Source organism: Streptomyces sp. NPDC091371, assembly GCF_040684275.1.
Classification (GTDB): domain Bacteria; phylum Actinomycetota; class Actinomycetes; order Streptomycetales; family Streptomycetaceae; genus Streptomyces.
In genome coordinates, this window is the sequence record NZ_JBFBFP010000056.1 from 1 (window position 1) to 45,712 (window position 45,712).

The 45,712-nt window shown below is 69.4% G+C and carries 38 protein-coding genes and 7 pseudogenes; 24 read left to right on the forward strand and 21 right to left on the reverse strand.

Annotated elements, in window-relative coordinates; translation table 11 throughout:
• From AB0O21_RS35665 to AB0O21_RS35685, 5 genes and pseudogenes are all read left to right on the forward strand, one after another.
• On the forward strand, window positions 1-758 hold a 758-nt coding region (locus tag AB0O21_RS35665; RefSeq protein ID WP_365178559.1), incomplete at its 5' end, for a transposase family protein.
• A 126-nt stretch (window positions 759-884) separates the two neighbouring features.
• Window positions 885-971 (forward strand): annotated as a pseudogene (locus AB0O21_RS35670) (hypothetical protein); the annotation flags it as partial.
• Between the two features lie 46 nt (window positions 972-1,017).
• Window positions 1,018-1,497, forward strand: coding sequence for a serine hydrolase domain-containing protein (locus tag AB0O21_RS35675; protein ID WP_365178562.1), 480 nt, complete (start codon window positions 1,018-1,020; stop codon window positions 1,495-1,497).
• Window positions 1,497-2,033 carry a hypothetical protein gene (locus AB0O21_RS35680; RefSeq protein WP_365178565.1) on the forward strand — a complete coding sequence of 179 codons (537 nt, stop codon included), beginning with the start codon at window positions 1,497-1,499 and terminating at the stop codon, window positions 2,031-2,033. The genes AB0O21_RS35675 and AB0O21_RS35680 overlap by 1 nt, the downstream gene beginning before the upstream one ends.
• Before the next feature lie 234 nt (window positions 2,034-2,267).
• On the forward strand, window positions 2,268-3,485 hold the full coding sequence (locus AB0O21_RS35685) for an FAD-dependent oxidoreductase (RefSeq protein ID WP_365178567.1): 1,218 nt from the start codon (window positions 2,268-2,270) through the stop codon (window positions 3,483-3,485).
• 121 nt (window positions 3,486-3,606) lie between these two features.
• Here AB0O21_RS35685 and AB0O21_RS35690 read toward each other — a convergent pair whose 3' ends face one another.
• On the reverse strand, window positions 3,607-3,807 hold the full coding sequence (locus AB0O21_RS35690; protein ID WP_365178570.1) for a hypothetical protein: 201 nt from the start codon (window positions 3,805-3,807) through the stop codon (window positions 3,607-3,609).
• A 69-nt stretch (window positions 3,808-3,876) separates the two neighbouring features.
• Here AB0O21_RS35690 and AB0O21_RS35695 point away from each other — a divergent pair, with 69 nt between their 5' ends.
• On the forward strand, window positions 3,877-5,316 hold the full coding sequence (locus tag AB0O21_RS35695; protein ID WP_365178573.1) for a hypothetical protein: 1,440 nt from the start codon (window positions 3,877-3,879) through the stop codon (window positions 5,314-5,316).
• Window positions 5,317-5,444: 128 nt separating this feature from the next.
• Window positions 5,445-5,651, forward strand: coding sequence for a hypothetical protein (locus tag AB0O21_RS35700; protein ID WP_365178576.1), 207 nt, complete (start codon window positions 5,445-5,447; stop codon window positions 5,649-5,651).
• Between the two features lie 263 nt (window positions 5,652-5,914).
• Here AB0O21_RS35700 and AB0O21_RS35705 read toward each other — a convergent pair whose 3' ends face one another.
• Entirely contained in the window at window positions 5,915-6,475 is a 561-nt protein-coding gene (locus AB0O21_RS35705) for a DUF4394 domain-containing protein (protein ID WP_365178579.1), read from the reverse strand.
• A 691-nt stretch (window positions 6,476-7,166) separates the two neighbouring features.
• On the opposite strand from AB0O21_RS35705, the gene AB0O21_RS35710 reads away from it, so the two are divergent.
• Window positions 7,167-8,111: a 5,10-methylenetetrahydrofolate reductase gene (locus AB0O21_RS35710; protein WP_365178582.1), complete on the forward strand. Its 945-nt coding sequence runs from the start codon at window positions 7,167-7,169 to the stop codon at window positions 8,109-8,111.
• A 48-nt stretch (window positions 8,112-8,159) separates the two neighbouring features.
• Here AB0O21_RS35710 and AB0O21_RS35715 read toward each other — a convergent pair.
• The 3 genes and pseudogenes from AB0O21_RS35715 to AB0O21_RS35725 form a co-directional block, all read right to left on the reverse strand.
• Window positions 8,160-9,417, reverse strand: a pseudogene (locus AB0O21_RS35715) (IS256 family transposase).
• 106 nt (window positions 9,418-9,523) lie between these two features.
• Complete coding sequence (locus AB0O21_RS35720) at window positions 9,524-10,030, reverse strand: N-acetyltransferase (RefSeq protein WP_365178585.1); 507 nt, start codon at window positions 10,028-10,030, stop codon at window positions 9,524-9,526.
• A 189-nt stretch (window positions 10,031-10,219) separates the two neighbouring features.
• A complete protein-coding gene (locus AB0O21_RS35725; protein WP_365178588.1) occupies window positions 10,220-10,498 on the reverse strand; it encodes a hypothetical protein in 279 nt (92 codons plus the stop codon).
• A 558-nt stretch (window positions 10,499-11,056) separates the two neighbouring features.
• Between AB0O21_RS35725 and AB0O21_RS35730 the strand changes: the two genes are divergently transcribed.
• Complete coding sequence (locus AB0O21_RS35730; protein WP_365178654.1) at window positions 11,057-13,489, forward strand: SpoIIE family protein phosphatase; 2,433 nt, start codon at window positions 11,057-11,059, stop codon at window positions 13,487-13,489.
• A 43-nt stretch (window positions 13,490-13,532) separates the two neighbouring features.
• Here the strand turns inward: AB0O21_RS35730 and AB0O21_RS35735 are convergent, their stop codons facing one another.
• Both AB0O21_RS35735 and AB0O21_RS35740 read right to left on the reverse strand, forming a co-directional pair.
• The gene (locus AB0O21_RS35735; protein WP_365178591.1) at window positions 13,533-14,576 is read right to left on the reverse strand and encodes a PP2C family protein-serine/threonine phosphatase; all 1,044 of its coding nucleotides are present in this window, start codon (window positions 14,574-14,576) and stop codon (window positions 13,533-13,535) included.
• Between the two features lie 338 nt (window positions 14,577-14,914).
• A complete protein-coding gene (locus AB0O21_RS35740) occupies window positions 14,915-16,189 on the reverse strand; it encodes a helix-turn-helix domain-containing protein (protein WP_365178594.1) in 1,275 nt (424 codons plus the stop codon).
• Between the two features lie 184 nt (window positions 16,190-16,373).
• Here AB0O21_RS35740 and AB0O21_RS35745 point away from each other — a divergent pair, with 184 nt between their 5' ends.
• Window positions 16,374-17,711: a lipase family protein gene (locus AB0O21_RS35745; RefSeq protein WP_365178597.1), complete on the forward strand. Its 1,338-nt coding sequence runs from the start codon at window positions 16,374-16,376 to the stop codon at window positions 17,709-17,711.
• Between the two features lie 212 nt (window positions 17,712-17,923).
• Here the strand turns inward: AB0O21_RS35745 and AB0O21_RS35750 are convergent, their stop codons facing one another.
• Window positions 17,924-18,448: a VOC family protein gene (locus AB0O21_RS35750; RefSeq protein ID WP_365178599.1), complete on the reverse strand. Its 525-nt coding sequence runs from the start codon at window positions 18,446-18,448 to the stop codon at window positions 17,924-17,926.
• Here AB0O21_RS35750 and AB0O21_RS35755 point away from each other — a divergent pair.
• From AB0O21_RS35755 to AB0O21_RS35765, 3 genes are all read left to right on the forward strand, one after another.
• Window positions 18,357-19,175 carry a sigma-70 family RNA polymerase sigma factor gene (locus tag AB0O21_RS35755; protein WP_365178657.1) on the forward strand — a complete coding sequence of 273 codons (819 nt, stop codon included), beginning with the start codon at window positions 18,357-18,359 and terminating at the stop codon, window positions 19,173-19,175. The genes AB0O21_RS35750 and AB0O21_RS35755 overlap by 92 nt on opposite strands.
• A gap of 481 nt (window positions 19,176-19,656) precedes the next feature.
• Complete coding sequence (locus AB0O21_RS35760; RefSeq protein ID WP_365178602.1) at window positions 19,657-19,824, forward strand: hypothetical protein; 168 nt, start codon at window positions 19,657-19,659, stop codon at window positions 19,822-19,824.
• Window positions 19,825-19,829: 5 nt separating this feature from the next.
• Window positions 19,830-19,991 carry an SsgA family sporulation/cell division regulator gene (locus AB0O21_RS35765; protein ID WP_365178605.1) on the forward strand — a complete coding sequence of 54 codons (162 nt, stop codon included), beginning with the start codon at window positions 19,830-19,832 and terminating at the stop codon, window positions 19,989-19,991.
• A gap of 127 nt (window positions 19,992-20,118) precedes the next feature.
• Here AB0O21_RS35765 and AB0O21_RS35770 read toward each other — a convergent pair whose 3' ends face one another.
• Complete coding sequence (locus AB0O21_RS35770) at window positions 20,119-20,340, reverse strand: DUF6296 family protein (protein ID WP_365178608.1); 222 nt, start codon at window positions 20,338-20,340, stop codon at window positions 20,119-20,121.
• A gap of 866 nt (window positions 20,341-21,206) precedes the next feature.
• Complete coding sequence (locus AB0O21_RS35775; RefSeq protein WP_365178660.1) at window positions 21,207-21,629, reverse strand: ATP-binding protein; 423 nt, start codon at window positions 21,627-21,629, stop codon at window positions 21,207-21,209.
• 18 nt (window positions 21,630-21,647) lie between these two features.
• Here AB0O21_RS35775 and AB0O21_RS35780 point away from each other — a divergent pair.
• Window positions 21,648-21,851: pseudogene (locus AB0O21_RS35780) on the forward strand (GNAT family N-acetyltransferase); the annotation flags it as partial.
• A gap of 98 nt (window positions 21,852-21,949) precedes the next feature.
• On the opposite strand, the pseudogene AB0O21_RS35785 reads toward AB0O21_RS35780, so the two are convergent.
• Window positions 21,950-22,090, reverse strand: a pseudogene (locus AB0O21_RS35785) (IS5/IS1182 family transposase); the annotation flags it as partial.
• 208 nt (window positions 22,091-22,298) lie between these two features.
• Here AB0O21_RS35785 and AB0O21_RS35790 point away from each other — a divergent pair.
• Window positions 22,299-24,596, forward strand: a complete 2,298-nt coding sequence (locus AB0O21_RS35790; RefSeq protein WP_365178611.1) for a macro domain-containing protein — start codon at window positions 22,299-22,301, stop codon at window positions 24,594-24,596.
• Between the two features lie 599 nt (window positions 24,597-25,195).
• On the opposite strand, the gene thpD is transcribed toward AB0O21_RS35790, so the two are convergent.
• From thpD to ectA, 4 genes are all read right to left on the reverse strand, one after another.
• The gene (thpD, locus tag AB0O21_RS35795) at window positions 25,196-26,098 is read right to left on the reverse strand and encodes an ectoine hydroxylase (RefSeq protein ID WP_365178613.1); all 903 of its coding nucleotides are present in this window, start codon (window positions 26,096-26,098) and stop codon (window positions 25,196-25,198) included.
• Window positions 26,099-26,136: 38 nt separating this feature from the next.
• Window positions 26,137-26,541: an ectoine synthase gene (locus AB0O21_RS35800; protein WP_365178615.1), complete on the reverse strand. Its 405-nt coding sequence runs from the start codon at window positions 26,539-26,541 to the stop codon at window positions 26,137-26,139.
• A gap of 35 nt (window positions 26,542-26,576) precedes the next feature.
• Window positions 26,577-27,845, reverse strand: coding sequence for a diaminobutyrate--2-oxoglutarate transaminase (ectB, locus tag AB0O21_RS35805; protein ID WP_365178618.1), 1,269 nt, complete (start codon window positions 27,843-27,845; stop codon window positions 26,577-26,579).
• Window positions 27,846-27,956: 111 nt separating this feature from the next.
• Window positions 27,957-28,526, reverse strand: coding sequence for a diaminobutyrate acetyltransferase (gene ectA / locus AB0O21_RS35810; protein WP_365178620.1), 570 nt, complete (start codon window positions 28,524-28,526; stop codon window positions 27,957-27,959).
• A 1,525-nt stretch (window positions 28,527-30,051) separates the two neighbouring features.
• On the opposite strand from ectA, the gene AB0O21_RS35815 reads away from it, so the two are divergent.
• The 4 genes and pseudogenes from AB0O21_RS35815 to AB0O21_RS35830 form a co-directional block, all read left to right on the forward strand.
• Window positions 30,052-30,177, forward strand: a complete 126-nt coding sequence (locus AB0O21_RS35815) for a hypothetical protein (RefSeq protein WP_365178623.1) — start codon at window positions 30,052-30,054, stop codon at window positions 30,175-30,177.
• A gap of 108 nt (window positions 30,178-30,285) precedes the next feature.
• A complete protein-coding gene (locus AB0O21_RS35820) occupies window positions 30,286-31,599 on the forward strand; it encodes an MFS transporter (protein WP_365178626.1) in 1,314 nt (437 codons plus the stop codon).
• Window positions 31,596-32,828 (forward strand): anhydro-N-acetylmuramic acid kinase, encoded by a 1,233-nt coding sequence (locus AB0O21_RS35825; protein WP_365178629.1) that lies wholly within the window; start codon window positions 31,596-31,598, stop codon window positions 32,826-32,828. Before AB0O21_RS35820 ends, AB0O21_RS35825 begins: the two co-directional genes overlap by 4 nt.
• A 670-nt stretch (window positions 32,829-33,498) precedes the next feature.
• Window positions 33,499-33,621 (forward strand): annotated as a pseudogene (locus tag AB0O21_RS35830) (IS5/IS1182 family transposase); the annotation flags it as partial.
• Window positions 33,622-33,767: 146 nt separating this feature from the next.
• On the opposite strand, the gene AB0O21_RS35835 reads toward AB0O21_RS35830, so the two are convergent.
• Entirely contained in the window at window positions 33,768-34,535 is a 768-nt protein-coding gene (locus tag AB0O21_RS35835) for a hypothetical protein (RefSeq protein WP_365178632.1), read from the reverse strand.
• Between the two features lie 112 nt (window positions 34,536-34,647).
• On the reverse strand, window positions 34,648-34,950 hold the full coding sequence (locus tag AB0O21_RS35840) for a hypothetical protein (protein ID WP_365178635.1): 303 nt from the start codon (window positions 34,948-34,950) through the stop codon (window positions 34,648-34,650).
• 462 nt (window positions 34,951-35,412) lie between these two features.
• Here AB0O21_RS35840 and AB0O21_RS35845 point away from each other — a divergent pair, with 462 nt between their 5' ends.
• Window positions 35,413-36,075, forward strand: coding sequence for a hypothetical protein (locus tag AB0O21_RS35845; RefSeq protein WP_365178638.1), 663 nt, complete (start codon window positions 35,413-35,415; stop codon window positions 36,073-36,075).
• 223 nt (window positions 36,076-36,298) lie between these two features.
• Here AB0O21_RS35845 and AB0O21_RS35850 read toward each other — a convergent pair whose 3' ends face one another.
• The gene (locus AB0O21_RS35850; RefSeq protein WP_365178640.1) at window positions 36,299-36,796 is read right to left on the reverse strand and encodes a hypothetical protein; all 498 of its coding nucleotides are present in this window, start codon (window positions 36,794-36,796) and stop codon (window positions 36,299-36,301) included.
• 712 nt (window positions 36,797-37,508) lie between these two features.
• Here AB0O21_RS35850 and AB0O21_RS35855 point away from each other — a divergent pair.
• Window positions 37,509-38,168 carry an ATP-binding protein gene (locus AB0O21_RS35855; protein WP_365178643.1) on the forward strand — a complete coding sequence of 220 codons (660 nt, stop codon included), beginning with the start codon at window positions 37,509-37,511 and terminating at the stop codon, window positions 38,166-38,168.
• A 19-nt stretch (window positions 38,169-38,187) separates the two neighbouring features.
• Here the strand turns inward: AB0O21_RS35855 and AB0O21_RS35860 are convergent, their stop codons facing one another.
• Together AB0O21_RS35860 and AB0O21_RS35865 are read right to left on the reverse strand one after the other, a co-directional pair.
• Window positions 38,188-38,532 (reverse strand): hypothetical protein, encoded by a 345-nt coding sequence (locus tag AB0O21_RS35860; RefSeq protein ID WP_365178645.1) that lies wholly within the window; start codon window positions 38,530-38,532, stop codon window positions 38,188-38,190.
• Between the two features lie 1,047 nt (window positions 38,533-39,579).
• Window positions 39,580-40,341: pseudogene (locus tag AB0O21_RS35865) on the reverse strand (collagenase); the annotation flags it as partial.
• Window positions 40,342-41,486: 1,145 nt separating this feature from the next.
• Here AB0O21_RS35865 and AB0O21_RS35870 point away from each other — a divergent pair.
• The 3 genes and pseudogenes from AB0O21_RS35870 to AB0O21_RS35880 all read left to right on the forward strand — a co-directional run.
• A pseudogene (locus AB0O21_RS35870) lies at window positions 41,487-41,804 on the forward strand (transposase); the annotation flags it as partial.
• Window positions 41,805-41,859: 55 nt separating this feature from the next.
• Window positions 41,860-42,729, forward strand: a complete 870-nt coding sequence (locus AB0O21_RS35875; RefSeq protein ID WP_365178647.1) for a virginiamycin B lyase — start codon at window positions 41,860-41,862, stop codon at window positions 42,727-42,729.
• A 201-nt stretch (window positions 42,730-42,930) separates the two neighbouring features.
• On the forward strand, window positions 42,931-43,155 hold the full coding sequence (locus tag AB0O21_RS35880) for a hypothetical protein (RefSeq protein ID WP_365178650.1): 225 nt from the start codon (window positions 42,931-42,933) through the stop codon (window positions 43,153-43,155).
• A gap of 1,279 nt (window positions 43,156-44,434) precedes the next feature.
• Here the strand turns inward: AB0O21_RS35880 and AB0O21_RS35885 are convergent.
• Window positions 44,435-45,046, reverse strand: a complete 612-nt coding sequence (locus tag AB0O21_RS35885) for a hypothetical protein (protein ID WP_365178652.1) — start codon at window positions 45,044-45,046, stop codon at window positions 44,435-44,437.
• Between the last annotated feature and the right edge of the window lie 666 nt (window positions 45,047-45,712).

A 45,712-nucleotide genomic window follows, 5' to 3' on the forward strand; every position in this document is an offset into this window, starting at 1 on the left:
GCGGGCCCAGCCACCAACTGGTCTTCACCGACCGGGTGATCGCGACGCTGGTCATCCTTCGCTTCCAGCTTCCGCACGCCGCTCTCGCCGTCTTCTACGGCGTGGACCGCTCCACCGTCACCCGGGCCGTCCACGAGATCCGCCCGCTGCTGGCGGCGCGTGGCTTCGCGGTCCCCGGCGAGGCGGGACTGCGGCTGCACACGCTGGCCGATGTCTTCGCTTACGCCGGTGCGAAGGGGGTGGAGCTGCGGCTGGACGGCACCGTGGTACGGGTGCGGCGTCCGAAGGCGGGCCGGCCCGGCCGGCGTGCGTTCGTGTCCGGCAAGATGCGGCAGAACACCAAGGAGGCCACCGTCGTCACCGACGGACAGGGCCGCACCCTGTGGACCGGCGCCATCCGGCCGGGCCGTATGCATGATCAGACGGCGGTCAAGACCGAGGGCATCGAGGCCCTCTTCGAGCAGTACCCGCAGGTCAAGGCCAAGGTGGATGCCGGATACCGGGGCCTGGCCAAACGGTTTCCCGACCAGGTCCAAGCGCCGCCGAAGAAGCCCGCCAAGGACGCGTCGGCCGAGGAGGTCACCGTGTGGGAGGAGGCCCGCAAGCAGCAGTCTTCGGAGCGGATCTGTGTCGAGCACGCTAACGCCGAGCACAAGCAGTGGCGGCCTCTCCAGCGATACCTCGGCCGCCGCGAGTACTACGACCAGACCCACCTGGCCATCGCCGGCCTCGTCTCCGACCGCGCCGCAGAACGGTAATCCCCCACCAGCCAACCCACCAGGCCAGCACGCCCCAACCTCAGTCGCGCACGACACCGTTACTGTGAGTCCAGCCAGGTCCGCGGGTTCGTAGCCGGTGTCTATCACGCCGGTGAGCAGGTGGTCGTGGCGCACGGCATCGCGAACACCGCCACGGGCGCGCCGATGATGGAGGACACCGGGTTCCTGTTCGGCTCGGTCACCAAGGTCCTGACGACCACGCTGGTGCTCCAGCAGGTCGAGCGCGGGGCCTTGGGCCTTGACGCCCCGGCGGTGCCGGTACCTGCCCGAGTTGGCCCTGGCCGCACCTGGCGCGGCGGACAAGATCCTGGTCCGGCACCTGGTCTCGCACACCAGCGGTATCGACGCGGACCTGTTCTTCCCCGAGGCCAAGGGCCGTGACGCCCTGAAGTCCTACGTCGAAGGGCTCGCGGGCAGCTGCGGCGTCCTGTTCGAGCCCGGCGAGCAGCTCAGCTACTCCAACGGCGGCATGATCGTGGCGGGCCGCCTGCTGGAGGTGGTGACCGGCCTGTCCTTCCCCGAGCTCCTGGGGCGCGAGGTCTACACACCGGTCGGCATGACGCACTCCAGCACCTCGGCCGAGGAAGCCATCCTGCGCAGCACCGCGGTCGGCCACTTCCCGGCCCCGGACGGCACGGCGGCCAGGCCCACCAGCATGTTCACGCTGCCCGAAACCTGGGGGCCGGCCGGCGGCACCCCGATCGGCACCGCCCGCTGATGCAGCAGGTGGCTTTCGACATGGGCACCCCGAACACTCCGCCGATCGACCTGGGCTGGGTGCGCTACCCGTTCGGCGACACCACCGTCCTGGCCATGTCGGGCGCCTCGCCGGGCGGAGTGTCCCTGCTGTGTGTGCTGCCCGAGTACGACCTGGTCTTCACCGGGTTCGGCAACAACCCGGCAGCGATCATGCTCCAGGACCAGATGCTGCAGTGGCTGCTCACCGAACACCTGGGCGTGAAGGTCCCCACGCTGGTCACCGAACCGGCCGACGGCGCCGCCATCGACCTCAACCCGTACGTGGGCACCTACCGCTCGAACCAGCTCCGCATCTTCACCCAGTTCGCCGGCGGAATGACCTCCGCCCCGCCGCAGCGCCTCGTGTCGATCCGGCCGGGCCTGTTCGCACCGGCGGGGTATCCGCTGGAGGCGTTCGACGGGTACCTGCGCCTGCTACTGGTCTCCTACCACGACATCCGTGACGGCCAGGCGCGCTTCCGTAACGGCGGCGCCCGGCTGACCCGCCGGGTCTGACCTGGCGCCAGGCGATATGTGAGAGCGGGGCTCAGGCCACTCGGCCGGGAGCCCCGCTCTTTGGCGTGAGCACAGAAGGAGCTGTCGGCTCCGTTGGCGCGTCGGCCCGGCCTGCCGCGTCACCCACAGAGCCTGCCGCATGACGCAGGTCACATCCAAGGCTGTCACGCCACCGCGCCCTCGCTTGTCCCGTGGTTGTCCCCGCAATCACGACGAACCAACGGAGCGCACAAGATGAACTCGAACCACCGCATCGTCGTCCTCGGCGCCGGCTACACGGGTATGTTCACCGCCATCCGGCTGGCCCACCGCACCCGCCGCACCGGGACCGAGATCACGCTGGTCAACCCGTCGAGCCGGTTCGTGGAGCGGCTGCGCATGCACCAGATCGCCGCCGGGCAGGAGCTGGCCGACCACCGGATCTCCGACCTGCTCGCCGGTACGGGCGTCACGTTCGTCCAGGGAACCGCCACCGCCATCGATCCCGAAGCCCGGCGCGCCACCATCGACGGCCACCTCTCCCTCCGGTACGACACTCTCGTTTACGCGCTGGGCAGCTGGACCGACGCCGGCAACGTCCCCGGCGCCGACGTCTACGCGTTCACTCTGAACAGCCCGGAGATCGCCGGCCGCTTCGCCGCGCGTGCCGCCGAGCTCGCGCGGTCCGGCGGTACCGTCACCGTCTGCGGCGGCGGCCTGACCGGCATCGAGGCGGCCACCGAGCTCGCGGAGGCCCATCCCGGCCTGAACGTGACCCTGATCAGCACGGAGGATCCCGGCGCGATGATGGGCGACAAGGCCCGCGCTTACCTGCGCCGCGCGCTGGACCGCCTCGGTATCACCGTGACGTCCGGCGTCCGTGTCGCCCGGGTGCTGGCCGATGCCGTCCAGTTGACCGACGGCCGCACGATCCGCTCCGACGCCTGCCTGTGGACCACCGGCGTCAAGGTGTCGCCGCTCGCCACCGACTCGAAGATCGCCACCGACGACCGCGGACTGATCCTGACCGACGCCACGCTGCGATCAGTGTCCCACCCGGACATCCACGCCGTCGGCGACGCCGCTTCCGTCCGCATGACCTGGGGACAGCTCCACGGCTCCTGCCAGAGCGGGCTGCCAACCGCCCAGTACACCGCCGACACCATCGCCAGGCTGGTACGCGGCAAGTCCGTCAAGCCGTTCCGCTTCGGCTATTTCCACCAACCGCTCAGCCTCGGCCGGCGCGACGCGGTCATCCAATTCACCAAGGCCGACTTCACCCCGGTCCGCTGGCACCTCACCGGTCGCGCCGCCGTGATGTACAAGGAGCTGGTCAGCGGCAGCCCGCTCATGACGTACCGCTACAGCAAGCACATGAACATGACCACGTTCGTCTCCAAGGGCGCCACCGCCTTCTGCCAGTCGGGTGCCGCCTCCTTGATCAGCCGGCCATGTAACTCGAGGGGCGACTGAGGATTCTTGGCCTGCCCGATCGGGAGGTCCTTGAGGGCCCTGGCGTAGTACTTGGGCGCATAAGGGCCAACACCGCCAACGGTCATGGAAGCGGGGACTGCGCCAAGGCCAGGCCCTCGCGTCAGGTTACGGAGGGTGGTTGCGGCGGCCCGCCGCCGTCGGCTCCGCCGCTGCCGCGCCAGGCAGAGTAGAGACCGGATACAGCCACGGCGATCGTCGCCAGCGACTCCGGTGTCACCCCGCGCAGCATGAGCACCGCTGCCGTGCCCAGCACAGCGAGAAAGACGACGAGGTCGTGGACCCGATTGGTGCGCTGCCTCATTGTGGTGTCCCCGTTCCTGGTTCGGGCGGCGTCCGTGCCGTTCTGAGGACAGACTGGCCTTGATACGGGGTGCTGCGGCAGGTGCAGCAGCGCTGCCGGGATACCGGCAACACGCAACGGCACGAAGGCGAGGCGCGGAACTTGGAGAGTGAACTGAAACCGGTTCATGACGGGTTGCCATCTGAGACAGCTGCCCTCGCGCAGGCGCTGCGTGACCTCTTCTCAGGCCTGGGCGTTTCGATCCGTCGGTACGCGGCCCGCCGGGCGTACGACTCCTCCACTGTCTCCCGCTACCTCAGCGGGCAGCGCCTACCGCGGTGGGAGTTCGTCCTCAACCTCCTCCACGATGTCGCCGAGTCGCGAGGGACCGCACCCACCAAGGAGACCATCGGCATGCTCCGCACGCTGCATACCGCGGCCTGGCAGACCGGCAACAGCCCAGTCCACAAGGTGGAGCTGCTGGAGCGGAAACTTGCCGCAGCCGACCGGGAAGCCCAGAGCGCGCTCTCCCGTGAACGCTGGCTGGAAGACACCCTCGAAGACCGCGAACACCGCATCAGGGACCTGGAGATGCGCTATCGAGAGCTTCAGGCCGGCACGGCTTCAACGGGTTCAGTCGATGGTGGTGCTGATGCCGATGGCGGGCCAAGGGACGAGCAGGCCTGGCTACGCGCAGAGATCCGCGACCTGAAGGAAGAGTTGGCCCGCGTACGGGCCCTGCACCGCGAAGCCGAGGAGCGCTGCGAACGGCTGGAGCGGGAGCTGGCCGAGGCCGAGAAGACCGCCACGCGCAACGGGGCACCTCTCCTGCCGGCGCCGCAGGAACAGATCGACGGCGGTCTCAGCCTCCAGAGCATGCCGGCCGGACGTGAATCGTCCCCAACCATTCAGTTCGGGCATGTCAACGGTGGCGTCACCGTGTTCACCGACAGCTGGCAGGTCGACGAGGAATTCGTCTCCTCCGTGAGCGTACGGATCCAGGACGCCGAAGGAGACATCGGTAACGGCCTGCTCTTCGACAGGGAAACGGTCATCGCCTTGGGCTCGACTAAAAATAGGCCCGAACTCTTCAGCCCCGCGGCGCCGGTGAAAGTCATCATTGGCGAGAAGTCAGTACAGGGCACGCTGGTCGAGAAGCACTCCACTGTTCCCAGCCCCGGCGGCTCCAGGACGCTCCGCCTGGTGGTTCTCCGCCTGAGCGAGCCGGTTCCCTTCCCCGATCGGCCGTGGAACTACGACTCGCGCGTCATGCCGGGCACACAACTGATGGCGAGCGCTCACGTACCGGAGTACGGAGCCTACTCCTGCGTTCTCGATGTCAAGGGCCGCTCGGGAGACTGGCTTCGGGTATCGGGTGAAGTAGCGCCAGGGCTGATAGGCGCGCCTGCCTTCTCCAGTTCGGGTTCACTGGTCGGCTTGGTCGCGCTCTACAGCACGAGCGAGAACGGCGGGCTGCTCCTACCCGTCCGGGCGCTGCGCGAGCTGACCACGCTCAAGCTGGACCTCTAGAGACGGATTTCGCACGTGTCTCGTTCGGTTGGAGCGGGGCCCGTGCGGTGCCGGATGGCTGGTCTGCTCGTTGATGTGATGTGTCGATGATTTCGCGTGCCGAGCGGCCGCGGGTGCTTCGTCGACGGATGAACGTGGAGATCGCGCCGGTGGTGGAGAGGTGTCTGGGCGCTCGGCCTGCCTCTGCCGAGTTTCTGCGCCGGCTGGGCGTGGCCGGGATTGTTGACGGGCTCTGCCCGGTGCGTGAGATCGCGCATTTCACCCATGGGCAGGTCATTGAGGTCCTGGTCGCCAACTGGCTGTCCGCGCCCGCCCCGCTGGTAAGGGTCGCCTGAGCGGTCTCGCTCAGGAACGCGGGACGACCATCACCGAGGAAGCAGGTCCAGCGCACCGGACAGTCGGCCTGGGAGCGCGTCCGCGGTGGCGGACACGTTCTCATTCCCGCGCTGTCAATCCTTTCCGCCGAGCGCCAGGTCCCTGGCGCCGGAGCCCACGCCCCGCGCCCGAAATGCCCTCGCGGAAAGCTGTCGGCCGTGGCACCCCGGAGTGCCATGGCCACCCGGAACGGCACCCGGCGGGTGTCGGGGCGGGGGCGAGGCTACTTCTGGTTCAGGGGCAGGGCGACGTCGAAGACCTGGTAGTCGGCGGGGAACGCGCCGGTTTCCCGGGCCGCGCCGGTGAGCGGGGTGTCGGCGAGGGTTGCGCCAGTGGGCACGTTGACGTTGTGGCGCAGGTTCTGCCCAATGTCGCTGATGATCCGCAGCCGATCGGCGGCCGGGTTGAAGTCGACGCCGAAAGCGGCGCCGTGGAGCGCGATGCTCAGCTGGGACACCTTCGTCGCTACGGCGTTGCCTGTGTCGAGGGTGTAGATGCCGCCGGCGTTGCCGACACCGTAGAGGAGGCCGTTCTGGAGGCGGTAGTCGATCCCGACCAACTGCGTGTCGCCTGCGAGACCAGTGACGGTCCCGGCCGAGGAGACCCAGTCGGGGTCGTCGGCCCGGAAGGACACCAGGCGCTGGTCGTCGGTCAGGCCGGTCACCTTCAAAGCGCCCCGGCCGTGTCCGTGCTGGTAGCTGTCCACCGCCACCGCCACCGCCACCGCCGGCACCGCCACGGAGCCGGTGGCGGCGAGCGCCATCACGAGGACTGTCCTACGCATGAGGATCTCCACTGAGTCGCCTGCCCGCACAACGAGGCGTCACGCCGAAGACGCAACCAGTCACCCGACCGGTCCGGCGCGTCGAGTGCGGCCAGTGTGGGAGGTGCGGGGTGATGCCGGTCAGCGCGCGACCGGGCAGCCGATGCGGATCCATGAGCCGGGCTGGCCGGTGTATTCGTAGACGCCGCTGTCGCCGGGGCTCACGGCGTGCAGCCGGTCAGCTGTGGCGGCGAACCTCGTGCCGCCGGTCTTGGCGGCCGGCGGCGGCACGGTGGCCTTGTCGCGCAGGGTGGGGCACAGTCGACCGGCTGGGTCGGGTGGGGCCTTTGGAGGTCTGCGGGGCCGGGGCGTGCGTTTCGGCCATTTCTGGCTGGATGGTCGCGTCTTGCTGATCAGCGGGAGCGCGCATGGATGTCACCCATAGAGTTTGGGTGACAAGGCTGTGTGAGCGCGCGGAAACCGCCGCAGTCACCCGATCGAGACTCCCGTTCGATCGACAGCCTTCGAGATCGGTACGGGTGACAACCACTTACGTGTCGGGATGGAGTTACTGTCAAATCCTGTGGATCTGATCGGCGCGGTCGTTCCACCGGAGCCGTGTCATGGTTCCCTCGGGCGAGAGTGGCCGAACCCGGTCTCACAGAGTGACATTCGCCTGCTGCCTGGTGAATGAGCTGGTAGCTTCCGCGACATGGTCGACCACAGAGACAGCACGGCTCTCCGGACGCTGGTGACCGACGCCGAGAGCGGCATCCTGCTGTTCGGCATCACACCGCCGCGTCTGAGCACCGCTCCCGAGCGGGTCCGGGAGATTACCGCGGCCACGTTGGCACGGTTGGGCTTCCTCGACGTGGACGGTTTGGCGCTCTACGACATCGACGACGAGAGCGACCGCAATCCTGCGGAGCGACCGTTTCCGTACCTGCCGACCATGGACCCCGCCGTCTACCACGCGGAATACCTCAGCGAGTGGAACCGCCCCGCGGTTATCTACCGGTGTGTCGGCAAGTACGCCGAGGCGGAGCTGCGGACCTGGCTGCAGATGGCCGACACGGACCGAGTGCTCGGCGTCTTCGTCGGTGCGGCCTCGAAAGATAAGACGGTGCGGACCCGACTGTCCGCGGCGCAGGTCCTACGCCGCGACGTCCGCCCGGACCTGCTGCTCGGTGGCGTCGCCATCACCGAGCGGCCCGACGAACATCTGCGTTTGCTCGCCAAGCAGGAGGCGGGATGCACGTATTTCATCTCGCAGGTCATCTACAACGCCGACGCAGTGAAGAGCATGGTCTCCGACTACTACTATGCCTGCCGCGAGCGGAGGCTCGCACCCAAGCCCGTCCTGTTCACGCTCTCGGTGTGCGGCTCGGTGAAGACGCTGACGTTCCTCAAATGGCTCGGGGTCGACGTCCCCCGCTGGATCACGAACTCACTGCTCCACGCCGACGACACCCTGGCCGAATCGTACGAGCACTGCTTGACCAACGCCCGGGACCTGATCGCCTTCTGCCGCAAGCTCGGCATGCCCTTCGGCTTCCTCGTGGAGAGCGTGTCGATCCGCAAAGCCGAGATCGAGGCCGCGGTCGCCCTCGCCGGCGAGTTGAGCGGACTGCTCGGACGCGGTCGACCCCCCGTATGAGGTCGACTATGAACGTGCAGTTGTCGATTCCTCTGATCATGACGTAGCTCAGGCTGCTGAGACTTCCTCGCGCTCGACGAGTACTCCCTTCTCGAAGCGGGCACCGGCGCGGACCAAGGCGACCAGGTGAGGCGCGTTGACCGCGCGCCAGCGAGCCTGGGCGGACTCGATGAGCTTGAACACCATGCCCAGGGCTGCGGCCCGGCTGCCTGCACCCTTGGTGACCTTGGTGCGCAACCTGACCGTGGCGAAGGTGGACTCGATGGGATTCGTGGTCCGCAAGTGAACCCAATGCTCTGCCGGGTAGTCGAAGAACGTCAGCAGCTCTTCCTCATCGTCGGTGATGCGCTTGGCGACTTTCGGGTATTTCGCAGCGTATTGTTTCTCGAATCCTCTGATGGCGGCCCTGGCCAGGTCCTTGTCCTCGGCGTTGTAGATGTCCTGCACGGCGCGCTTGGCCGCGGACTGCGCCGACTTCGGAAGCGCATCAAGAACGTTGGCCGTTTTGTGAACCCAACACCGCTGTTCCCGGGTCTCGGGGAATACCTCGCGCAGCCCGTTCCAGAACCCCAGCGCCCCGTCGCCGACGGCCAGGACCGGGGCCCGCATCCCGCGCCGGGCGCAATCGCGCAACAGCCCGGCCCAGGCCTCGCCGGACTCCCGGTAGCCGTCGGCGATGGCTATCAGCTCTTTGCGACCATCGGCACGGACACCCATCAGGACCAGCACCGCGGCCTTGGCCTCCTCCAGCCGGATCTTCAGATGCACGCCGTCGGCCCATACATAGACATAGTCCGAGCCGGACAGGTCACGCTTGCCGAACGCCTCGTGGTCGGCCTGCCACTGCACCGTCAGTCGGCTGATCGTCGCCGCCGACAGCCCGGCCGAGCTGCCCAGGAACTGCTCCAGCGCCGGCACGAAATCCCCGGTCGACAGCCCGTGCAGATACAGCAAGCGGCAACACCTCAGAGATCTTCGGAGACTTCCGGGCCCACGGTGGCAGGATCGCCGAGGAGAACCGCTTCCGCTCACCAGTGGCTACATCGACGCGCTTGTCGTTGACCCGTGGGGCCTTCACCTCGATCGACCCGGCGCTGGTCGTCACCTTCCTCGGCGCGTGGAAGCCGTTGCGCACCACCAGGCGCCGGCCGTCGGCGTCCCGTTCGCCGGCCAGCTCGGCCAGATATGCGCTGACCTCGGCCTCCAGGGCCGCAGCCAACATCCGCCGGGCACCCTCCCGCACGATGTCGTCCAACAGCGACACGTCGTTTCGCGTCGCACCGTCCCCAGCAACTACCGTCAGCACAGGGCGTGCCTTCCTGACCGACGCGCCAACGTCGGCCTATCTCGATGACCTATCGATCCATCAGGAAGGTACGCCCCCTTCCGTCAGGCCGATCCACAGGTATCGATCATTGCTCGTCGGGATGCTGCGGCAGGGCGAGCCAGTTAGACCAGGAGATCTCACGGCCGAGGAAGCGCGGCTGCTCGAACGGCCAGTCGGCGGCGATCCACTGCGGCACCAGCGCATCGAGGGCCTGCTCGACGTTGCTGCCCACCAGCTCGTCCACCACCCACCAGGAGATCTCGCCGTCCGCGCCGGCCCTCTCCGGCGGGTCGATGTAGACACAGCCGAGCAGAACTGTCTCCGCCGCGTCGAACAGCGCGTAGTTGAAGGACTGGTGCGCGGCGATCTCCTTCTCGTGCCGCAACAGGTCGGCCTGGTCGGCCTCGTAGGTCATGGTGTCCGCGGGCCAGCCCCAGGCCGGGCCGAAAATGGTCCACAGCCGCTCGCGCGAACCCATCACAGCCGGATAGTCGAGCGGGGTGTCCACCTCCCGGATCGGCCGCAGGTGATGACCACCGCCCGGCAGCGGTACCAGGACGGGGTGGACGAAGTCATCGGGAAGCCAGCTCATGGCGCCCGACCGTACCAGCGCGCGGCCGTCCGCTCCCCTGGATTTTCCCCGCATACCGCCAGGCTCTGCTCTCATGTCGGGCAAGGCCCGCGATCATCCGATCGATCGACACACTCCAGGATCGGTATGGCAACGGCTTCCAAGACCGACCGAGCCGTTGGGCAACATCCCGAGATGTCGAGATCTCGCTCATTGACTCTCGAAAGCCTCCTGGACCTGACGGTGGCCGACCGCGTCCCGCGACCAGATGCGCACACGACGACTCGGATTCTCGCGGTCCCAGCTTTCGCTGTCGAAGACCGCGACTGAGTCAGACAGCCGCCATCGCGAGCTTTCCCACGAGGCTTCCGGTATGTGGACGAGTCCGTCGAGAATCTCGGCGGCCGAGGCGGCGGAACCGCCGGCAGGCCAGGGCCGCCAGACGGAGACGGCGTCGGTGAGGGCATGGGACTCGATCAGGTGGGTCACCGAGGGGGCGACGGGGAGTAGGGACCGCTGCCGTTCCAGTCAGTGCCGACACTTCCATCTGTATGGATCAGGCCTCGGCACGGTTTCGACACGCGCTCTCCGAGCCATTCGAAGTACCAGCCGCCTCGCGCGGGATCCTGCCAGGCCCGTGTTCTCACGCCGAAGTGGTCGTAGTCCCCGCTGTAGGCCGTCTCGTATCGCTCCCCGTCCAGGGTCCAGCTGTGCCGGTCTGACCCGAGCCGGCCTGCGACGCACTCGTCCGCTCCAGGAATCGGACCGGGCGCCCAGAGGCGACGTCCGAGGAGATGAGGACGCTGCGTCGGCACCCTCAGCGGCATCTTCGAATCGATCGGGTGCACCGGCGAGGCCGTGACCGGCGCGCCCGCCGACCTCGACTGGGGCGTTGTGCGAGTCGCCCTGACCCATGGCGCTCCCGATTCCTTCGGAACGGCTGGGCGGCTACCTCGGTGGGCGCTCGACTCGCCCGAAGGGCCCCGGGCGGGACAGCATGGAGAGAAGCGGTCGGCAGTATGCCTTCGGGAGGAGGTGATACGGACAGTGACCAGACGTCGCTTTGCGTTTTGCGGGGCTGAGCTTGCCGCTGTCTATGTGGCCGCCGACCAGAACAGGGAACTCCACCTGGCCGAGCTGACCGGAAACCGAGGCGTCCTCTACGGGCTGCCCGCGATCCTCGCCGTGGCCGGCCACTCGCCGGCAGCTGACGCCTTTCGCTCCGGCCGCCCGTTGTGGCTGACTCCCAAGGAACTTGCCACATTCATCGAGGATGATCCCCACCACTTTCCCACCCGGATTCGGGACGGTGACCCCCACTCACCGGCCAGGATCTCGCTGGGCGCGCTGCCACTGGGGCACGGTGACCGGGAGCTCGGGTGCCTGATCGTCGCCGGCGACGTCGGGGACGGTTTCAGCGCCGACGACCGCAGCCTTCTGGAGCTCTACGCCGACCAGGTGGCTGCGGGACTCGAATCGGTCGCCGCTCGCTCGGCCGGACGCGAAGCCCCGCAGGCGCACCTGCGTCAGTCCCTGGTGCCTCACCAAGGCGGGGCGTTCATCCTGGAATTGAGAACCGGCCGCTTGGGGGCCCACGCGCATGTGCTGGAACTGCTCGGTCTGCCTCCTGAGCAGTTCGACGGGCAGGTGGAGACCCTGCTTGCCTGCGCCGTTCCCGACGACATGCCCGCGCTGATGGCGATCGTGGAGCCGGAACGGCTGGCCCCCGGCGGACAGCAGCTGGCATTCCGCGTCCGCCGCCCGAACGGCGAGCTGCGCTGGCTGGGGCTGCGTTGCCGTGTGGAGGTGGACTCCGGCGGCACACCGCGGCGCGTCCTGGGTGTGGTGGCCGATGCCACCTACTTGCGGCCCAGCGCCGACGAGGTCTCCCTCGTGCAGCGGCTGTCGGCCACGCTGGCGGGAGCAGTGACCGTCCGAGAGGTCAGCCGCCTGGTGCTGACCGCCCTGCGCGAGCCGCTCGGCGCCTCCCGGGTCGCGGTTGGCGAACTGGAGCCCGAGCGGCTCAGAGTCACCGCCCTGGAGCCTCCGGAGCCCGATGCCTGGCCCGAGGTCTGGCGCTCGGAATGGCGGTCCGAGTGGCCCGACGTGTCGCTCAGTGAGCTGCCCACCCTGCAGGGCGCGCTACGTGGGGGGCATATGAGTCTCTGGCCCCCGGGCGCGGCCATCGAGACGGGACTTCTGGGCATCGGGCCCGGTGGTCTGGCGGTGCTGCCGCTGCCCGCCGACGGCGGGACGGTCGGGGTGTGCCTGGTGGGGTGGGACGCGGATCACCGCTTCGGCCCCGAGGAGCGGTCGCTGCTGACCGTGACCGCCGGGCTGGCGGGGCAGGCTCTGGTGCGCGCCCACGCACTGGACGCGGGCCACGAACTCGCCACCATGCTCCAGCGCAGTCTGCTGCCCCGCAAGCTCCCGGAACTGCCGGGCGGGGTCGCTGTCGCCCGCTACCTGCCCGCGACGGCGGGACTCGAGGTTGGCGGCGACTGGTACGACGTCATTCCTCTCAGCGACGTTCATGTGGCGTTCGTCATCGGGGATGTCCAGGGGCACAGCGCGGGAGCCGCCACCATCATGGGCCAGATGCGTACGGCGGTCAGGGCCTACGCGGTGGAGGGCCACCCGCCCGATGTGGTGGTCGCGCGGGCCAACCGGCTGCTCGTCGGCATGGAGACGGATCTGTTCGCCACCTGCGGATACGTGGACCTCGACATGGAGGAGGGCATCGCCAGGGTCGTACGGGCCGGACATCTGCCGCCGATCCTTCGCCATCCCGACGGCGTCACCGAGGAGATGACGGTCGAGGGCGGGCCTCCACTGGGTGTGCTTGCCGATGCCGAATTCCCCATGACCGAGGTGGGGTTGCTCCCCGGAACCCTGCTCGTTCTGCTGACGGACGGCCTGGTCGAGTCCGCCGGGCTTCCCCTGGAGGAGGGCATGCAGCGGGTGCGCGATGTGCTCGCCGCGGCCGACCCGGTCGATGCCGGAGGAGTGGCCGACGAGCTGGTCGTCGCTGTGAGCCGTCGCGACGACGATGTGGCCTTGCTGTTGCTGCGCTACGACGGCACGGGGGACCGGCCGCTGCGGAGCCACTGGACGGTGTGGCGGCTGCCCAAGGCGGTCATGCACGCGCGTCGCTTCGCCGCGCGCACGCTGCGGTCCTGGGGAGTGGTGGAGGAACTCGACGAGGCACTGCTGGTGGTGTCCGAGCTGGTCACCAACGCCATCGTTCACACCCAGGGCGAGGTGGGGATGGACCTGACCCTGTCGACGGACCGGCTGCGGATCGCCGTGAACGATGCGTCGCCGCGCACCCCCGTCAAGCCGGTGTCGGTGGACTGGGAGTCGACGGGCGGTCGAGGGCTGCTCATCGTCGAGGCGACGACGGTGGCCTGGGGCTCGGTGCCGCTCAGCGGCGGCAAGCAGGTGTGGGCCGAGATCCCCCGGCGCCGCGCGAGCGACTGACGCAGAGGGTGGGGGCCCGCGCGCGATGGGCCGGCCTTCTTCTTCATGCGAGCCGGTCGATGAGGATCATCGCCACGTCGTCCGTCAAGCGGCCGTCGGTGTGTCGGATCAATGCCTTGTGCAGTTCCTCCAGGAACTCCTGTGGGGAGGTGCTGCCGGGTATCTGCTCCATGGTCTCGGGCAGAGGGAGGAAGTCGTTGTCACGGTTGCGGGCTTCGATCACGCCGTCGGTGTAGAGCAGCAGCCGGTCACCGGGCAGGAACGGGTAGTTGTCGGGCTTGGCAGGAGGGCCGGTGACGAGGTCTTCGAGACCGAGCGGCGGCTGTGGCGAGGCGGGCATCAGGGCCTGAACCCTGCCCTGGTGCAGCACCAGCGGAGGCGGATGGCCGCGATTGACCAGGCGCACCACCTGTTCATCCGATACCTGGGCGATGAGCGCGGTGGTGAATCCCTCCATGAGGACTTCGGGAAGTTCCGCCTGAGAGTAGGTACCCGGTACGGCGGACTCCCGCCGCAGAGCGGCCTCGCAATGGCTCATGACCTGCTGCAGCTGGTCCTCGTAGTGAACGGCCTCCCGGAACGCTCCCAGTGCCACCGCAACCGCGCGTATGGCGGACAGGCCCTTCCCCCGGACGTCCCCCACGATCAGGCGGACGCCATAGCGCGTCTGCACGGCCTCGTACAGATCGCCGCCCACCTGTGCCCCCGTCCCGGCCGCCAGGCACAAGCTGGCCGCCCGCAGAGGGCCCAGCTGCTTGGGGACCGGTCGCAGGACCACCTCCTGGGCCGCCACGGCGATCCGGCGAACCTGGTCGAGCTCGTTCTGCCTGCGCGTGCGCACTGCGTTACTCAGGATGACGCCGGCCACGGACACCACGATGATTCCCAGGAAGTTGCCGATGATCAGCTGCGTCTGTGTCCCCCATGACTGGTTATAGGTCGCGGAGGTCGCGTTCACACCCACGGCGAGGGCTGCCGCCGACAGCGTGCCCACCGGGCCCATCGTCAGCGCGGCCAGCGCCGGCGTCGTGGTGAGGACGGGACCGGTGACCAGAACGTGCGCGGGCGAGAGCTCGATGGCCAGCACGCCCAGCGCGATCGCGAAGGGCGCACACTGCGCCAGCCTGAACAGGACCTCGCCGTGACCGTCCGCTCTCGGTCGCGAGGATGCTCCCGGCCGGACAGGTGAGCGAGGAAGCGACCTCATGGGAACAGCCTGCCTCGCGGAAGCGGCTTCGGCCTCCCGGGAACCGGTGCCGGCGGCGCCCCTGCGCTGCTGCGCCCGCCGAGTCAGACCACCCTCTGAGCTCTGCCCGCCTGTACCGGGGCAGCCAGGAGAGGCCGCGATCCTTCAGGCCGCGTGACCTGTGAGGGAGGCCGAGCCGCTGACGGCCTCACCGGTCAGTGGGCCCCGTCCGCCTCCCGTCAGCTGGTGTCGGGCCTGTCCTGCCGTACTGATTCGTGGGCGGCCAGCGCGGCGTGCAGCGTCAGCAGGTCGGTGCCCCGGGCCGCGTCCAGGCCAGTGAGCTCCGCCGCCTTGCGCAGGCGGTAGTCGACCGTGTTGGGGTGGACCTGGAGCCGGGCGGCGGCCCGGCGCCGGTCCAGGCCGCAGGCGAGGAAGGCGCGCAGTGTGCCCAGCAGCTCCGTGCGCTCTGCCAGCGGCGCGAGCAGTGCGGCAAGTCGGTCCCTGGCCGGGCTCGGGCGGCTCAGCTGGTACTCCAGCAGCACGTCGTCGAGCAGGTAGAGGCCGGGCCTCCGGCCTGCGGCCTCGACGACCTTGCGTACCTCGCTGACCAGCAGGGCGGCGTCCGCGACACCGTGCGGAACGGCGGCGGCAGCCGCCACCAGCAGCTCGGCACCGCACATCAGGCTGAGCTGCTCGACGAGCCGGGTGAGCCGATCCCGGTCCGCAGCGGCGAAGTCGGCGGCCGGCGTCTCGTACGGGATCAGCACCAGCCCGCCGTCGCCGGACAGTACGGACAGGGCGACACCCGCTGACTGGCGCTGCAATTCGTTGCGCAGCCGCCGGAGTTTGCGGCGAGCGGCGACAGCGTGGTTCACGCCGGGCAGCAGCTCATCCGGGTGCGGCCCCATGGCGACGGCCAGGACGAGGTAGGAAGGGGGCAGCCGGATGCCGGCGCGGTCTGCCGCGGCCTGCGGGTTCCCGCCCTCCAGCAGCCGGGACAGCAGGGACTGCCGGGCGACCTGCTCATCGCCGAGGGCCGCTTGCCGCTCCTGCACGTACCCTGCCGCGACCGCGCAGCTCACCTGCCGGAGGTAGCCCAGCAGTCGCCGCTGGACCAGGAGCACGTCCGCCAGATCGCCCGGCTCGGCCGCCGCGAGGACCTGGGCCGTGCACTCCTCGGCCCCGACGTGGTAGGCGCCGACAACGGCCTCCAGCGGCACGCCCTCGTCAGCGCGCCGGGCCGATGACTCGCTGATCCTTGCCAGTTCGGCCTCGGCGGGCAGCTCACCGCTGCGCAGCACCTGGATGAAGGCCCGGATCCCGCGGTCCACCTCTTTCGTGATCTCGCCGCGGAGCTGTTCCGAGGGCAGTGCTCCGTAGGCGGGCAGCTGCTCGACGAGCCGGGCCGTCACCGCGGGCGCCAGCACCGGCGCGGCGGCCAGCAGCCGCTTGTCCACGGGGACTCCGCCGAACCGCGGCCCCGGGGTGTCCTCCGCGGGTTTGGACGCGGTCACAATCCACCTCACGAATCTCTGTTGTTCGCCCTGGAGACACGGCCCCGTACCGCCCCCATTCTGGTTTCCGGGACATTACCTACTAGTTGGTAACACGCCCGCCCGGTGGATCGCCATATGCGTTCGGACCCCGACCGCATCCTCCACCGGATCCCCACGCCCCCACCCGCACCGGAGGACCGCCGTGCCCGGAAACGCTGTTCGCCTGCTGGCCGCCGCCCTTGTCGCCACGCTCGCCGTGACCGCCGCTCCGGCGGCCTCGGCCGCCGAGGCCGCGCCGGCCGGTGTCACCGCGAGCGACTCCTTCTACACCTACGCCGGCAGCGAGCCCCTGGCCTCGTTCGCGCCGGGTACCGTGCTGAAGACGCGGACGCTGCAGTACCACCTCGTCGGCCTGCCCACGCCGGTCAAGGCGGTCCAGCTGCTCTACCGCACGACCGACGCCCAAGGCCGTCCGTCCGCCAACGTGACCACGGTGGTGCGCAGTCTGACGGGCGACAGCGGCAAGGCGGTGTCCTACCAGTCGTTCTACGATTCCCTCAACCCCGAGGACGGCCCGTCCCGGGCCATCGCCGGTGACCTCACCCTGGGCGGCGTCATCGCGAACGCCGAGGTGATCTTCCTGGTGCCGCTGCTGCTGCAGGGCTACAACGTCGTGATCCCGGACACCGAGGGGCAGACCGCGAACTTCGCGGCCGGCCCGGAGTACGGAACCAACACGCTGGACTCGATCCGCGCCGCGACCAGGTCCGCGGAGACCGGCATGAACGCCGACACCAGATTCGGCCTGATGGGGTACTCCGGCGGCGCCATCGCGACCAACTGGGCCGCAGCGCTGGCACCGTCCTACGCGCCCGAGGTCAACAGCAAGCTGGTGGGTTTTGCCGAGGGCGGTCTGCTCGTGGACCCGGCACACAACCTCAAGTACGTGGACGGCTCCCTCGTGTGGTCGGGCGTCATCCCCATGGCGGTCATCGGTGTCTCCCGCTCGTACGGCATCGACCTCAAGCCCTACCTCAACAGCTACGGCCTGGAGGTGTACAAGCAGCTGGAGGACGGGTCGATCGTCGACGCGCTCGGCCACTACCCCGGACTGACGTGGAAGAAGCTGGCGAAGCCGCAGTACGCCGACCCGAATTCGGTGCCCGCCTTCGTGGAGGCCGTGAACAGGATCAACCTCGGCTCGGCTCCCACCCCGTCCGTCCCGGGGTTCATCGCGCAGGGCAACGGGGGAGCCCTCGAAGGGACCTTCGGCAACCGGCCCGGCATCGGCACGGGCGACGGGGTGATGGTCGCCGGGGACGTGCGGGCACTCGCCCGGCAGTACTGCTCGACCGGCAACGGAGCCATCAGGTACCAGCAGTTCGACCTGCTGAGTCACGTCGGCGTGCCCGTCGTCTGGGCGCCCGCCGCAATGAGCTGGCTGAGCGACCGCTTCGAGGGCAGGAACGCCCCGTCCGACTGCGGCCGCATCCCCGCGGGCAATTCCCTGGCGCCGGAAAAGCCGGTCCCGGCGTCCTGACGCGTCACCCGTGCTGGGCCCCGCCGCCCTCGATTCCGCGGCGGAGCCCCGCCCGTTGGGGGTGGGCTGCGCCGGCATCACCACGGTGGCACCGGCTGCCATGCCTTCTTCGACGGCTGCTGCCAGATCTGAGACCGCCAGGATGGCACTCACCTGGGCGAGCCCGGCGTGGCCGGCGCCGGACGACGCCGGCCAACCCGGGCTCAGGACGGTCAGCCATCGCCACGGCTCTGCCAGGCTGCGCGCTGGCGCAGCGAGATCCGGTTGCCGTCGGGGTCCACGGCCTCGATGCGGACCCCGTACCCGTAGTCCTCCGGTTCGGGCTGGTCGAACGTCACACCGCGTTCACGGAGCACCTCGAAGTCTGCGCGCAGGTCGTCCGATTCGAGAAAGACCGGGCCGGGTGTGGTGCCGGGCTGAAGCTCGGCCGGCTGTCCAGCGGCCGTGGTGTGAGGCCAGAGGATGATTTCGAGCAGGCTGCCGGGGATGCCTATGGTGAGGAAACGTCCGTCAGGCCCCGGGTAGTCGACGCGCTTCTCCAGGCCGAGCTGGTCGGTGTAGAACCTCAGCGCGCGCTCCTGATCGGTGACATAGAAACGCCTGGGCCACCGGGTCCGGCAAGCGTTCGAAGCCCAGCGCGACCGGCTGCGTGCGGTCGCCCACCGCGTGCTCGGGTCGAACGCCGACGCCGAGGACGTGGTCCAGGAAGCCTGGCTGCGGCTCTCCCGCCAGGACACGACCGCCATCGAAAACCTCGCCGGCTGGCTCACCACCGTGGTCGGCCGGATCAGCTTCGACGTCCTCCGGTCGCGCCAGGCCCGCCCCGAGGCATCCCTGGACGACCGTCTGCCCGACCTCGTGGTGACGCTCGACGACGCTTCCGCCCCGGACGACGACGCGGTGCTCGCCGACTCGGTCGGACTCGCGCTCCTCGTCGTCCTTGAATCGCTCCGGCCCAGCGAGCGGCTGGCGTTCGTGCTGCACGACCTGTTCGCGGTGCCCTTCGACGAGATCGGCCGCATCCTCGGCAAGTCCACCGACGCCACCAAGATGCTCGCCAGCCGCGCCCGCAGAAAGGTCCGGGCAACCGAGCAGCCGGCCGGCGCACGCCGGGAGCAGCGCCACGTGGTCTCCGCCTTCCTGGCGGCCGCCCGCGGTGGAGACTTCGAGGGTCTGCTGCGCGTGCTCGACCCCGAGGTGCGGCTCACCGTCGACACCCCCGGCGGCGTGGTCGTCACCCTCGGCGCCACCAAGGTCGCCGCCGGCGCGCAGCTGGCCGCCGGCGCGGCCACCCAGGGCCGGGCAGTCCTCGTGGGCGGCCTTCCCGGAGTCATCTCCTGGCGAGAGGACGGGACCCCACTGTCCGTCCTCGCGTTCACCGTCACAGACGGCCGGATCACCGCCATCGGCGCCGTGGTCGACCCGGCCAAGCTCGCGCGGATGAACCTGCCGGACCCGGCGTGAGCAGCTGTGTCACGCTGCCCCCGTGCCGCTCGACCAGGCACCGCGTCCGGCTTCGCGCATGATCGGCCGGACAGCTCCTGGTTGCTGCCCAGCCCGGGCATCGGGTCCGTCCGCGGTATTGGTCCGCGCCTGCAGCAAGGAGCTGGCCGTCGGCGTCCTGCCCGGGTGAAGCGGTCCGGACAGCCGCCGTCGGGCTTCGAACCTGCCGATGTCGCCGGGATTTATCGGCGCCCTCCCTTTCCCGCCAACCTTGCTCGCCAGGTTGTGACGGTGCGTGTCGCGGTCGGAGAGGGCCGTTCGGGCCCTCCAGGAGGGATCGGGTGGTGCAACCGAGCCCACCGCGACTTGACGAGGACCAGTTTGGGATGGGCAGGAGTGAACAGACGGGAGCAAGGACGCCGGTGCTTCCCGGCGCCGCTCCGGGCAGAGGACCGCTCTCTGCCCGGCTTGCCGGTCCGCCCTCTCGCAGAAACGAGTCATCATGGCCTTCCCGACCTCCGTTGCCGAACACGACCTGACCCGGACGATCGAGATCCATCAACTGCGGACTCGGCTGCGGTTCCCTCTCTGGGCCACGTTCCGGTGGAGCCCCGACGCCCCCCTGGAAGTCGAGATCACCTTCCACCCGCCGGCGGCCGATCCGACGTGACCCGGGTGATCGGCCGAGACCTCCTCGCCCGGGGCGTCCGCAGCCTGACGGGAGGAGGGGACGTACGGATCCAGCCCACGGCGGGGCCCGGACGGGCGGGGCTGGTGCTGCTGCGGGTGGGGAGCAGGGCGCCCGCCCTCTTCACGCTGGACCGGGCCGAGCTGTAGGCCTGGCTGGAGGATCCGTGGGCGGTGGTTCCGGCCGGTACCGAGGCGGAGTGCCTGGACCGGGAGTTCTTCGACGGCCTCCTCGCAGACCGCTAGGCCGTCCGTGGGCGTGTTCAGGGTCCGGGCGTCAGGCGACGGCCCGGGCCCGCAGCACGCGGGCGGGCGCCTGGCCGCCCCCGGTCGCCAGTACGCGCACCTCGCCCTGGTTGCTGATCTCCGCCCGGACGATGCCGGTGGCGTCCTCGTAGACGGGGTGACCGCCGGGCCCCGCCGCGCTGGTGCGGGTCATGCGGACCACGTCCTCCCCGAGTCCGTCCGAGGCCGCGAAGACCACCTCGAAAGCGTCCACTGGGCCGGCATCCCCGTCCGGCGACCGGGGGCCTTCAGGTTCGTGCACACTGCCCATGGCTGACCCTCCTGCCGTGACGTGTCGTCTGTCGTTCGCATGGCGGTGGCTCTCCCCTTACCTGCCACGCTAAGCCCCGCCCGGCGGCTGCGCAGGCCACACCGCGACAGCACGGCGGGCAGCCAATGGAGAACGGTGTCGCCACGGCGCCCGAGCCGGGGAAGCGCGCGGCGCGGCCGGTCCGGCGTACCGTACGGCCCGGATTCCGGAGCGCGGCAACGGTGCGCGCATCCATGGGCTCCGCTGCGGCCGGAGGAGGACTCCGCGAACCTCGTCCGGCACTGCGCGCGGATCACCGCCGGAAGGGCCGGCTGAGCGGCTCGGCGTCGGCTGCGTGCCACGGCAGGTCGTGGGCATGCGCGGGGGAGAGGCTGCCGAAAGGACACCCATGTTCATCGCTGCGCTGCTCCTCCTACTCGCCTTCTTGTGCGCAGTCCTCGGCCTCGGCCGGTGGGAGGAGTTCATGCTCGGGCCCCGCTCGGACCCCTCCCTGTCGACACCCGGTCCCGCCCGGCCCCGGAAGGGGCCTCCGCGGCGGCGCGGCCGGGCCGTCACCGGGCACGTCGGCGGGCACGTCGGCGGGCACGTCGGCGGGCGGGTCCGCCACCGAGATGCCGCCCGTCCCGGTTTGGCAATGGCGGACCGGGCTCGATAGGGCCGTCTTCGGCACACGGGTGAGAGGGCCGAGGCTGTGTGCGAGGCGCGAGGACCTGCTGCACGTCCGCCCGACCTCGAGGGGCCGGCCAGAGGTGATCACCCTGGCAGGCCTCCAGACCTCCGTGCGTTGCGTTCGAGCCGGCGGACCCGGTTCAGCTGCTTCCGGCGCGTCGGGGCCGGCCCGTCCGCAGACGCTCGGCGTCGATCTCGGCCCACACCACTTTGCCGTGCTCGCGGGTCTCGGCGCCCCAGCTGTCGGCGAGCCGGCGCACTATCTGCAGGCCGCCGTGCCCGCCCGGGGTGCCCAGCTGCGACGCCGGCGGCAGCCGCGGCAGGTCGCCGCAGCCATCGTAGACCTCCACGCGCAACACGTCCCCAGCACGGAGCATGAACTCGTGGCAACCATCGGCGTGCAGGCGGGCATTGACGACGAGTTCGGACACGACCAGGAGTGCGTCCTCGGCAGTCTCGCGACCGTCCCACCCCCAGTCTTTCAGTGCCTCACGTGCGAACTCTCGGCACCGCGGGACCTGTCGGCGGGCGCCGCGCAGGGCGATCCGGCGGCGCGGGCAGATGGCCGGGCCCGCGGCCTCGGCACCGGCGTGCTACCCGAGCACCGTTGACACGGCCTCGGCCGATGGATGAAGGCCGAGTCGATCCGACACGCCCATGGGCGCTATCCAGACGTCGGCGGTCTCCTGACTGACACGGCCGACAGCAACACGCACATGAGACAGATCAACGACAGTCTCGTCTACACGCCCACGCACACGACACACCAGTACCAACTCGACCTTTGGCGTCGGACGGACGGGCCGGACCTGGACATCACATCGTCCGGCTCGTCCATGCAGGTCTGTCCCGGGCAGGGCAGAGTGCCCGCTGACCTGCTGTTTCACCCGGCGAGGGCGAGGTTGTGCATGGTGGCGACCGCCTGGACGGCGTGGTTGAGGCCGTAGCCCTTCTTGCGGCAGTCGCGAAGGAGCTTCCAGTTCTTCATCCGGGCGAAGGTGTGCTCGACGCGGGTACGGAGGCGATGGCCGACCCGACACCGGGTGACTGGTGCCGCAGGACAGCAGGATCCTCGGTGTCCGGGAGTCAGCGTGCGCTGGGCTCGCCGCAGGGAGGTCCGCGGGGGCCTGGAGTCATGACGGCAGGTCATCGTCCCCTTCTCGGAGCGGCGTTGTCAGTGGTGGCGGTTACGTTCGAGGTGTTGCAAGGGCCTTTCCCGACAGGAGTGGACGATGACCGAGAGCAGTGTTCAGCCTGCGCTCAAGGTGGTTCTGACCGACGTGAACGAGCGCGTGGTGGAGGCGTGGCGGGCGGCGTTCGCGGACACGCCCGGGATCGAGATCCGCAGGGGCTCGATCCTCGACGAAGACGTCGATGCCTGGGTCACCCCGACCAACTCCCAAGGCCGGATGGACGGCGGGGTCGACGCCGTCATCAAGCGGCATCTCGGATCCGGCATCCAGCTACGTGTGCGGCGGGCGATCCGCGATCGGTTCGCCGGACCCCTCCCCGTGGGCAGCGCGGTCTGCGTCCCTTCCGGGGCGGCTGTCCCCCGGTATGTGATATCGACGCCGACCATGGTGCAGTCCTCGCAGAACGTGAGTGCCACGCTGAACGTGGCGATGGCATGCGCCGCCGCGTTCCAGGCCGTCCACCGGCAGAACCGGAAGGCGCCGGGCAGCATCCGCTCCGTGGCGCTGGTCGGGATGGGTGCGCAGACGGGTCGCGTCCCTGCCAGGGTGTGCGCCAATTTGATGTGGACCGGCTACACGCTCTTCCACGACCACTGGTTCGAGGACGACGACGAGCTGCGCGCCACGATCATCACGCAGCTGGGCGGCATCGAGAGCGCCTCGGCCGAAGAGCGGATACGCATCGTGCCGCCGAAGGCCGTAGTGCCCGTGACCGACTCGGTGACCGGGCAGGCGCCGGCCCAGCCCGGAGCGGACGATCCCCTGGCTCTCACCGAACTCTTCGACGGCGGTGGTGAGCCCTGGCTTCCTCTCCTGAAGCCGGTCATCGAGGGGCTGCCGGACGCGGCCCGGTTCATCGGGAAGGGCCGCAGCCCCGAGGTCGTCCCGGTCCGTGAGCTGACGTTTCAAGCTCTCAAGCCCAACCCGCCGCACAAGTGGAAGGTGGTCGCCTTCGGCCAGAACCCGTACCCGCGGCCGGAGAGCGCGACCGGCATAGCCATGTTCGACAACACCTTCAGCGACTGGAAGGACAGCCAGTTCGGCAGGGTCGTTAGTATTCGCTGCATCATCAAGGCGGCGGCGATGTGGAAGTACGGCATCGCCAAGAAGACGCCCGTCGGCGACGTTCGCGCGCTGTTGAAGGAGCGGGACACCGTCCAGCCGCCGGAGTGGTTCCAGGCGATGCTCACGCAAGGCGTGCTGTTGCTGAACGCCTCGCTCACCGCGAGCGGCGACGGAGCGATGGGTACCGATCAGCACACGGCGTTCTGGCGGCCCGTCGCCGAACGGATCGTAGAGGAGATCCTCAAGGCCAAGCAGGAAGCCGACGAGGAGGACCGCGGAGTCGTGTTCGCCTGGTGGGGTGCGCACGCCCGCAACCTGAAGAGGGTCGTCCTGCGCCTCCAGGAGAAGTACCCGGACGTCGAGGTCCGGCACATCGACCACGCGAACCCGGCGGCGCAGGGCGACCTCTTCTGCGAGGGCGACCACTTCGCCATGGTGAACGAGGCACTCACCTCGCTGGGTGCCGACGGCATCGACTGGCTGCCGAGCAAGGGGTGGAACGAGGAGGCGGCCGGTGCCGGGGGTACGGACGGGGGTGCCGTCGCGGCGCGCATGGGCGCCTTCATCGAGTCGACGATGAACCTGCACCAGCTCTATCTGGAGCGGCTCACCAGCGTCAAGGACGAGGGCCTGGTCCTCCCCGCGATCACCGGCGTGTTCGACACCCCGCTGATGGACTTCCAGGACGCCGTCGCACCGGTCGCCGAGACGCTGTCCGGCATCGCCGGACACATCGGGCGGTCGCGCGACTTCGGCAAGCTGCGGGCGGACGAGATGTCCGGGAGCCTGTCCGCCGATGCGATCGCTGCTCTCTACCTCTACACCTGCGAGTCCGCCTTCTACCGGGAGATCAACGCCGTCCTACGCTCCCCGGACCGGACCAGGGTCACGCCCTACCTGCCCTACCTGCGCCTGCTGTTCTCGGCGGTCTCGGGACTGCCCGCCCACAAGCAGCCGCTGTGGCGCGGTGTCTCGCTGGACCTGCGGGCGCAGTATCCGGTGGGTCGCACGGTCACCTGGTGGGGCGTCTCCTCGTGCACCTCCGAGCTGAAGGTGGCCAGGTCCTTCCTGGGCAGCCGCGGCAAGCGGACGCTCTTCGAGGTGACGCCCACCCGTGCGGTCGGGATCAGGCGCTTCTCCGCCTTCACGGGGGAGGAGGAGTACATCCTCACACCGGGCACGCAGCTCAAGGTCACGGACGTGAAGAGTGAGCGCGGCGGACTGTGCACAGTCAGGCTGACCGAAGTTGACGGCGCTCCAGTGGTGTCCTGAAGCGCCGTGCGGGGCGGTGCCGGCTCGCTGCCATCCGGCAGGGTGCCGGGTGACCGTGCCCGACTGCTCAGTCTGTCGGCCCGGGCTCCGCCGGACGCGGGGCAGTTGTGTACGCCGCAGCTGGTGGGGTCAGCTCCCGGATGCTGGCTGCGCTCGCCGACGCAGACGCCTTGAGGGTGTGCGCTGCGCACCTCTCCTCGGTAGGAGGCCTCGATTCAGGCGCCGCCGACAGGGCCCGAGCTCGAAGGTGGACGGACGAGGTGAGGGACCTCCGTCCCGGGCGCGTCCGCTTCCTCGGAGCGGGCTCGCAGCGGTTCACCGCCGACCTGTCCAGTGGCGGGCCGGTGTCTTGCCGGCCCTGCACCGCGTGCCGGCCGGCCCGCTCCTGACGGAGCCCCACGTGCGTCCCGGGCTCCTGGCAGCCGCCTGCCGGCACCGGGCGGGCGCCCCATGAACGCCCGGGCACGGAGGCGAGCAACTCCGTACCCGGGCATGCAGTTGCCGACCGGCACAACCGAGAAGAAGGCAAAGAGCACCCGGTAGGGTGCGTTCGCCCGCCGGGCAGGTGCCCGGGCGGTGGCCCGGGCCGGCCGGTCACGTCAGCGCAGGGGTGTGAAGTCCTGCGATGCGATGTATCCGGGACGGCGCACGGGGGCGGCGAAGGGCTTCGCCGGGCGGTTCTCGACGCTGTTGAAGACGATGAACACGTTGCTGCGCGGGTACGGCGTGATGTTGTCACCCGAGCCGTGCATCGCGTTGGAGTCGAACCAGGTGGCCGAGCCCGCCTTGCCGGTGAAGAGCTTGATGCCGCAGGCCGAGGCGAACTTGGTCAAAGCTTCGTCCGACGGGGTGCCGGCATCCTGCATCTGGAGGGACTTCTTGTAGTTGTCCTTCGGTGTCGCACCGGCACAGCCCAGGAAGGTCCGGTGGGAGCCCGGCATGATCATCAGGCCGCCGTTGGTGGCGTAGTTCGGCGTCAGGGCGATGGACACCGACACGGTGCGCATGTGCGGCAGGCCGTCTTCCGCGTGCCAGGTCTCGAAGTCGGAGTGCCAGTAGAAGCCGCTGGCACCGAATCCGGGCTTGACGTTGATCCGGGACTGGTGCACGTATACCTCGGAGCCCAGAATCTGTCGTGCGCAGCCTACGAGGCGCGGATCTGCGGCGAGGGCCGCGAACACCTCGCTGATCCGGTGGACCTCGAAGACGGAGCGTACTTCCCGGGACTTCGGCTCCACGATGGACCGCTCGTCCGCCAGCGTCGAAGGGTCACGGAGGAGCCGGTCCATCTCGCCCCGATAGACGTCCACCTCGTCGGGCGTGATGAGTTCGTCGACGGACAGGAAGCCGTCGCGCTCGTAACTCTCCAGCTCGCGGGCCCACATCGGGCCGGGTGTGCCGGGCTCGGACCAGACGACGGGGTCCGCGCGGCCGGTGAGCACCTCCTTGGGGCCGCGGGTCGGATACAGGTCGTTCACAGTGCGGGTGGATGCGTGGGTCATGGCGGTGCCTGCCTCTCCTCTCTGTGCGTGTGCGTACGTCAGCTGTGGTCGGGTTCGGTGAGCAGCGGGTACACGCCGTTCTCGTCGTGGTCCTCCCGGCCGGTCACGGGCGGGTTGAAGACGCACAGGCAGCGGAAGTCCTGCTTCACGCGCAGCGTGTGCCGCTCATGGCCGTCGAGGAGGTACATGGTTCCCGGCGTGATCGTGTAGGTCCGGCCGGTTTCCTCGTCGGTGAGCTGGGCCTCCCCTTCCGTGCAGACCACAGCCTCCACGTGGTTCGCGTACCACATGGACGTCTCGGTGCCGGCGTACAGGACGGTCTCGTGCAGGGAGAAGCCGACCCGTTCCTTGGCCAGGACGATGCGCTTGCTCTCCCAGGTGCCGGATGCCGCCCTGACATGGCGGTCGGTTCCCTCGATGTCCCGGAACGATCGGACGATCATGGTGGTGCCCTTCGTGGTGTCTGGCGGTGTGCTGTTCAGGCGGCTTCGCGGACGGAGCGGGCGAGGATGTCGAGGCCCTCGTCGAGTTCGTCGGTGGTGACGGTGAGCGGGGGGAGCAGCTTCACGACCTCGCCCTCGGGGCCGGAGGTCTCGACGAGCAGCCCGTGTTCGAAGGCCCTGCGGCACACCTCCGCGGCTCGCTCCTTGTGGGTGAACTCGATGCCCCAGACCAGTCCGCGGCCCCGATGCGTCGCGCCCAGCCCGGCGTGTTCGGCACACAGCTCGCGCAGCACGCTCTCGACGCGCCGGCCCAGGATGAGGGTGCGCTCGCGCAGGATGCCGTCGCTCCAGTACGTCTCCAGGGCCGCGGTCGCGGTGACGAAGGCCGGGTTGTTGCCGCGGAAGGTGCCGTTGTGCTCGCCCGGCTCCCACAGGTCCAGTTCGGGCTTGAACAGGCACAGGGACATGGGCAGGCCGTAGCCGCTGATGGACTTGGACAGGGTGACGATGTCTGGCGTGATGCCGGCTTCCTCGAAGGAGAAGAACTCGCCGGTCCGGCCGCAGCCCATCTGGATGTCGTCGACGATCAGCAGCATGTCGCGGCGCCGACACAGGTCCGCGAGGGAGCGGAGCCATTCCGCCCGGGCCACGTTGATCCCGCCCTCGCCCTGGATCGTCTCGACGATGACCGCCGCCGGATGGTTGAGGCCGGAGCCCTGGTCCTCCAGCAGGCGCTCGAACCAGAGGAAGTCGGGGGTCCTGCCGCCGAGGTAGTTGTCGAAGGGCATCGGGGTGCCGTGGACCAGGGGGATACCGGCGCCGGCACGTTTGAAGGCGTTGCCCGTGACGGCGAGCGAGCCGAGGGACATGCCGTGGAAGGCGTTGGTGAAGGACACGACCGCCTCGCGGCCCTTGGCTTTGCGCGCGAGCTTCAGCGCTGCTTCGACGGCGTTGGTCCCGGTCGGCCCAGGGAACATCACTTTGTAGGGCAGGGCGCGGGGTTCGAGGACGCGGGACCGGAAGGTCTCCAGGAAGGCCCTCTTGGCGGTCGTCGACATGTCGAGCGCGTGCGTGATGCCGTCGCGCTCCAGGTAGTTGAGGAGGGCCCGCTTGAGGACGGGGTTGTTGTGGCCGTAGTTCAAGGACCCGGCGCCCGCGAAGAAGTCCAGGTAGCCGCGGCCGTGTTCGTCGTACAGCCGGCTTCCCGTGGCGCGCTCGAAGACGACGGGCCAGGCCCGGCAGTAGCTGCGGACCTCGGACTCCACGGTCTCGAAGACGGACGGGACCGGCTCGGTCATGGTCAAGGCAATTCTCCAGTGGGCGTGGGTGTGTGCGGTCTCGGGTGTACGGGGTGGTGGCCCGGACGGCCGCCGGCACGGCTCGCGCACGGCGGGAGCGCCGGACCGGGACCGGGGTCAGAAGTGGAGCGGCTCGATGCGGTGCAGGACCTCGGGGGCGTGCCCCGCGTCCGGGAAGTCCTCGGAGGCGAACAGCACTTCGCGCGTGACGGTGGCGCCGTGCCGTGCGGCGTACGAGGCGAACAACCGCTCCGACGCGTGGTTTCCGGGCGAGATGGTGGTCTCGAGGGACCTCAGCCCGTGTTCCGCCGCCACACGGGTGGAGAGCCCGTCGAGCAGGGCCCCGGCGATTCCCTGGCCGCGGACGGATTCGTCGACGGCGATCTGCCAGACGAGCAGGGTTCCGGGGCTCTTGGGCCGCATGTATCCGCTGACGAACCCGACGGCCCGCCCGGACGCGTCGCGGGCCACGGCGGACGTGCCGGCGAAGTCACGGCACCAGAGGAGGTAGCTGTAGGACGAGTTGAGGTCCAGAGTCCTGGAGTCGCGTGCCAGGCGCCACAGCAGAGGGCCGTCATCCGGGCGGGGGCGGTCGATGCGTGTGGCTGTGGTGGCTGTGGTGGCTTTGGTGGTCGTGGTGGTCGGGAGGGTCTTCCTGTATCGGGCCAGGTCTGCATGAGCAGTCATGCGGGCCGAAGTTACCCAGGGCGGGAGCAAAATGCATGGCCCCAAGGGGTTACGGAGCTTGGGTTATGTGTGATATATGCAGCCCCCTTGCTGAAGGTGGTGAGGAGTCAAAGATGGGCCCGGATTTCTGTGAAAAATGAGGACATTTTCCCCACATCCTCGGCTTCGTAACGAACAGATAACGCCTTTTGCTCTGTCTCATTTCTGCCACTTGAATGTGATGTCTTCCTCCGCCGGTCGAGGTTTCGTTCACAGCGGTGCGGTTATAGCGGCAGGGACCCCGCCCCCCGTGCAGACGAGCTCCGGCAGCCCACCGTGTGCACCGAACGGTGCAGCCGACTCCGACGACGACACCGTCCGGTGTACGCCGGATGTCGGCATCGGGACGACGCGGCCACCCCCGCCCCTCCGTAGGTTCTGGACCACCAGGACGACACAGAGGAGGACGGCACGGCAGCGACGAACACGGCTCCGGCAGCCGGAGTACAGGCTCCGCTCACCTTGATCGGCATCGGGGCCCTGACGATGAGTGCGATAGAGGTGCTCAACCCGGAGTATCACCTGGTGAGCGAGACCCTCAGCCGGTATGTACATGGCACGGCCGGCCGGCTGCTCCCGGCGGCATTGCCGACCGTCGCCGCCGCCTCTGCCGGCCTCGCGGTACGGCTGGGTACCGGGACCCGGCGGGCGCGTCGTGCCGCGCTCGCCGTGTGGACAGTCGGCACCCTCGCCGCGGCCCTCATTCCGCTGGGGCGTGACCACACGCGCAGACCAGGGGCGCCGGCCAGCTGCACGCCGTACGCCTGGACGCAGTGCACCGAGACAGGAACACGGCGGCGAAGACGGCAGCGGCAACCACGAGCGCCGGTGCGAGAGCGAGCCTGGCTTCCGGGCGGCGCAGAGCGGGCGGGCGTGCGACACGCTGCCCTCGTCTCGGAAAGCTGGGACCTGCTGGTTTGCCATCCCTTGTACTCGCCTGGGCGGCGGATGGCGGCCGACACGGCCGTAGCGACCTCGACTCCCCAATGGAGCGTCCGAAGCACGCCGCGGCGTGTGAGGCTCCAATCCCGACGAACGCCATCCGTCCCCGCCAGGCATCAGGGTGGGCCCGTGGGGAACCTGGACCCGAAGGCACGTCCTTCCGGCACCTGCGCGAGCCGTTCCATCAGCCCTGGCAAGGTGACAGCCCGAGCCCCCACGCACCGAGAAAGGAGGGCGGGTCGTCAAGGCATGAGGATCAGCGTTCAGCCTGGGAGAAACGGACTCATGCACTCCTACGCCTGGCCGGGTTCGGGCCGGCGGTCGCCACGGCAGCCGTGCCGGCCACAGGCCTGGCGGCCAACGCACAGGCTGCCACGGGAACGCTCCGGTACTTCGACACCCGCGGTCAGGCGATAGCGTCAATCCGCCGGACGACGTCCGCGTCGGAGGTGGTCCCCAGTCGGTCTGGTTCATCGGCTGGGTCGGCGGCGGCAAGAGCCTCCCTTCAAAGAGCGCCGCGCGTTCGAGGGCGGTGAGGATGGAGGTGGCTGAGCTGGACATGGTCACCTTCAACCAGCCATCGCAGTCGGCGGGCAGAGCCGAATCGACGGTGCCGGGCACGGCGGTCGCGCCCGGCGCGAGCACGACCGGGGTGCGGCCGATCCGCTGAAATCCGTCAGCTGCGCGCATCGCCAGGAGTCCGCCCGGGCAGCCAGCCACTGTGGCCCGTCCCGCTTCCCGCCCCAAGAGCCGGCCCGCGGTGCCCGCTGCGGCCTCTGTGTCCGTCCGTCCGCCTTCCGTCCGGCACGCCCTCCTCGCCGGGTCCATCGGCAACTTCGTGGAGTGGTACGAGTTCGGCGTCTACGGCTCCTTCGCCACCGTCCTCGCCGCCCGCTTCTTCACCCCGGATGGCGGCGACCGGGGCCAGGCGCTCATCGCGACCTACGCCGCCTTCGCCATCGCCTTCTTCTTCCGTCCCCTGGGCGCCCTGATCTTCGGCCGGCTCGCGGACCGGGCAGGCCGCCGCCTGGCGCTCGTCCTCGCCATCTGCCTGATGACGGGTGCGACCGCCCTGATCGGGGTGTTGCCCGCGTACTCCGCCGCAGGCGCCCTCGCACCATGGCTGCTCACGCTGCTGCGCTGCCTCCAAGGCCTGTCAGCCGGAGGCGAGTTCGGCGGCGCCGTGAGCCTGCTGACCGAGACCGCACCGGCCGGCCGGCGCGGCCGCCACGGCGCGTGGCAGTCGTTCACGGTCGCCCTCGGGCTCCTGGCGGGCGCGGGCCTCGCCGCCGCACTGGCGACCCTGCTCTCCGAGAGCGCCCTGTACGCGTGGGGCTGGCGGATTCCCTTCCTGCTGGCCCTGCCTCTGGGCGCCGTGGCCCTGTGGCTCCGTCTGCGCCTACCGGAAACCGCCCCACCGCCACGCCCGCCCGCGCCCGAACCCGGCGAACCCCGGGGGAGACCAGAGCGCCCCGCCCCAGCGGACGGCCCGGCTGTGGCGGAGATCCTGGGTACCGTCGTGCTCGGGGTCGGGCGGATCATGGGATGGTCCGCGGCCGGGTACACCTTCCTCGTCGTCCTGCCCTCCTACCTCCAGGCCACCCTCGGCACGACGTTCCGGCAGGCGCTGGCCGCCACCTTCGTCGCCAACCTCGGATTCGCCGCCGCGATCCTCCCCGCCGGCGCGCTCAGCGACCGGGTGGGCCGGCGGGCCGTCATGCTCGCCGGCAGCAGCCTCGTCGCCCTGACCGCCGTACCGCTCCTGCACCTGCTGCGCGCCCCCGGCACCTCCGTCGAGGCGAAAGCGGTACTGCTGGCGGCAGCCGGCGCGATGATCGGACTGCTGGCCGGGCCCGGCCCCGCCCTGCTCGCGGAGATGTTCCCGACCCGTGTGCGCAGCACCGGACTCGGCCTGGCCTACGCACTGTCCAACGCCGTCTTCTCCGGCTGCGCGGGCCTGATCGTCACCGCGCTCGTACGGCACACCGGCAACCCGGACGTCCCGGCGCTCTACGCGGCAGGCGCCTGCGCACTGGCCGTACCCGCCCTGCTCACCCTGCGCCCCGACGACCACCTGAGGCCCCTGAGATGACCCAGCACTCCGCACGGCCCACACCCCAGGCGACGCAGACCACCGTCATCGGCCTGATGTCCGGCACCTCCTGTGACGCCGTCGACGCCGCGGCCGCCCGCATCACGCGCGACGGCACCGCACTGCGCCTGACCCCGCTCGGCATGGTCAGCGAACCGTACGACGACGAGCTGCGCCACGCGCTTGCGGCGGCGCTCCCGCCCGGCCGCACCACCCTCGCCGACGTGTGCCGCCTCGACACCCGCATCGGGCAGGCCTTCGCCCGACTCGCCGTCCGGGCCTATCACGAGCTCTGCGCGGGGCGCGCCGAACTCGTCGCCTCCCACGGCCAGACCGTCTTCCACTGGGCCGACGCCGGCCGCGTGCACGGCACTCTGCAACTCGGGGAACCCGCGTGGATCGCGGAGGCGACCGGACTCCCCGTCGTCTCCGGCTTCCGGACCCGGGACGTCGCCGCCGGCGGGCAGGGCGCGCCCCTCGTCGGCCTGATCGACCGCATGCTGCTGCACGGACACCCGGGCGTCCCGGCCGCGCTGAACGTCGGAGGCATCGCCAACGCCACCGTCCTCACCCCCGACGGCACCCCGGCCGCCTTCGACTCCGGGCCCGGCAACGCCCTTCTCGACGCTGCCGCCCGCCACCTCACCGCCGGGCGGCTCGACCACGACACCGACGGCCGCCTGGCGGCCCGCGGCACCGTCCACCGGCCGCTGCTCGACCGGCTGCTCGCCGAGCCGTACTACGTGCTCCCCGCGCCCAAGACCACTGGCCGGGAGCTGTTCCACTCCGGCTATCTGAGGACGGCCCTGGACGCGGTCGGCCCGCTCCCCGCCCCCGACGTGCTCGCCACGCTCACCCGGCTCACCGCCCGTACGATCGCCGACGCGCTGCGCCCGTTCGGCGTCACGGAGGTACTGGCGTCCGGGGGCGGCACCCGCAACCCCGCCCTGATGACCGCACTCCGGCAGGAACTCGGCGCCTCGGTGCGGCTGCGCACCTCGGACGCGCTCGGCCTGCCCAGCGCCGCCAAGGAGGCGTACGCCTTCGCGGTACTCGGCTACCTCACCCTGCACGGCCTGCCGGGCACCCTGCCGCAATGCACGGGCGCGGCGGGCCCACGGGTCCTCGGCAGCATCACCCCGGGCCGTACCCCCCTCCGCCTGCCCGCCCCGTCGGCGCTGGCACCCCGCACCCTCACGGTCGACCCGCCGCCGGCCACTTCGCGTTGACGTCGGCCGCCTGGGCGCCCGGGCCGTGACCAGCAGGCCGACGACCAGGGCCGCCGGCAGCAGGGCGCCGGCCGCCCACCAGAGGGTGTCGGTGCAGCCGTGCATCAGCTCCTCGGAGTGGTAGTCCTCGGACGCTTTGAGCTGCTTGTTTCCTCGGTGGGAGGGCTGTTCGCCGCGGCTCGAGGACCGGAACCGCGGGTTGCCGGGGGAGGCCTGCGTCCGCGGCAAGGTGGTCGGCGGTCGGGAAGGTGCTGCTTTCGCCGGCCTCGATCAGGATGCGGGCTCCGGTCCTGGCGCCGACTGGCCGCGCGCAGTGAGTCGGTGGCGAGCTCGGCCAGTCGGTCGATCGGGGCTGACCGCCGCGGCAGCGGTCTGCGACAGTGGAAGTACGGCCCGTGAGCGTGCCCGGTCTCGCCATGGGCGACGAGACCCTACGCCGTAGAGGGTCTCGAATTTCCTGTTCGGAATCTTACGGCTGGGGCCGGATGGAAGTCGGGTCCGACGTCGCGCTCAGATGCGAAGGTCGCGTCTGTGCCCCGTGCGCGTTGGAACAATGACGCCTCGAAGGCCAAGCGGCCGCGCCGGGAACAGCCGGTCCGGCCGGCTGATTGCATCGACCGAGGGGCCGGCGCCGTACGGGACTGCGATGCCGCAAGGTCAGGTACACGATCCCGAACGGTCCGACCAGATCACCAACCGGGTCCGGCGAGGCGACCGCGGAGGCCGCCCGCCGGCGTTCGACCGCGAGGTCTACAAGCGCCGCAACGTCACGGAACGGTGCGCATCACTCCTGATGTGGGCGTGACGCTTCGATTCCAACCCCTAGCCGAATCCGTGCGGCCGATCGATGGCTGTCCGAGGCGGGAAGCGGGCGACGCCGAGGTGGTCCGAAACCGGTCCGGCGCAGCCGGTGCACCGTCAGGGCGTCGTCCTCGTCAGTCACTCCGCGCCGTCGGCCGCCGTACGGCCGCGTACGTCCACGCCGAGCGCGGCCAGTCGGCCGACGATGTGCGCGCCGAGCGCCTCCCGGCAAATTTTCAGGTACCGCAGTTCGGTTCTGGCCTGTTCGGCCACGTCCTCGGGAAGCGGGAGCCCGGCCTCGACGCACTGCGTCAAGGCGTGCGTCGCCGAGGACAGGGCGTGTCCGAGGCTGGTCGCGTCGATCCCGTGGCCGTTCGCTTCCAGCGCGCGCAGCATCGAGCCGTTCCGCATCAGCGTCCGGACGGCCCCGGCGTGCGCGAACCACAGGCCGTCGTGGAGCGCGTCGTCGAAGGCCTCGTTGACGGCGGCCCTGGCGGCGTGCCACGACTCGGAGAAGGCCACGGGGTCGACCGGCCGGCCGGCTTTCAGCTCGAAGTGGGTGTCGAGGAGGAGCAGGTGCCATGCGCGGGTGGTCGAACGCATCCGGTTCAGCCGTTCCGTCGTGGTCGTCTGACGGGTGCGGAGCTCTGCGGCACGCTCCCGCTCCTCGGTCGCCTGCCGGTCCAGTTCGGCCACCCGCAATTCGAACTGTCGCTGACGTTCGATGAGTTCATCTTCTCGGCGCTGCTGTACCCGCTCCCGCTCCTCCTGCCGCAGCAGCGCTTCGCGCCGCTCCGCGGCCTGCCGTCGGTGCAGCAGGAGCGGCCCGAGCACCGCGCCCCCCGCCCCGAAAACGGCCCCACCTACTGCCCCGATCAGCGCGTATATCGCTGCTGTGTCCGCCATGCCGCACATTCTGCCCGGTGAGGTCGAGGCGCCCACGACGAGGCATCATGAACTACGCCTGTGGCAAAAGCAGTTGCTGCGGCCTCGGGAGTCTTTGAGGTCCGGGCTCGCCTCATGAGGCGAGTTCTGTTTTCAGATCTTCGGCCTCTGCGCTGTTGCCAGTACCGGCCATGACCGACAGCGGGGGCGTCCAGGCGAGCGCGCAGGGACAGGCGAGATCAGTGCCGCCACCGGGGGGGAACAGAGCCAGGGTGAGCGCGGGAGCGGGCCCGACGGTGTGCCAGATCGCGAAGGAGGCGACAGGGATGGCGATGACGGCGGGGACGAAGCAGGCGGAGACTGCATCGGCCAGCCGCTGGATCGGGGTCTTTGACGCCTGTGCCTGCTGCACCAGGCGGATGATCTGGGCCGGCATCGTGTCGGTCCGGACCTTGCTCGCCCGTACCGGAGCGATCTGGTCGTGTTGACGGTGGCGCCGATGACCGTGTCTCTTCCCGCTTGGTGACCGGCATCGGCTCGTCGACCGCCGACGCCCCGGACAGCACCGAGGACAGGGAGGTCCGCCGGGCGAACCGGCTGCGCCGGGCACCGGCGCCGGCGAGCCACCCGACGGCGAACGTCCCGCGGCGCGGATCAGGACGAGGACGTACAGGGCTCCCGCCGTGAGCGCGATCTGATCCACGAGGCCTCGTCTCGACCTCCGGGCCGGAACCCGCGGCTGCCCGCCCGGGTCGCCACGCCAGGCAAGGCCCGGCTTAATCAAACGTACATACAGCAGATATGGGGCATGGGTAAGGCGGCGGTGACGCCAGGGGATGCGCCATCTCCATGTCGGGACAACGAGGACCCGGGTCAACGTCGACAAGAGCGGTGCCCGATGCTGGCAGGAACGATTCAGGCAAGCGTCTTCGAGGGGATGACCGACATGACCGACTACCTGCAGGCTGTCTGCACCATGCTCGGCCAAGCGGAGAACCGTTACGGCGATCCTGCTGCCTGGCTTCGCCTGGAGCGGGAGATCGGCAGAGGACTTCCCGCCGATTACAAGGCGATCGTCGATGCGTACGCACCTGTCCAACTCAACGGGCACCTCTTCCTTTCGTCCCACCCCGCCTGTGCGTGGCGGAACCTGGGCGAACAGATCCGGTCGGACGCGAAGGGCTGGGACGAGTGGCGGGAGTGGGAGTCCGAAGACCTGGAACCCGACGCTGATCCCCGTGTGATCTGCAACCGGCCGCAGATCACCTTCGGTTCTGCCGACGGCCTCATCCCCCTCGCCGACACGGACCAGGGAGCCGCCATCTTCGCGGCCTCAGAGGTCCATGGGTACCCCGATGGAATCGTGGTCCAGGGTGCGGAGGGTGACTGGGCCGGCCACCCCATGAGCTTCGCCGAGTGGCTGTACCGCTACCTGACCGGCGAAGAGATGGCCGGCTGGGGCAGCGCCGTCCTCCACACCGGTCCCACCCGCCTGGAATACCTCCCCACGGGACCTGGTGAACGGACCCGTGAGGTGCACGGCCCAGAACGCGACGTGTGAGATCCGCACCGAACAAGACGCAGGTGCGCCCCTGAGAGGGCGCCGCCCTTGGCCCGTCCAGCCAAGGGCGGGCGCGTGCAACGGCCCGAGGCGTTCACCGGGAAGCGCGCCGTGAGTGAGGAGCTGATGCGGACTGTTCGGCCCTGACGACCGAGTAATTGTCACGAGTTGTGGACGATGAGAGTCGTTGAGGCGGCGGGGCAGTGGACGGGGGCGTGTTCGGTCAGTCGGAAATCTCGAGATGCAGGATGGTGGCCCAGTCGCTGGTGACCAGCAGCAAGTCGCGCCACCATATGTAGCGCGTCGGGCCGTAGACGTCGGCGCAAGCTCGGACGGGCCCCAGATGTGCTTCGATGAGGTCGGCGACGCCATCGGCGAGTTCGCCTGCCTGCCGGATCTCAACCGGCGTGCGCAGGTTGGCGTCTGGCCACTTCTTGGCGGGCTGCATGTACCCGTCGGTCACCTCTCGGCGGAGGACGTCCCGCCAGGCGTGCGGTGACTCGAACGGGTGGACCTCCGTTCCTATCTGGTGTCCACTGGCCCCCGCGTCGTACACGGCTTGAGCGAGACCCTTCATCCAGTCATGACCGGGTGACGTCCCAGCCACTGGGACTACATGGAGCAGCTCTATGTACGACACATGGTTGCAGTCGTCGAGCAGCTCCTCGAGCGGTTCAGCTGCGGCTTCCACCGCGTCGGGAGCGTCGAGTGGGTTCGGCATGGGGGCGTCTGGGTCCTCTGTGCGTCTGCGGTTCGGCCTCAGTGTGTCAGCTGAGCACGTTCATGCTGCGAGGTTTATGGGGCACACCTTCCCGACCCGCGCTGCAACGCGGGCCTACTCGGTTCCCAAGAACGGATCATTACGCCGGGCATCAGCCCGGGACGGGGCCCGGATGAGCCAGGCGACAGCAAGGCGCCTACCTGCCCTTCTCACCCCCCTTCCGGGCGTTCGGCATCCGCGAGGAGGCGTACGGCCGACCCGGCGGCAGGTTCCGGGCCCGGGGGTACATCACGCAGGGAGTCACGCCCGAGGACGCGACGGGCGTCGAGGCCTACGTGCTGAGCACCACGGTCATCGAGACGGGCGGCACCGGATACCTCTCCGTGGCGCCCAGCCCCTACCCACCGCCGACGGAAGGCGGGAGCGCCGCGCCCCATCGGGCCGCGCCCCGGCTCCTCCAACGTCAACTGGACATCCGGCGCGACCGTCCCGAACCAGGTGCAGGCGAGCGACGGCGACCACGGCGTCATCGCCTTCTGGAACCAGGGCCATGAGGACGCCGACCCGGTGCTCGGCGTCTTCGGCGTCCACCAGTCCAAGTGATCCCCAGGGGCGGCGCGCACCGCCGGGCCGCCCCCGGGTCCCGGGTCGTCACGACGTTCAGCCAGGGGAGTGACCTCAAGGCCGTGGTCACCAGGGGGATACTTGTCCGATGGACGTACAGAGGGCTTCCTGGGTTAACACGACGCATGATTGGTCCGGCTCTGTTGATGCGGATCATCTGGCGCATATCCGGCAGAGTCCCGAGGAGTTCGCTCCGGATGGACCGTGGCACCTCGTCCTTGAGGTTCTCGCCTACGCCGTCGACGAAGCGTCAAGCACGGGCGGGGGACGCTGCGTCGTCGTTCTCCATCCCGACGGCTCCGTGTCCGTCCGGGATGACGGACGGGGCACTGACACCCGCGTGGACGAGCACGGCCGGAGCGTGAAGAAGCCGGTCATGGCTACGAAGGATCTCCGGTTCTTTGATTTCCCGCAGGCCGAGGTGCTGCCTGACGGCCATCCTCGGCGCGGCATGTCCGTGGTTGCGGCGCTCAGTGAGTGGCTCGCCCATACCAACCGCCGCCTCGAAGGGGCCTGGACTCAGCGTTACGAACACGGCGTACCCGTCACCGATCTCGAGCGCGTTGAGGTCGACGGCACGACCGGGACGCTGGTCCATTTCAGGCCGGACACGTCGTTGGGTCCGGTGACCCTGCCGGCGGTCGGCGACCTTTCGAGCCTGACGACGGCCTGGCCACATCTCGAAATTCAGGTCGATGACCGGCGCCTCAACGAGGTCGTGCCACAGTCGGGCACGCCGTCGCCCTGACCGCAGCCCCGTTGTGCGATCAGTCCAGGAGTGTCCGCACCTGGTGGTGACCGGCTTCACCGCGGGACCAGACACGGGCCAGGCGGCGCGGGTGCTCGCGATCCCAGGTGTCGTAGCCCATGACGGCAACGGTGTCTGACAGCCGCCACCGCGAGGAACCCCATGAGGCTTCGGGCACTTCCACCAGGCCGTCGAGGAGCGCGATGGCCGAGGCGGTAAAACTACCCGCGGGCCATGGCTTCCACGTCGCGACGGCGTCGGTGAGGGCATGTGATTCGATCAAGTGCGGGAGGGACGGGGCGGTGCGGAGGTAGGGGCTGCTGCCGTCGACGTCTGTGCCCACACTGCCGTCGGTGTGGATCAAGTCCCGGCACGGTTTTGACACACGTTCGCCGGTCCATTCGAAGTACCAGCCCCCTCTACGATGCTGATCCGCAGGGGGCTGGGCTGGCTCGAAAGCTCCGGCTCTCGACGAAGGCGCCCGGCGGTCGTGACCACGGCGGCAACGTGGACGTCCTTGTGCGTGTCGACACCCAGCACGATGTCGGGGCTGCCTTGGTCCCGCGGGGTGGGCTGGGTCATCCTGGTCACGGTCACATGTCTCCTGCAGCCATGGGAAGCGGGGCGGCCATCGCTGGATCAGTCGGGGCGGTCAGGACTGTGACGGTGCCTCGCGCGAAGGCCCCTATCGGGACACGCCCGCCGTCCAGCGGCAGCGAGTTCCGCCCCAGACAGTGGCCGACAGATCAAACGCAAGGCATCAGGGGCAGTCGTAACGCGGGTCAGGCCACCACCCGGAGTGGCACCCAAACATCCTCACAGTCGTAGCGGGTGGCCACCGCGCGGGCCGGCAGTAACGAGCAAGGACAGCGGTGGCAGCGTCCGTCAGCGCTCAGATGGATCTTGCTCGTGAAGCTGCCCCGCGAACGGCCCAGGCCCTCACCTCCCGGACCACCTCCGCCAGCCGGTCTGCCACAGCCCTGCAACGCCCGGGCTGGACCTGCCACGGGGTGCTGCGCCCGGGACTGGGCCCGGTCGAGGTACTCGCGCTTCACGTGGCCGACCCCGGCTTCCAGCGGCCCTGTTGCGTCGGGTCACCGTCCGCATTCGCGATCTGCTGGGCGCCCCCGCGGCGCGGGCCGTGCGAGGTGATCAGGTGCCAGGCGGGGCAGGCTGGCCAGATAGGCGCGGTGGCGGACGCAGTCGTTGAGGGTGTCGCCGGTGACGTGGTCGCCGCGCGCGCGGCGACCACGGCCGGTTCTGGAGCCTGCCCTTCGAGTTGCTGTATTGGCTCACGCATGGTGACGAGATCCCGTCCGATCGAAAGATCGAACGGGGCCTTCGTCGTTTCAGGGGTTGTGATGCTTGTTCGGGGGAGTCCGGCCGTAAGGGGCGTGCGTACGGGTCAGGCGCCCGCTGCCACGGCTGTCAGCCAGGCGTTCCAGTCGCTCTCATAGTCCAGCGAGGTGAGGAAGGAACGGGCGGCGGTCCAGTCTCCTGTGCGGTAGTAGCCGAGGACGGTGCTGACGTCGGCCGGGTGCTTCTCGACCATGTAGCGGGCGGCAAGGTAGCCCCAGTTGTAGGTGCGGCTGACGTCGCTGTTGGCGTAGGTGGTGTCGAACAGCGTCCGCAGGGAGTACGTGTGCTTGCCGGCCTCGGCGAGCGCGCTGGCGTAGGTGACGCCGCGGTAGGAGTAGGAGATGTACTCCGCGATGCCCTCGCCCCACCACACGGTGGGGGTGGTCTGGCTGGCGTTGAAGTCGCCGTGCAGGTTGAAGCGGCCGTCGAGGTAGTGGGTGTACTCGTGGTTGAGGTTCCAGATCTGCCAGCCGGGGCTCACATCGGTGCGCTCGTAGCATATGAACCGCGCCTGGTTGCCAGTCTTGGAGGGGTCTCCCTCCAGGTACATGCCGCCGTTGTTGGTGTCGATGCCGTAGATCTTCCTCGCGTAGGCCTTGTAGTCGGCGCTGGAGTTGAAGACGTCGACCTCCAGGGTTGTGTTGTAGTCGTTCGCGACCGGCCCGGAGTCATTGACCACGCCGTGGAAGTAGGCGTCCTGGTTGGCCAGGCTCGTGCACGTCGCCGTCAGCTGGGCAGCGGTCATCTCCTGGGCGCGGATCCGCAGCGTGGGGCTGCAGTTGTGGACGATCGGCAGGATGCGCGACTCCAGTCTGCCGAAGGTGGTCCCGGTCTCGCCGGGAGCGCCATTGGCATTGCCGTGGGCCGGGCGCTGGCCAGGGTCAGCGAAGACGTGGTCCGGCTTCGGATCGCCCTGAGAGGTCTGGGAGGCCTGGGCGGGGGAGGCTGCGATGGCGGCTATGAGCAGGGTGGTGGCGAGGGCCATGGCGCGCAAAGTTCACTCCTGGGGATGGGAGTTGAGGTCCCGTCGGCGACGGGCTGCGCTGTAAAATGGCACATGTCATATTGCTTTTCAATGATTTTGACAGGAGCGCATCAACACCCAGTGCGGTGCCAGGATCTGGTCCGAGATGCTCATGGGCCCCGCACGTCTCGGCGGAAGCCGCCCGCACCACGTTTGCACCCGCGATCCTCCACTGGCACAGGTGCCTTTGCGGGTCAGCAGCACATGCGGACCGGGACGGACGTGCCGCCTTCTCTGCCGCCGGTGGGAGTGGACATCCCTTGCCGCATGTACGCCGCCAACGTGCTGCTCGAGTTGGACCCTGTGGGAGCCCTCTCGCTCGGCTTCGAGGGGCGGCATCAGCCTCATTGTGCGGACGGGCAGCCAGGACGAAATGGTCATGGAGGTTTACGGGTTCAGATCGGAGGCGGACGCGCGCCCGTCCACCCCGACAGCGGTACCACCGTTGTTCTTGCGATGCCGGACGCGACGTCGACTCCGCTCAGCGTCCTGACGTCAGCCGGGGTGCTGTTCGTCGGGCTGTCTCTCGCTGTGTCGTCCATCGACAAGGCCACGGGCGTTGAGACCGTCCTTGGGTCCACGACCCGGCGAAGTACGCCACGCTGACGTCGGCGGACGCGAGCGGCAACCAGGCGCCGGTCAAGGCGTTCCCTCCGGTCAACCAGCCATGTGTGCTGCTGGAGCCGGTCACGCTGTACGCGGCCGGTGGTCGCTGCCCCGGGTTCGGAAGTCATCGGCACGCTGCAGCATTCAACGCGATCGTCAACCAGTCGGCGTAACGGTCGGCCCGGAGACGGCACGGTGAACGTCGCGCGGCAGACGAGTCCGTTGTGCGCCACCAGCAGCTCACGCCACGTCTACCTGGGCTGCTGGTGATCTGAGCGCGGGTTGATCGGCCCGCTCCTGCCCGAGTCCTTCAAGGGGGAGGAGGGGGGCGGAAGCGGTCGGACGACCGGAAGGTGCTCGACGGGGAACGTGTGGAGTTCCGCACCGGTACGGCCTGGTGGGGTGTGCCTGAGCGGTACGGACCATGGACCATCCTGCACATCCGATTCCGCCGGCGGGCCAAGGGCGGCACGTCCGAGCGGGCGCTTCGAGCTGCGCGGGCCGAGGCGGGGTGGCCTTCTGACGTGCCGGATGTGCCTGACGTGCCTGGTGCGCCGCCGGGGGATTTTCGTATCCCCGGCCGACTACGGCAGTCGGCTGGTCTACGGCCGACCCGGTGGCGCGGGCCGGGCGGGTCCCGACCCTGAGCTGATAAGCCATCACCTGTCGCCTTCCCGCCGCTCACCGTAAAGGGGCTGGTCCATGCCGGGCACGCCTACGATCCGACGACGGCTCAACCGCCTGTTCACCGTCTCCCTGGGAGCGCTGCTCGCGGTCGTGATGCAGGCCGCTCTCACCCGGGCCGACGTGGGGGATGTGACGGAGTACCCGATCACGACCCCTGACAGCTTCCCCGCCGGGATCACGGCGGGACCGGACCGGGCGCTGTGGTTCACCGAGTCCAATGCCGGCAAGGTCGGGCGCATCACGACCGGCGGCGCCATGACCGAGTTCGCCCTACCCACCGAGTCGAGCTTCCCCTTCGACATCACGCAGGGCCCCGACCGTGCCCTGTGGTTCACCGAGGGCGCTGCCGACAAGATCGGGCGGATCACGACCGAGGGCGCGGTCACGGAGTTCCCCCTGCCCGTTGCGGGCAGCTTTCCCACGGGCATCACACTCGGTGCCGACCGCGCCCTGTGGTTCACGGAGAACGGTACGAACAAGATCGGGCGGATCACCCGGTCGGGCACCATCACGATCTTCCCCCGGCCGAACCCGGGCGGAGGTGCCGACGGCATGACCCGCGGGCCCGACGGGAACATGTGGTACGCCGACCAGCTCGGCCACGTCGGGCGGATCACCCCGACGGGGGAGATCACCGAGTTCCCGGTGCCGGGCGGTGCGGACAAGGTGCCCTTCAACATGGCGACCGGGCCTGACCGGAACCTCTGGTTCACCGAACTCATCGGCAACGCCATCGGCCGTGTGGAAGCCCTCCCGGGCCGAGGGGTCGGCCCGGACGCCGCTGCTCCGCAGCCCTCCCCGAAGGGTCCGCGCCCCGAGCGCCCCCGCCGCTTGCTGCCCTGCAGCACAGGGACACCCCTGGGGACGGCCTCGTTCTGCCGCTGACGACACATCCCGGCCCGGCCCCCAGAACGGTGGCCTCAACTGGTCTTGGTGGCGGGGCGTCGGGGTCGTGATACGCCGCCGGTCGACTGCGCGATCGCGGGGTTGTCGACGTCGTCTTCCAGGACCTTCGCCCCGGAGGCCGTGCAGGTCAGGGTGGGAGGGCTATAGGTGCTCCGGCCGAGCAAGCGTCTTGGGGCGGATGTGTTCATCCACGTCTGCGCCGCGTTCGGCAGCGACGCACGCACGGAACGCGTACTCGCCCGGCTGCTCGACGGCGGCGCGGCATGGATGAGCGGCTCCATTGGGCACGGCCGCTGCGCCATGGGCGTCCCGGTCAGCAACTGGTCAACGACCAACGAGTCCGAAGCGAGGCCGGCGAGTCAGGCGGCGATGCCGCCGCAACTCCCGGGCGAGGTTGCGCCGTAGACAAGAAATGCTCGCCCCCTCCTGGGAGGGGGCGAGCATTGACTCACGACGTCAGGTTAAGCAACTCCGCCAGTCTTCGTTCGGCAGAAGGAATCCACGTTATCCTTCCTCAAGCAGACAGTGAGCGTTACGCGCTGCCCTTCCGGAATGTCAATGGATCCCGAATTGCAAGTGCCGGAGCCTCCATTAGCGACGACCGTCTTCCAGAGCGGACCATCCCAACGGCGCAGATAAGCCACTGCCGCGTACCCATCTACCTGCGCATCGCAGACCTGGGTCAGATCGCCATTGGCTAAGAATGAGCCCACACCACCCGGAGCCCAATCTGTGGTGTATACCTCAGTTATATTCGTCCCTGCCCACGCGTTCCCGCTCGACAGCATGAGCAGACTCGCCGCCATCGCACCAGTGAGAGCGAATTTACGCTTCATCATTTCCCCCACAGTAGAAGACGCGGAGTGCCCGGCGCCTTTCGCCACGCTATGGGCGGAAAGCCACTTGGCCCAGGGTCCGCACGCGCCAGCCAGGGGACCCCGCGCGCCAAATGGGGGGACCTCCACACCATCCCGGGGGTCCCTCGCGGTCGCCCCCACGCAGCGGCGGGGAACGGGGCTGCGGCGGCCCACTCGGCCACCAGGCCGGAGGGGGTCGCTTCCTTTGCCCCGCGGGGGCGGGCCCCGGCGCGAAGCGCCTAAAAGGGGCCCGGGAGCGAAGCGACCTGCCCGAAGGGCACATAGGGGGCGGGCCAGCCAGGGCTTCGGCGTAGTCGCGTGACGTCCGGTTCGTGATCACCGAGGCCGAGGAGTGCGAGGGGACGGCAAGGGTCGCGGGCGTTGCGGCGGAGGCCGGCCGCGGTGTTCTTCGCTCCGGCCGTGCGGAGGTCTCCGATGGCGAGGTTGCGCCAGGTGGCCATCGCGCGGGGCGCGTTGCCGGTCCGCACCTGTGAGGTGTCTGACAAATCCGTTAGTGATCACTGGGTGGGTCTGGGCGAGTGTGGCGCTGACCTGGGGGGCCAGTGATCGTTTCGGGATTTGCAGCTGTGGTGTGTGGTTTCTGAGCTGGGGTTTTTGTGGCGTTGTGGTAGCCGGAGAAGTTTTTCACGTGCGGTCTTGAAGAGTGTTTTGTCCCGGCGGGGGTGTTTGGTAAGTCGCGCGGTGTCAGCGGGTTGGGGCCACGCACGGAGGCGTGTGAGGATCCGCCCGTGGAGTGCCATGTGTGTGGACGTGCGATGTGGCGATGGCCGACGCTGCCTGTGCAACGGCAGGCCCGCTCGGACCGGCTATCCGGCTTCGGGCCGAGCGGCAGCCGATGCGTGGTTCGCTCGGCGGCGTCGGTAGTACGCGACGGTGAGGATCGCCAGGAGCGGGCCCCAGGCGAGGAGCGGGGCGTACGCCGTCCACAGCGCCCAGGCGGCCGGACCGCTGGTAGGGGAACCGTCGCCGTTCTCGTTCATCGGCTCCACGAAACCGAATATCTGGTTCAGCACGGCGTACGCGCAGAACATCATGATCAGCGTTGCCCCGAGTGCGGCCGGAATGACCACCGCCGGGATCGGGATCCGTCTACCGTGCAGCCCCGGCACCCAAGGCGGGACGACTTCGCCCCACGGCCTCACCAGCCCGAGGGCGAGCAGGGCGAGTCCTTCGGAGACCACGGACAGCCCGATCACATATGGGCGTTCCCACACCGCCCAGTGGTAGTCCGCGTCGTAGCCGGCCAGGCCAAGCACCAGCGCGACACGCCATAACCCAGACGGCAGGACACACAGCGGGATGGCATGGGCCACCCGGACCGCCCAGCGGGGAACGGGCTCGACGGGCTTGCGGCCGGCCGGTGCGCCGACTGACATCTCGGCGGCTGTTGCTGCTGTGTCCCTGGCATGCGTGGTCATATGTGTCCTCCCCGGCGAGATCCGACGTTGTCGATCTTCGCGTGCGGGGTGGGTACTCAGCGTCCGCCGTCAGGTTGAGCCGATGGGCGACGACAGGGTGACACCGCGATCCTTTGACGACATGGGATCGGGGTCGGATAGCTTGGTTGATGCCGAGGGTGGTGCGGGTGTGTGGACGATCACGTAATTCGGCTCTGTCGGTGATCTTGTGATGTCGCAGGGCGGAGCTGGGCAGTCTCCGTGTGTGCGGTTCAGGGGTGTTGGGGCGGTCCTTGCCGCATCTGTCCGGAGTTGTCATCGAGTCGATCAAGCGAACGGCTGGGTCATCACGCTCCGCGTAGGCTGTGAGACGTTGCCGGTGAGATGCCCGGGTTGCGGTATGCCGTCGTGGCGGGTGCACGGCCGGTACGTCCGCCGCCCAGTCGACGTCCTGCCCGGCCGGGACGCTGAGCCGCTGGCCGCATGGCTTCGACGGCACCCGGAGGTGGAGGTGATCTGCCGGCACCGGGCCGACGCCTACGCGGAGGGGGCCCGAAACGGTGCCCCGCAGGCGATGCAGGTCGCCGATGCCTGGCAGTGCGCCATGAGGCGCCTTGTCGTATCCCCGGTTTCAGCCGGGAGGAATTTGGAGGGATATTCCTGGGTCTGATGGCTTACCCAATCCGG

Excerpts from the sequence above, each read along its gene's own strand:
- AB0O21_RS35680 (WP_365178565.1), top strand. The coding sequence starts at position 1,497 with ATGCAGCAGGTGGCTTTCGACATGGGCACCCCGAACACTCCGCCGATC.
- AB0O21_RS35685 (WP_365178567.1), top strand. The coding sequence starts at position 2,268 with ATGAACTCGAACCACCGCATCGTCGTCCTCGGCGCCGGCTACACGGGT.
- AB0O21_RS35690 (WP_365178570.1), bottom strand. The coding sequence starts at position 3,807 with ATGAGGCAGCGCACCAATCGGGTCCACGACCTCGTCGTCTTTCTCGCT.
- AB0O21_RS35700 (WP_365178576.1), top strand. The coding sequence starts at position 5,445 with ATGAACGTGGAGATCGCGCCGGTGGTGGAGAGGTGTCTGGGCGCTCGG.
- AB0O21_RS35705 (WP_365178579.1), bottom strand. The coding sequence starts at position 6,475 with ATGCGTAGGACAGTCCTCGTGATGGCGCTCGCCGCCACCGGCTCCGTG.
- AB0O21_RS35710 (WP_365178582.1), top strand. The coding sequence starts at position 7,167 with ATGGTCGACCACAGAGACAGCACGGCTCTCCGGACGCTGGTGACCGAC.
- AB0O21_RS35720 (WP_365178585.1), bottom strand. The coding sequence starts at position 10,030 with ATGAGCTGGCTTCCCGATGACTTCGTCCACCCCGTCCTGGTACCGCTG.
- AB0O21_RS35760 (WP_365178602.1), top strand. The coding sequence starts at position 19,657 with ATGGCCTTCCCGACCTCCGTTGCCGAACACGACCTGACCCGGACGATC.
- AB0O21_RS35790 (WP_365178611.1), top strand. The coding sequence starts at position 22,299 with ATGACCGAGAGCAGTGTTCAGCCTGCGCTCAAGGTGGTTCTGACCGAC.
- thpD (WP_365178613.1), bottom strand. The coding sequence starts at position 26,098 with ATGACCCACGCATCCACCCGCACTGTGAACGACCTGTATCCGACCCGC.
- AB0O21_RS35800 (WP_365178615.1), bottom strand. The coding sequence starts at position 26,541 with ATGATCGTCCGATCGTTCCGGGACATCGAGGGAACCGACCGCCATGTC.
- ectA (WP_365178620.1), bottom strand. The coding sequence starts at position 28,526 with ATGACTGCTCATGCAGACCTGGCCCGATACAGGAAGACCCTCCCGACC.
- AB0O21_RS35825 (WP_365178629.1), top strand. The coding sequence starts at position 31,596 with ATGACCCAGCACTCCGCACGGCCCACACCCCAGGCGACGCAGACCACC.
- AB0O21_RS35835 (WP_365178632.1), bottom strand. The coding sequence starts at position 34,535 with ATGGCGGACACAGCAGCGATATACGCGCTGATCGGGGCAGTAGGTGGG.
- AB0O21_RS35840 (WP_365178635.1), bottom strand. The coding sequence starts at position 34,950 with ATGCCGGCCCAGATCATCCGCCTGGTGCAGCAGGCACAGGCGTCAAAG.
- AB0O21_RS35845 (WP_365178638.1), top strand. The coding sequence starts at position 35,413 with ATGCTGGCAGGAACGATTCAGGCAAGCGTCTTCGAGGGGATGACCGAC.
- AB0O21_RS35850 (WP_365178640.1), bottom strand. The coding sequence starts at position 36,796 with ATGCCGAACCCACTCGACGCTCCCGACGCGGTGGAAGCCGCAGCTGAA.
- AB0O21_RS35855 (WP_365178643.1), top strand. The coding sequence starts at position 37,509 with ATGGACGTACAGAGGGCTTCCTGGGTTAACACGACGCATGATTGGTCC.
- AB0O21_RS35875 (WP_365178647.1), top strand. The coding sequence starts at position 41,860 with ATGCCGGGCACGCCTACGATCCGACGACGGCTCAACCGCCTGTTCACC.
- AB0O21_RS35885 (WP_365178652.1), bottom strand. The coding sequence starts at position 45,046 with ATGACCACGCATGCCAGGGACACAGCAGCAACAGCCGCCGAGATGTCA.